The 56,599-nt window shown below is 60.2% G+C and carries 51 protein-coding genes, 6 tRNA genes and 1 pseudogene (1 of these 58 only partly in view); 24 read left to right on the plus strand and 34 right to left on the minus strand.

Annotated elements, in window-relative coordinates; all coding sequences use genetic code 11:
* From AC3Y64_RS20630 to AC3Y64_RS20645, 4 genes are all read right to left on the minus strand, one after another.
* Window positions 1–499, minus strand: the 5' portion of a protein-coding gene (locus AC3Y64_RS20630) for an ABC transporter permease (protein WP_008087860.1). Its footprint begins 281 nt before the window's first position; 499 of the gene's 780 nt are visible here — the first part of the coding sequence; the start codon lies at window positions 497–499; the stop codon falls past the left edge of the window.
* Window positions 496–1,428 carry an ABC transporter ATP-binding protein gene (locus tag AC3Y64_RS20635; RefSeq protein ID WP_158953743.1) on the minus strand — a complete coding sequence of 311 codons (933 nt, stop codon included), beginning with the start codon at window positions 1,426–1,428 and terminating at the stop codon, window positions 496–498. The genes AC3Y64_RS20630 and AC3Y64_RS20635 overlap by 4 nt, the downstream gene beginning before the upstream one ends.
* Before the next feature lie 123 nt (window positions 1,429–1,551).
* Window positions 1,552–2,175 (minus strand): glutathione S-transferase family protein, encoded by a 624-nt coding sequence (locus AC3Y64_RS20640; protein ID WP_489985083.1) that lies wholly within the window; start codon window positions 2,173–2,175, stop codon window positions 1,552–1,554.
* 43 nt (window positions 2,176–2,218) lie between these two features.
* The gene (locus AC3Y64_RS20645; RefSeq protein WP_489985084.1) at window positions 2,219–2,878 is read right to left on the minus strand and encodes a transglutaminase-like domain-containing protein; all 660 of its coding nucleotides are present in this window, start codon (window positions 2,876–2,878) and stop codon (window positions 2,219–2,221) included.
* Window positions 2,879–3,126: 248 nt separating this feature from the next.
* On the opposite strand from AC3Y64_RS20645, the gene AC3Y64_RS20650 reads away from it, so the two are divergent.
* Window positions 3,127–5,574, plus strand: coding sequence for an acyl-CoA dehydrogenase (locus AC3Y64_RS20650; RefSeq protein ID WP_489985085.1), 2,448 nt, complete (start codon window positions 3,127–3,129; stop codon window positions 5,572–5,574).
* Window positions 5,575–5,648: 74 nt separating this feature from the next.
* Window positions 5,649–6,056, plus strand: a complete 408-nt coding sequence (locus AC3Y64_RS20655) for a PA2817 family protein (RefSeq protein WP_158953751.1) — start codon at window positions 5,649–5,651, stop codon at window positions 6,054–6,056.
* A 102-nt stretch (window positions 6,057–6,158) separates the two neighbouring features.
* Here the strand turns inward: AC3Y64_RS20655 and AC3Y64_RS20660 are convergent, their stop codons facing one another.
* Window positions 6,159–7,157, minus strand: coding sequence for a LysR family transcriptional regulator (locus AC3Y64_RS20660; RefSeq protein ID WP_489985086.1), 999 nt, complete (start codon window positions 7,155–7,157; stop codon window positions 6,159–6,161).
* A gap of 90 nt (window positions 7,158–7,247) precedes the next feature.
* On the opposite strand from AC3Y64_RS20660, the gene AC3Y64_RS20665 reads away from it, so the two are divergent.
* The 4 genes from AC3Y64_RS20665 (at window position 7,248) to AC3Y64_RS20680 (ending at window position 11,300) form a co-directional block, all read left to right on the plus strand.
* Entirely contained in the window at window positions 7,248–7,874 is a 627-nt protein-coding gene (locus AC3Y64_RS20665; protein ID WP_489985087.1) for an alanyl-tRNA editing protein, read from the plus strand.
* A 90-nt stretch (window positions 7,875–7,964) separates the two neighbouring features.
* Complete coding sequence (locus AC3Y64_RS20670; RefSeq protein ID WP_489985088.1) at window positions 7,965–8,735, plus strand: 2OG-Fe(II) oxygenase; 771 nt, start codon at window positions 7,965–7,967, stop codon at window positions 8,733–8,735.
* Between the two features lies 1 nt (window position 8,736).
* Window positions 8,737–9,375: a LysE family translocator gene (locus AC3Y64_RS20675; protein WP_489985089.1), complete on the plus strand. Its 639-nt coding sequence runs from the start codon at window positions 8,737–8,739 to the stop codon at window positions 9,373–9,375.
* Window positions 9,376–9,560: 185 nt separating this feature from the next.
* On the plus strand, window positions 9,561–11,300 hold the full coding sequence (locus AC3Y64_RS20680; RefSeq protein WP_489985090.1) for a dipeptidase: 1,740 nt from the start codon (window positions 9,561–9,563) through the stop codon (window positions 11,298–11,300).
* Window positions 11,301–11,439: 139 nt separating this feature from the next.
* On the opposite strand, the gene AC3Y64_RS20685 is transcribed toward AC3Y64_RS20680, so the two are convergent.
* From AC3Y64_RS20685 to AC3Y64_RS20710, 6 genes are all read right to left on the minus strand, one after another.
* Window positions 11,440–11,515 (minus strand) — tRNA-Gly (locus AC3Y64_RS20685).
* A 2-nt stretch (window positions 11,516–11,517) separates the two neighbouring features.
* Window positions 11,518–11,593: transfer RNA gene (locus AC3Y64_RS20690), tRNA-Glu, on the minus strand.
* A gap of 57 nt (window positions 11,594–11,650) precedes the next feature.
* Window positions 11,651–11,726, minus strand: a tRNA-Gly gene (locus AC3Y64_RS20695).
* Between the two features lie 3 nt (window positions 11,727–11,729).
* Window positions 11,730–11,805: transfer RNA gene (locus AC3Y64_RS20700), tRNA-Glu, on the minus strand.
* 104 nt (window positions 11,806–11,909) lie between these two features.
* A tRNA-Gly gene (locus tag AC3Y64_RS20705) sits at window positions 11,910–11,985 on the minus strand.
* A gap of 2 nt (window positions 11,986–11,987) precedes the next feature.
* Window positions 11,988–12,063, minus strand: a tRNA-Glu gene (locus tag AC3Y64_RS20710).
* 384 nt (window positions 12,064–12,447) lie between these two features.
* Here AC3Y64_RS20710 and AC3Y64_RS20715 point away from each other — a divergent pair.
* A complete protein-coding gene (locus tag AC3Y64_RS20715; protein ID WP_489985091.1) occupies window positions 12,448–13,206 on the plus strand; it encodes a hypothetical protein in 759 nt (252 codons plus the stop codon).
* Between the two features lie 648 nt (window positions 13,207–13,854).
* Here the strand turns inward: AC3Y64_RS20715 and AC3Y64_RS20720 are convergent.
* From AC3Y64_RS20720 to AC3Y64_RS20735, 4 genes and pseudogenes are all read right to left on the minus strand, one after another.
* Window positions 13,855–14,736: a methyl-accepting chemotaxis protein gene (locus AC3Y64_RS20720; protein ID WP_489988010.1), complete on the minus strand. Its 882-nt coding sequence runs from the start codon at window positions 14,734–14,736 to the stop codon at window positions 13,855–13,857.
* A pseudogene (locus tag AC3Y64_RS20725) lies at window positions 14,716–15,822 on the minus strand (HAMP domain-containing protein); the annotation flags it as partial. The gene AC3Y64_RS20720 and the pseudogene AC3Y64_RS20725, both read right to left, overlap by 21 nt.
* 108 nt (window positions 15,823–15,930) lie before the next feature.
* Window positions 15,931–17,313, minus strand: coding sequence for an aminotransferase-like domain-containing protein (locus AC3Y64_RS20730; protein ID WP_489985092.1), 1,383 nt, complete (start codon window positions 17,311–17,313; stop codon window positions 15,931–15,933).
* 186 nt (window positions 17,314–17,499) lie between these two features.
* On the minus strand, window positions 17,500–18,261 hold the full coding sequence (locus AC3Y64_RS20735; protein WP_016983635.1) for an SDR family oxidoreductase: 762 nt from the start codon (window positions 18,259–18,261) through the stop codon (window positions 17,500–17,502).
* A gap of 237 nt (window positions 18,262–18,498) precedes the next feature.
* On the opposite strand from AC3Y64_RS20735, the gene AC3Y64_RS20740 reads away from it, so the two are divergent.
* Window positions 18,499–19,503, plus strand: a complete 1,005-nt coding sequence (locus AC3Y64_RS20740; RefSeq protein ID WP_489985093.1) for an NADP-dependent oxidoreductase — start codon at window positions 18,499–18,501, stop codon at window positions 19,501–19,503.
* A gap of 84 nt (window positions 19,504–19,587) precedes the next feature.
* Here the strand turns inward: AC3Y64_RS20740 and pyrF are convergent, their stop codons facing one another.
* The gene (gene pyrF, locus AC3Y64_RS20745; protein WP_185036818.1) at window positions 19,588–20,286 is read right to left on the minus strand and encodes an orotidine-5'-phosphate decarboxylase; all 699 of its coding nucleotides are present in this window, start codon (window positions 20,284–20,286) and stop codon (window positions 19,588–19,590) included.
* A gap of 295 nt (window positions 20,287–20,581) precedes the next feature.
* On the opposite strand from pyrF, the gene AC3Y64_RS20750 reads away from it, so the two are divergent.
* From AC3Y64_RS20750 to xopAW, 3 genes are all read left to right on the plus strand, one after another.
* Window positions 20,582–21,331: a response regulator gene (locus tag AC3Y64_RS20750; protein ID WP_158956364.1), complete on the plus strand. Its 750-nt coding sequence runs from the start codon at window positions 20,582–20,584 to the stop codon at window positions 21,329–21,331.
* Window positions 21,331–22,380: a sensor histidine kinase gene (locus tag AC3Y64_RS20755; protein WP_489985094.1), complete on the plus strand. Its 1,050-nt coding sequence runs from the start codon at window positions 21,331–21,333 to the stop codon at window positions 22,378–22,380. Before AC3Y64_RS20750 ends, AC3Y64_RS20755 begins: the two co-directional genes overlap by 1 nt.
* Before the next feature lie 232 nt (window positions 22,381–22,612).
* Entirely contained in the window at window positions 22,613–23,476 is an 864-nt protein-coding gene (gene xopAW / locus AC3Y64_RS20760; RefSeq protein WP_489985095.1) for a XopAW family type III secretion system calcium-binding effector, read from the plus strand.
* Window positions 23,477–24,101: 625 nt separating this feature from the next.
* Here xopAW and AC3Y64_RS20765 read toward each other — a convergent pair.
* The 9 genes from AC3Y64_RS20765 to AC3Y64_RS20805 all read right to left on the minus strand — a co-directional run bounded on the left by AC3Y64_RS20765 (window position 24,102) and on the right by AC3Y64_RS20805 (window position 32,091).
* On the minus strand, window positions 24,102–25,142 hold the full coding sequence (locus tag AC3Y64_RS20765) for an AI-2E family transporter (protein WP_489985096.1): 1,041 nt from the start codon (window positions 25,140–25,142) through the stop codon (window positions 24,102–24,104).
* 69 nt (window positions 25,143–25,211) lie between these two features.
* Complete coding sequence (locus AC3Y64_RS20770; protein WP_489985097.1) at window positions 25,212–26,018, minus strand: DUF4892 domain-containing protein; 807 nt, start codon at window positions 26,016–26,018, stop codon at window positions 25,212–25,214.
* Window positions 26,019–26,133: 115 nt separating this feature from the next.
* Window positions 26,134–26,988, minus strand: coding sequence for an alpha/beta hydrolase (locus tag AC3Y64_RS20775; RefSeq protein ID WP_489985098.1), 855 nt, complete (start codon window positions 26,986–26,988; stop codon window positions 26,134–26,136).
* Window positions 26,985–27,791, minus strand: coding sequence for an alpha/beta fold hydrolase (locus AC3Y64_RS20780; protein WP_489985099.1), 807 nt, complete (start codon window positions 27,789–27,791; stop codon window positions 26,985–26,987). Before AC3Y64_RS20780 ends, AC3Y64_RS20775 begins: the two co-directional genes overlap by 4 nt.
* Window positions 27,792–27,911: 120 nt before the next feature.
* Complete coding sequence (locus AC3Y64_RS20785) at window positions 27,912–28,355, minus strand: hotdog fold thioesterase (protein ID WP_158956378.1); 444 nt, start codon at window positions 28,353–28,355, stop codon at window positions 27,912–27,914.
* A 31-nt stretch (window positions 28,356–28,386) separates the two neighbouring features.
* The gene (locus AC3Y64_RS20790) at window positions 28,387–30,042 is read right to left on the minus strand and encodes an AMP-binding protein (protein ID WP_489985100.1); all 1,656 of its coding nucleotides are present in this window, start codon (window positions 30,040–30,042) and stop codon (window positions 28,387–28,389) included.
* A 205-nt stretch (window positions 30,043–30,247) separates the two neighbouring features.
* Entirely contained in the window at window positions 30,248–30,700 is a 453-nt protein-coding gene (sixA, locus tag AC3Y64_RS20795; protein ID WP_489985101.1) for a phosphohistidine phosphatase SixA, read from the minus strand.
* Window positions 30,697–31,044, minus strand: a complete 348-nt coding sequence (locus tag AC3Y64_RS20800) for a DUF4389 domain-containing protein (protein WP_158954405.1) — start codon at window positions 31,042–31,044, stop codon at window positions 30,697–30,699. The genes sixA and AC3Y64_RS20800 overlap by 4 nt, the downstream gene beginning before the upstream one ends.
* Before the next feature lie 21 nt (window positions 31,045–31,065).
* The gene (locus AC3Y64_RS20805; RefSeq protein ID WP_489985102.1) at window positions 31,066–32,091 is read right to left on the minus strand and encodes an NAD(P)H-dependent glycerol-3-phosphate dehydrogenase; all 1,026 of its coding nucleotides are present in this window, start codon (window positions 32,089–32,091) and stop codon (window positions 31,066–31,068) included.
* Window positions 32,092–32,287: 196 nt separating this feature from the next.
* On the opposite strand from AC3Y64_RS20805, the gene AC3Y64_RS20810 reads away from it, so the two are divergent.
* From AC3Y64_RS20810 to AC3Y64_RS20835, 6 genes are all read left to right on the plus strand, one after another.
* Window positions 32,288–34,411, plus strand: a complete 2,124-nt coding sequence (locus AC3Y64_RS20810) for a TonB-dependent receptor plug domain-containing protein (RefSeq protein ID WP_489985103.1) — start codon at window positions 32,288–32,290, stop codon at window positions 34,409–34,411.
* Window position 34,412: 1 nt separating this feature from the next.
* Window positions 34,413–35,345 (plus strand): ABC transporter substrate-binding protein, encoded by a 933-nt coding sequence (locus tag AC3Y64_RS20815; protein WP_489985104.1) that lies wholly within the window; start codon window positions 34,413–34,415, stop codon window positions 35,343–35,345.
* On the plus strand, window positions 35,342–37,246 hold the full coding sequence (locus AC3Y64_RS20820; protein ID WP_489985105.1) for an ATP-binding protein: 1,905 nt from the start codon (window positions 35,342–35,344) through the stop codon (window positions 37,244–37,246). Before AC3Y64_RS20815 ends, AC3Y64_RS20820 begins: the two co-directional genes overlap by 4 nt.
* A 247-nt stretch (window positions 37,247–37,493) precedes the next feature.
* A complete protein-coding gene (gene fabA / locus AC3Y64_RS20825; RefSeq protein WP_003227150.1) occupies window positions 37,494–38,009 on the plus strand; it encodes a 3-hydroxyacyl-[acyl-carrier-protein] dehydratase FabA in 516 nt (171 codons plus the stop codon).
* Between the two features lie 11 nt (window positions 38,010–38,020).
* Window positions 38,021–39,241, plus strand: a complete 1,221-nt coding sequence (gene fabB / locus AC3Y64_RS20830) for a beta-ketoacyl-ACP synthase I (RefSeq protein WP_158954413.1) — start codon at window positions 38,021–38,023, stop codon at window positions 39,239–39,241.
* A gap of 390 nt (window positions 39,242–39,631) precedes the next feature.
* Entirely contained in the window at window positions 39,632–39,820 is a 189-nt protein-coding gene (locus AC3Y64_RS20835; RefSeq protein ID WP_007917473.1) for a hypothetical protein, read from the plus strand.
* Window positions 39,821–39,890: 70 nt separating this feature from the next.
* Here AC3Y64_RS20835 and AC3Y64_RS20840 read toward each other — a convergent pair whose 3' ends face one another.
* The 7 genes from AC3Y64_RS20840 to AC3Y64_RS20870 form a co-directional block, all read right to left on the minus strand.
* Window positions 39,891–40,433 (minus strand): DUF2058 domain-containing protein, encoded by a 543-nt coding sequence (locus tag AC3Y64_RS20840; RefSeq protein ID WP_489985106.1) that lies wholly within the window; start codon window positions 40,431–40,433, stop codon window positions 39,891–39,893.
* Between the two features lie 25 nt (window positions 40,434–40,458).
* Window positions 40,459–41,292: a nucleoside triphosphate pyrophosphohydrolase gene (gene mazG / locus AC3Y64_RS20845; RefSeq protein ID WP_489988011.1), complete on the minus strand. Its 834-nt coding sequence runs from the start codon at window positions 41,290–41,292 to the stop codon at window positions 40,459–40,461.
* A gap of 130 nt (window positions 41,293–41,422) precedes the next feature.
* Window positions 41,423–43,666: a GTP diphosphokinase gene (gene relA / locus AC3Y64_RS20850; protein WP_064391594.1), complete on the minus strand. Its 2,244-nt coding sequence runs from the start codon at window positions 43,664–43,666 to the stop codon at window positions 41,423–41,425.
* A 101-nt stretch (window positions 43,667–43,767) separates the two neighbouring features.
* On the minus strand, window positions 43,768–45,144 hold the full coding sequence (gene rlmD, locus AC3Y64_RS20855) for a 23S rRNA (uracil(1939)-C(5))-methyltransferase RlmD (RefSeq protein ID WP_489985107.1): 1,377 nt from the start codon (window positions 45,142–45,144) through the stop codon (window positions 43,768–43,770).
* Window positions 45,144–46,046 carry a cysteine synthase CysM gene (cysM, locus tag AC3Y64_RS20860; protein ID WP_163005011.1) on the minus strand — a complete coding sequence of 301 codons (903 nt, stop codon included), beginning with the start codon at window positions 46,044–46,046 and terminating at the stop codon, window positions 45,144–45,146. Before cysM ends, rlmD begins: the two co-directional genes overlap by 1 nt.
* A 252-nt stretch (window positions 46,047–46,298) precedes the next feature.
* On the minus strand, window positions 46,299–47,723 hold the full coding sequence (locus tag AC3Y64_RS20865; RefSeq protein WP_489985108.1) for a histidine kinase sensor domain-containing protein: 1,425 nt from the start codon (window positions 47,721–47,723) through the stop codon (window positions 46,299–46,301).
* Window positions 47,710–48,432 carry a response regulator transcription factor gene (locus AC3Y64_RS20870; RefSeq protein WP_489985109.1) on the minus strand — a complete coding sequence of 241 codons (723 nt, stop codon included), beginning with the start codon at window positions 48,430–48,432 and terminating at the stop codon, window positions 47,710–47,712. Before AC3Y64_RS20870 ends, AC3Y64_RS20865 begins: the two co-directional genes overlap by 14 nt.
* 219 nt (window positions 48,433–48,651) lie before the next feature.
* Between AC3Y64_RS20870 and AC3Y64_RS20875 the strand changes: the two genes are divergently transcribed.
* The gene (locus AC3Y64_RS20875) at window positions 48,652–51,405 is read left to right on the plus strand and encodes a response regulator (RefSeq protein ID WP_489988012.1); all 2,754 of its coding nucleotides are present in this window, start codon (window positions 48,652–48,654) and stop codon (window positions 51,403–51,405) included.
* A gap of 83 nt (window positions 51,406–51,488) precedes the next feature.
* Window positions 51,489–52,478: a 2-hydroxyacid dehydrogenase gene (locus tag AC3Y64_RS20880; protein ID WP_489985110.1), complete on the plus strand. Its 990-nt coding sequence runs from the start codon at window positions 51,489–51,491 to the stop codon at window positions 52,476–52,478.
* Between the two features lie 3 nt (window positions 52,479–52,481).
* On the opposite strand, the gene AC3Y64_RS20885 is transcribed toward AC3Y64_RS20880, so the two are convergent.
* Entirely contained in the window at window positions 52,482–52,952 is a 471-nt protein-coding gene (locus tag AC3Y64_RS20885; protein ID WP_489985111.1) for a hypothetical protein, read from the minus strand.
* 133 nt (window positions 52,953–53,085) lie between these two features.
* Between AC3Y64_RS20885 and AC3Y64_RS20890 the strand changes: the two genes are divergently transcribed.
* Window positions 53,086–53,520: a hypothetical protein gene (locus tag AC3Y64_RS20890; protein ID WP_489985112.1), complete on the plus strand. Its 435-nt coding sequence runs from the start codon at window positions 53,086–53,088 to the stop codon at window positions 53,518–53,520.
* Complete coding sequence (locus tag AC3Y64_RS20895; protein ID WP_158954435.1) at window positions 53,520–53,924, plus strand: META domain-containing protein; 405 nt, start codon at window positions 53,520–53,522, stop codon at window positions 53,922–53,924. The genes AC3Y64_RS20890 and AC3Y64_RS20895 overlap by 1 nt, the downstream gene beginning before the upstream one ends.
* A 104-nt stretch (window positions 53,925–54,028) precedes the next feature.
* Here AC3Y64_RS20895 and AC3Y64_RS20900 read toward each other — a convergent pair whose 3' ends face one another.
* Window positions 54,029–54,496 carry a TlpA disulfide reductase family protein gene (locus AC3Y64_RS20900; protein WP_489985113.1) on the minus strand — a complete coding sequence of 156 codons (468 nt, stop codon included), beginning with the start codon at window positions 54,494–54,496 and terminating at the stop codon, window positions 54,029–54,031.
* A 113-nt stretch (window positions 54,497–54,609) separates the two neighbouring features.
* On the opposite strand from AC3Y64_RS20900, the gene arsC reads away from it, so the two are divergent.
* From arsC to AC3Y64_RS20915, 3 genes are read left to right on the plus strand one after another with little or no spacing between them, the layout of a single operon-like run.
* Window positions 54,610–54,963, plus strand: coding sequence for an arsenate reductase (glutaredoxin) (arsC, locus tag AC3Y64_RS20905; protein WP_489985114.1), 354 nt, complete (start codon window positions 54,610–54,612; stop codon window positions 54,961–54,963).
* Complete coding sequence (gene wrbA / locus AC3Y64_RS20910) at window positions 54,960–55,556, plus strand: NAD(P)H:quinone oxidoreductase (RefSeq protein ID WP_489985115.1); 597 nt, start codon at window positions 54,960–54,962, stop codon at window positions 55,554–55,556. Before arsC ends, wrbA begins: the two co-directional genes overlap by 4 nt.
* 2 nt (window positions 55,557–55,558) lie before the next feature.
* Window positions 55,559–55,984, plus strand: coding sequence for a DUF2069 domain-containing protein (locus tag AC3Y64_RS20915; RefSeq protein WP_489985116.1), 426 nt, complete (start codon window positions 55,559–55,561; stop codon window positions 55,982–55,984).
* The last annotated feature ends 615 nt before the right edge of the window (window positions 55,985–56,599 follow it).

Here is a 56,599-nt window from a genome sequence, read left to right on the forward strand (position 1 = left end):
CAAATACGGCGTTGATGAAGCCCAGCAGCGAGAAGATCGTTGCTGTCAGCACCACCACAAGGATGGTCACGCCGAGGTGATGCACCTGCAAATGGGTGAAGAACAGCGACAGAATCGTCACGATCACGCCCACCATCAGGCCACGCAACACGCCGCCAATGGTGAAGCCAATCAGAATCGTGTGCGGCGACACCGGCGACACCATCAATTCCTCGATGGAACGCTGGAACTTGCTGCCGAAGAAACTCGAGACCACGTTGCCGTAGGAGTTGGTGATCACCGACATCATGATCAGCCCTGGCACGATGTACTCCATGTAGGTGAAGCCACCCATGTCGCCGATCTGCCGGCCGATCAGATTGCCGAAGATCACGAAGTACAGAACCATGGTGATCGCCGGCGGCAGCAGGGTCTGCGGCCAGATCCGCGTGAAGCGTTTGACCTCGCGGTAAACGATGGTCTGCAGGGCGACGAGGTTGGGACGGAATTCAGAACTCATACCGCCACCTTCGACAGATTTTTCTCCACCAGGGACACGAACAGCTCCTCGAGGCGATTGGTTTTGTTGCGCAGGCTCAGCACTTCAATGTTCTGCAGCGCCAATTGGCTGAACAGCGCCGTGATGCCCATGGATTTGTCGACCTGAACTTCCAGCGTATGGGCGTCGATCAACCGAGCTGGATAGCCGAGCAATTGCGGCGCGGCGCTCAAGTCGTTTTTCAGGTCCAGCAAGAAGGTTTCCACGTGCAGCTGGCCCAGCAATTGTTTCATGCTGGTGTTTTCGACAATGGTGCCGTGGTCGATGATGCCGATGTTGCGGCACAGCTGCTCAGCCTCTTCCAGGTAATGGGTGGTGAGGATGATGGTGATGCCTTTCTGGTTCAGCTCGGTAAGGAACGTCCACATCGAGCGGCGCAGCTCGATATCGACGCCTGCGGTCGGTTCATCGAGGATCAATAGACGTGGTTCGTGCACCAATGCGCGAGCAATCATCAAGCGTCGCTTCATGCCGCCGGACAACGACCGCGACGGCACGTCACGCTTGTCCCACAGGCCCAGTTGCGTCAGGTACTGCTCGGCGCGTTCCTTGGCGATCTTCGCCGGAATGCCGTAGTAACCGGCCTGGGTCACGACGATGTCGAAGGTCTTTTCGAACTGGTTGAAGTTGAATTCCTGGGGCACTACGCCGATCGAGCGTTTGAGCTGCGCAGGATTTTTGTCGAGGTCATTGCCAAAGATATTCACCGTGCCGCTGGTCTTGTTCACCAGAGTCGAGAGAATGCCGATGGTCGTTGATTTGCCGGCACCGTTGGGGCCGAGCAAGGCGAAAAAATCACCTTCGGCGACGTCCAGATCGATACCACTCAAGGCCTGGAACCCGTTGCCGTAGGTTTTGGTTAGCTGCCGGATGGACAGAGCGGAACTCATATCTGATTTACGCACCATTGAAGGAAAAAAGGAGACGGCGGCGAGGGATCGAACCGCAGCGCAAGTGCGCAATGGTGCTTGCCGCCGCCGTACAAGTACAGTCAAGTGTGTCGATAGTAGGTATTAAGTCAACGCGGTCATAACCGCTTTTTGGTAGGCCGGACGTTGCTTCAGGCGTTCGTACCAGGCTTGCAGATGCGGTTGCGCGGCGCGTTCGATGGGCATTTCGAACCAGGCATAAATGAAACTGCCGAGGGGAATATCGCCCATGCCGATGTCTTTTCCCGACAGATACGGTTGGCTGGCCAATGCCTCGTCGGCCATGCTCAGCAACTCGTTGCACTCTTTGATCGCGGCGTGAATGGCCGTCCAGTCCTGCTGGTCAGCCGGTGTGCGCAAGACACCCCAGAACACCGTGCGGAAGGGACCGGCGAAACTCGACGTGGTCCAGTCCATCCACTTGTCGGCGATGGCACGGGCTTGCGGATCAGCTGAATACCAGGCGCTATCGGACGCATGTTTGGCCAGTAGATAGCGCACGATGGCGTTGGATTCCCACAGCACAAAACCGTCGTCTTCGATCACCGGCACTCGGCCATTCGGGTTCATCGCCCGGTACTCGGGCGTGTCGACTACGCCAAATGCGCCACCGGCATCGATCGCCTCGTAAGCCAGGCCGAGTTCTTCAGCGGCCCACAACGGCTTCCGGACATTCGATGAGTTTTTCCGTCCCCAGATCTTCAGCATGACCGCCTCTTTTCAAATGCGTGGGCAGGCAGCATACGCCGGATCAGACGCGGCTCACATCACTGTGCATATCGCCCAGCAATGGCGGTTGCTGATCGGTGAACAGATGCGGATAGCACTTTTGCAGATGTTCGAAGAAGAAGGTTTCCGGCACATCAGCGAATTGGCCGTGATCGACCAGATACTCCATCAACTGCGCGCCATCACGGTTGAACGGATGGAAAACGCTGTCGTCGATGCCGTTGAATTCCAGCGGCGCGACGTTGAACAATTCGCAGAGTTTCTGGTTGAACGCCGGTGTGGCTTTTACCCAACGGTCGTTGAGGAAAAACTCGGTGTAGCCGTGCATGGCGAACATGTCGCTTTTCAGCAATTCAAGCAGACGTGGCGTCGATAAATGATTTTTCACGTCAGCCAGACCGATCCGCGCCGGGATCCCGCAATGCCGCGCGCAACCGGCGAGCAGCGTGGCTTTCGGCACGCAGTAACTCTCCCCCGTCGCCAACGCATAGCTGCCGCGCAAGGTCTGCGGATCACGACTGAAAGTGTAAGGGTTGTAGCGCACGGCCTCGCGCACCGCGTAATAAAGACTGATCGCCTGCGCCAGCGGATCACGGCTGGCACCACGGTGCTGTTCGGCGAACTCCACCACCGCCGGGTGGTCACTATCGATGAAGCGGCCGGGACTCAGATACTCGTGCATGACGACAATCTCCTGGATGAGCCTGGAGTCTAGCGACAGCTCAAGCACAGAGATAACGACGTTTCGGCCAAACTTGGACGCAAAGACGCGGTTTGATCGAACGATTTCCCACACGCGTTGCCCACCGAACCTACGAAAACCATCCGGGGTTTCCCACGATTTCAATCACCTTGGTCTGACCACCCGGTTTTGCAGATGCCGTCTAAGCTCTGGAGGGTCGATTTGCCTTGGTTCACGGAGGACTGAATATGCTGTTGTTGTGGATACTGGTTTTGCTGGTCGGCGTGGCGTATCTCGCCCACCGGCGTGTTTCCCCTCTGCCCGCGTTGGGCATCGTTGCCGTCTATCTCTTGGCCATGGGTATTTTCAGTCACGCACCGGGCTGGCTGCTGCTGGTGTTCTGGGTCGTGCTGGCCGTAGTCGCCGCGCCGTTGCTGCTGCCTGACCTGCGCCGCAAACATTTCACCGCGCCGCTGTTCAACTGGTTTCAGAAAACCCTGCCGCCGATGTCGCAGACCGAGCGCGACGCGATCGATGCCGGCACCGTCTGGTGGGATGGCGAGCTGTTCAGCGGCCGTCCGGACTGGGACAAACTCCTGGCCTATCCGAAGGTGCAACTGAGCGAAGAAGAACAGGCGTTCATTGACGGCCCGACCGAAGAACTCTGCGCCATGGTCACCGACTGGCAGATCGGCCAGTCGATGGACTTGCCGCCCGAAGCCTGGACGCACATCAAGGAACACGGCTTTTTTGCCCTGATCATTCCGAAAGAATTTGGCGGTAAAGGCTTCTCGGCCTATGCCCACTCGCAAGTGGCGATGAAACTCGCGACCCGCAGCGGTGACCTCGCCTCCACCGTAATGGTGCCCAACTCCCTCGGCCCGGCCGAACTGTTGCTGCATTACGGCACCGATGAACAACGCAATCACTACCTGCCACGCCTGGCTCGCGGCGACGACATCCCGTGCTTCGCCCTCACCGGCCCGCTTGCCGGCTCCGATGCCGGGGCGATGCCCGACACCGGGATCATCTGCAAAGGTCAGTGGAAAGGTCAGGAAGTCATTGGCCTGCGCCTGAACTGGGAAAAGCGCTACATCACCCTCGGCCCCGTGGCCACTTTGCTCGGCTTGGCGTTCAAGGCCTATGACCCGGAACATTTGCTGGGTGACAAGGAAGACCTTGGCATCAGCCTGGCGCTGATTCCGACTGATACCGATGGTGTCGAGATCGGTCGTCGTCACTTGCCATTGGGTGCGGCGTTCATGAACGGCCCGAACTCGGGCAAAGACGTGTTCATTCCGCTGGACTACCTGATCGGCGGCCAAGAGATGCTCGGCAAAGGCTGGATGATGCTGATGAACTGCCTGTCGGTCGGCCGTTCTATTTCGCTGCCGGCAGTCGGCACCGGTGCGGCCAAGTTCACCAGTCTGGTCACTGGCCAATACGCGCAGATTCGTGAGCAATTCAATGTGCCGCTGTCGGCGTTCGAAGGCATTCAGGAAGCCATGGCACGCATCGGCGGCAACGCGTGGATGATGGACGCCGCACGAATGCTCACCGCCAACGCGGTGGATCTCGGCGAGAAACCCTCGGTGCTGTCGGCGATCCTCAAATACCACCTGACCGAACGCGGTCGCGAATGCATCAGCCACGCCATGGACGTGCATGGCGGCAAGGCGATCATCATGGGCCCGAACAACTACCTCGGGCGCAGCTGGAACGGTGCACCGATTTTCATCACCGTGGAAGGCGCGAACATTCTCTCGCGCAACCTGATGATCTTCGGTCAGGGCGCGATTCGTTGCCATCCATTCGTGCTCAAGGAAATGGCCCTCGCCGGTCGCGAGGACAAGGATCAGGCCCTTAAAGAGTTCGATGGCCTGCTGCTCAAGCACATCGGTTTTGCCGTGAGCAACGCCGCCAGCACGCTGGTGTTGAACCTGGGTTTCGGCCACTTCGAACGTGCGCCGGGCGACAAGATCAGCCAAGGCTACTTCCGTGCACTCAATCGTCAGGCTGCGGCGTTCGCCATGCTGGCTGACTTCAGCATGATGCTGCTCGGTGGCGAGTTGAAACGCCGCGAGCGTCTGTCGGCACGCCTGGGTGATGTTTTGAGCAATCTGTATCTGGCGTCCGCCGCGCTCAAGCGTTATCACGACCTGGACTCACCGGCGTACATGGAGCCGTTGTTCCGCTGGGCGATGGAAGAAAGCCTCGGTCAGTCGGAACGGGCGCTGGATGAATTGCTGAGCAACTTCCCGAACAAAGTGTTTGGCTGCCTGCTGCGGGTGATCGTGTTCCCGTTTGGCCGTCGTCACAAAGGCCCGTCGGACAAACTCGGCGCCGAAGTGGCTGGCGTAATCGGTCGCGCCAAGGGCGATCCGGCGCTGGAAGAACTGCTTGCCGGCTGCTATCGCCCGCAATCGGCAGACGATGCGGTGGGTGCGCTGCAGCACGCCAGCGATCTGCTGAACGCCGCGCAACCGTTGCACAAGAAGCTGCACACCTCGCTGAAAAGCGGTCAGGTCAAACCAACCGCAGGCGAACACGCCATCGACGCGGCGCTGGAGGCTGGTGTGCTGCAACCGGTGGAAGCGCAAAGTCTGCGTGATGCCGAAGCGGCGCGACGCAAGGTGATCGATGTCGATGATTTCGACAAAGAAGAGCTGGCACAGGCAGAGGGCAAAGTCCGCTGATCCTGACAGGCATGTCAATGCGCGCGCGGGAGCTTTATACTCCCGCGCCCGTTTTGCTCTTGAGGACTTATCTCGTGTCCAACCTCGTTGCCGACCATCTTGTTTTGCTCGACCACCTGCGCAGTATTCTGGTCGCCGTAGGTGAGGCCGATCAGGTTCCCGAAGAAAGCCATGCCTTGTTTCTGGAGCGCTTCGACGAATTGCTGGCATCCTTGCCGATCGATCCGATCGAAAGCCAATACCTGGGCCAGGACATCCTGACTCAAGTGATTTCTCGCTACCCGCAAATCGCCCACCTGATCCCACGGGATCTGCTGTGGTTCTTCGCTGGCGACTGCCTGCACTACCTGTCCGATGAAGAAATCGACCTGTATCAGGCGCTGGAAGAACGTCGCTACGAAGCCGAACAGAACGACGAACCGTTCGACTGGAATCAGGAAAAACAGCTGATGGCGATGTCCGCGCAGGACAGCAAGCACTGATTCAGTTTGTTGGTTGAAGATCAAAAGATCGCAGCCTTCGGCAGCTCCTGCATTGACCGCGTATGTAGGAACTGCCGAAGGCTGCGATCTTTTGCTTTTGCGCTAAAACAACCCCTCGCTTTCAGGTAGCTCGTACGCCATCGCGGTGTTACTTGCATTGCCCGGCTTACCGGGTTTACTCAGGGTCGGTTCCTTCTCCAGGCACTCCACCAGAAAATCGATAAACACCCGCAACTTCGGCGGCAAGTACCGGGTGGGCGAGTGCAACAGCCAGAGCCCGCCGTGGTAAGACGCGAGGAATGTCCAGTCTGGCAGCACCTGCACGATCAACTTTTGCTCCAAGGCATAACGCGCTGTGAAATACGGCAGGCTGCCGATACCGATGTGCTGCAATACCGCGCCCAAACGCACACCCGTGTGATTGGCGGCATAGCGACCGCGCACGCCAACCGTCACTGCTTTACTGCCCTTCTTGAATTTCCAGCGCGCATCGCTCGGGGTCTCGCCCAGATAGATGCAGCTGTGATTGAGGAGGTCATGCGGGTGAGTCGGCGTACCGTGTTCGGCCAGGTATTGCGGCGTCGCGCAGAGCAAGTGGTCGATGGTCAGCAATTGCCGCCCGACCAATCCCGCCGGTGGCCGGTCGGTAATGCGAATCGCCAGGTCGACATGATCGTCAATCAAATCGACCTGCCGGTCTTCCAGCAATAACTCGACATCGACCTTGGGATATCGCCGCAGAAACTCCGGCATGTGCGGGTGAATCACAAAACGCCCTACCGCTTTCGGCACGCTGACCCGCACCAGCCCTTCCGCTTCGTGGGTGAATTGGCCACTGATTTCCATCACTGATTTCGCGGCGCTGACCATTTCCTGACAGCGCTTGAATACCTCTTCCCCGCCGTCGCTCAAGCGCAGTTTGCGCGTGGTGCGTTGCAGCAACCGCGTGGCCAGGGCTTTTTCCAGCCGCGAGATGCTGCGGCTGACCGCCGATGGCGATGAGCCGAGTTGCCGAGCCGCTTCAGAGAAGCTGCCCGTCTCGACGACCTTGACGAAAATCGCCATTTCACCCAGCAATGGCAACGGCAGATTGATGCTCACGGCGCACAAGTCCTTTGATGTTTGAACGGATTATCACGTTATTGCACGATTCATATAATAAAAATAGAAACTTTCCTAAGGGCATCGAATATGACGCTTCGCCTGTTTTTCCACAGCGATGACCTCAAGGCGAACGTGGAAGTCCTCGACTGCACGCCCCACGAGAATGAATTTGCCGTTGTACTGCGCGCGACTTTGTTTCATCCGCAGGGTGGCGGTCAGCCATGCGATACCGGCTGGATTGGCGAAAGCCAGGTGCTGCGCGTGGTGCAGGAGCCAGATCGGATCGTGCATTTCGTCGATCAACCGGTAGCGCTCGGCATGACTTGTATCCGCGTCGATGAAGATCGCCGTCGCTTCAATACCCGCATGCATTCGGCCGGGCATCTGATTGGCCATTTCGTTCAGGCACTGGGCTGGACGCCGATCAAGGCGCACCACTGGCCGGACGAAGGCCGGGTGCAATTCAAACCCGGTGATGCCGCGAAGGAAGTCGAAGCAGAAACCATTCAATACGCTATTGGCCAGTGGATCGAGCACGATCTGCCCCGCCTGACCTCGCTGCGCGAAGGCGCGCGGGAAATCGGTTTTGGTGAACTCCCGGCCTATGGCTGTGGTGGCACCCATGTACGCAGCCTGAAGGATCTGGGCACAGTCACGATCGCGTCCCTTTCACAGAAGAAGGGCACGCTGTCCGTCCACTACAGCGTGGATTGAGCATTTCGGACGCTGCCTTGCGCGGCGTCCGGCGCCGGGGGAACCGCACTCGCCGGTTCCGTTGACTATCGATAGATGGACCTAGACAACATGATGCTAGACGTCGAGCGTCTCGATGAGACGTGCATAAAAAAACTGGCCAACGAAGAAGTCCTCGCCATTCGCGTCAAAGGCTTTTTGCCCCAGCCGCTGGCGATCGAAATTGGCGACAAGATTCTCGCGCCTGGCTTTGAGGGCTACATCAACGCACCCAGCATCGGGCGCATCGGCATGGCGTTTTATGAAGCGGAAAACCAGCCGCTGCTGATCGAAGATTACTTCGAGCGCGCCACTCGCAACATCGCCGAATTGCGTCATCGTTGCGCGCCCTACTCTTCGCCGGTCGACACCTTGCGTTGCATGCTCGACGAGTCCTGGCCTGCCGGTGCGCATCTGGAAAACCTCTACGGGCGCAAGATGTACGTCGGGCTTTCGCGGGTGGTGAAGCCCGGCGTGTGCTTCCTCGCCCACCACGACATCTTCGCCAAGGACGCCCCCGACAGCTTTCAGGCCCGCAGTCTGGAGGCGCAGTTCGCCTGCAACGTCTACCTGAACATGCCGACCGAAGGCGGCGCCTTGCAGATGTGGGACGACGACATCACGCCGGACCAGTTCGACGAGATGCGCGGCGACAGTTACGGAATCGACCCGGCACTGCTCGGCGCACCGGCCCTTGAGGTGCGGCCGGATCCGGGCGATTTCATCATGTTCAATTCGCGCTGCATGCACTCGGTGACCCCGGGCGTGGCGGATCCGCGTTTGAGCCTTTCCTTCTTTGTCGGCTATCGCGGCAATGCTTCACCCCTGACTTTCTGGAGCTGAGATGTATTCGAATTACCTGGGCGAGTTTCTGGCGCTGGCCACCATCCATTTTCTCGCCGTGGTCGCTCCTGGACCGGACTTCGCCGTGACCATTCGACAAAGCGTCCGCTTCGGACGGTTAGTCGGAATTTGCACGGCGTTGGGCATCGGCGCGGGGATTTCCGTACATGTTCTGTACACGTTATTAGGGGTTGGTGCGTTGATGCACACCACACCGTGGCTACTGACCGTGGCCAAAGTGGTCGGCGGTGCTTACATTCTGTACCTCGGTGTCAGCTTGATTCGCAGCAAGCCGAAAACCACCGTCGAAGGCGAAAAACCTGCGGGCGAACCACTGGTTGAGCAGTCGCTGTTCAAAGCGTTCAGTACCGGCTTCCTGACCAACGCCACCAACCCCAAGGCCACGCTGTTCTTTCTGGCGATCTTCACCACGATCATCAGCGCCACCACGCCCCTGCAAATCCAGGCGCTCTATGGTGTGTGGATGTGTTTTGTAAACGCGTTGTGGTTCGTCATCGTCGCGCTGTTTTTCTCCAGCAACAAAGTGCGCCTGCTGTTTATGCGCATGGGCCACTGGTTCGAGCGCAGCATGGGCGTGATTCTGATTCTGTTCGCCGGACGCTTGGTGCTGTCAATGTGAGTGCACAGAAAAGTCCCGGCACACCCTGCCGGGACTTTTTCATTTCTGCGCCTCTTTTGCATTTCTGTGCGACAGATCAAGTTTCAAGGCTCCCGTGGCACACGTTCGCGGTGTTAGTTTGCAAAAAGTTTCTGACGCATCCGACAGAAACGTCCTACCCACTGTCTGCAAGGAATGCCTGCGTAATGGATTTCTCCCTCAAGCAACTGGCCGCCGCTACCCTGATGCTCGCCAGCCTCGCGTCATTCACCAGCGCCGCTCAAGCCAACATCACCCCACAGCAGAGCGCGGCCATCCTGAAATCCTTCGACGAAAAAAACGTCACGGACTTCCGCGAGTTTTTGAGCAGCCTGGCCAAGAGCGACATCGCCAAAAGCGACAATCTTGGTCCAGCCATCAGCACTTTTCTCGACAACAAGACGCTGAATGTCGAACAGCAGAACGAAATTCATCGCCTGCTGGGCATCTACACCCGCGTGAAGTACGGCAAAGCCGCGCTGGAAACCTTGCGCGAACTGGTCGAGATTCCTACTTTCCAGAAGGAAGGTGTGGCACAGCACGACAACCCTGAATTCATCAAGATCGCTGCCAAGATCAAAAGCCTGGCCGAGTCGTTCAATCTTAACTTCCGCAACGTCGATAACCGCGTCTACGAAATCTCCCTCGAAGGCCAGGGCGACGAAGTCGTCGGTATCCATGCCCACGCTGACGTAGTGCCCGTGACCCCGGAAAACTGGGTGCTCAAGGACGGCACCAAGCTTGATCCGTTCAAGGTCACCCTGATCGGCGATCGCATGTACGGCCGCGGTACCGAGGATGACAAGAACGGTATCGTCGTCGCGCTGTACGCCATGAAGGTGATCAAGGAGGAGAAGCTGCCGCTGGCGCGCAACTTCAAACTGCTGGTCGACACCACCGAAGAAACCACGGGTGACGCAATCCCTTATTACTTCGAGAAAAACCCGACGCCGGCCTACAACATGGCATTGGACGGTGGTTACCCGGTCGTGATTGCCGAGAAAGGCTACGGCACGGTGATGGCCAAATTTGCCAAACGCACCGCTGAAGGCAAAGGCGCGGAAATCACTTCGATGACCGGCGGCCTGGCGACCAACCAGATTCCATCGGCGTCCGTCGTCACCCTGGTGACCGACAAACCTGCCGAACTGGCAGCCAGCCTGCAAAAGGCCGGGACTGAATTCGCCAAACACAATGGCGGCAACTTTGAAGTCGCTGCCAAGGTTGATGGCAAAGACGTCAAACTGACGGTGACCGGCGTTTCCGCGCATTCCTCCGAACCGGAATCCGGTGTTAACCCGGTAGCGCGCATGCTGGTGTTCATCAACAGCCTCGAAGGCAAAGTCGCTCTCAAGCACAACTCGTTCACCGACGCCGCTCGCTACGCCGCCGACAATTGGGGCCTGGACTATCTGGGCAAAAAACTTGGTGTGGGTTTCTCCGACGATTTCATGGGGCCGCTGACCACTTCGCTGACTTACGTCGGCGAGGATGACAACGCGTTCAAGCTGGCGGTGAATCTGCGGGTGCCGAAGGGCAAATCCCCGGAAAAACTCAAGGCTGAAATCGCCGACAAACTAAGTGCCTGGACCAAGAAAACCAAGGTTGCCGTGGCGTTCGATTATTCGGTCGCCGAACCGATGTACCGCAACCCGGAAGGTGAATGGGTCAAGGCGTTGCTGGCGGTGTCCACGGAAAACCTTGGCATGAAACACGAGTTCGGCACTTCTGCCGGCGCGACGTCGGTGCATGAGTTGCCGAATGGCGTCCAATTTGGTCTGGCGCGTCCTGAAGTGAAATACACCGGCCACACCGATGGCGAGTTCAAGACCGTTGACCAGTTCTTGCTGGATCTGCAGATCGTCACCGAAATGATGGGCCGCATCGGGCAATTGCCGAAGCTGTGATCGATCGCTCGAACCCGGTCAGCGCATGGCCGGGTTCTGGCAGACGCAAAAAAGGACCTTCACGGTCCTTTTTTTTGGCGACAACAAATCGCGCACAAACAAAAACGCCGATCATCACTGATCGGCGTTTTTGTGAATTTGGAGCGGGAAACGAGACTCGAACTCGCGACCCCGACCTTGGCAAGGTCGTGCTCTACCAACTGAGCTATTCCCGCAATGGCGTCCCCTAGGGGACTCGAACCCCTGTTACCGCCGTGAAAGGGCGGTGTCCTAGGCCACTAGACGAAGGGGACACAGGCTACAACTTTCACTAATAAAAACGCCGCTCACTGAGCGGCGTTTCTAGAATTTGGAGCGGGAAACGAGACTCGAACTCGCGACCCCGACCTTGGCAAGGTCGTGCTCTACCAACTGAGCTATTCCCGCAAATGGCGTCCCCTAGGGGACTCGAACCCCTGTTACCGCCGTGAAAGGGCGGTGTCCTAGGCCACTAGACGAAGGGGACACGCTACCCGGAACACATGGTGTGTGTTTCGGTGTCCAGATCCGCCTCCGAAGATTTGGTTCTGGTTTCACTCAGCACCGCCCGAAAGCACTGCTGTTTAAAATTGGAGCGGGAAACGAGACTCGAACTCGCGACCCCGACCTTGGCAAGGTCGTGCTCTACCAACTGAGCTATTCCCGCATTGGCGTCCCCTAGGGGACTCGAACCCCTGTTACCGCCGTGAAAGGGCGGTGTCCTAGGCCACTAGACGAAGGGGACACACTACAACATTCACTTCCTGCCGCGCTTCGCTGTGTGCTTTACGCTGCAAGTGGCGCGCATTCTATGGATGGATTGAGAGGTCGTCAACCCCCAGATATAAATTTATTTAAATCAATGACTTCGCCCTGCTTTACGGGAGCAATCGGGGTTTTCCTTCGCCCAGGCTTTGACGCCTATATTCCGACACTCGCCAAGACGTTATAGTCCACCGCTCAGTGATGGCAATCTGCACATCAAGCGCCAGCATTCATATAAGCAGCACGCGGCCGATACAGATTGAACCAGCCGATCCAACTCGTCGAGCGGCGCTAGGCGCCTAAATGCCCAGCCACTACACTCGCATGCGAACCCTATAAAGAGGTCTTACCGGTGACACCACTCATGATCACCCTGCTCGTCGTAGCCGGGATCGCAATCCTGATCGCCATTGGCTACATGAACCATGTAGTGGAAGCCAACAAACTGGAGAAGGCCCGCACTAAAGTCGAACTCAACGATCGCCTGCGTCGCTGCGGCGAACTGACCGAAACCTTCCCCGGCCAGTTCATGACGCCTGCGCTCAAGCTGTTGCTGACTCGGCTGGAACTGAACGTCTGCCAACGCCTGCTGAACCTCGAAAAAACCAGCGCCACCACCAAAGCCCGCATCACCGAACTGAGCGCCATGGTCGCCCAAGGCGAATCGATCCCGGTCAACAACCCGCCGGCACCGATCATGACCGAGGCCAAGGCCAAAGACGTACGCTTCCTCCTCGAAGCCCTGCACGGCCAGATCACCCGCGCCGCCCACGACGGTTTCCTGCCACCGAACGAAGCCAAACACTGGGTTCGCGAAGTCCGCCACATTCTGGTGCTGCTGCACATCGAGTTTTTCAACAACCTCGGCCAACAGTCCCTGCAGCAAAACCAACCCGGCCAAGCCCGCCTCGCCTTCGAACGCGGCGTGCAATACCTGCGCAAACAGCCAGACCCGCAGATCTATTCCGAACAACTGCAATACCTGGAAAAACTGCTGGCCCGCGCCAACGCCCAGGTCATGGACAAAATCGCCCCGGCTGAAGGCGACGAAAACCAACTCACCGCCGGCCTCAAAGATGTAGAGGCGGATGCAGACTGGAAGAAAAAAGTGATTTACGACTGATAGTCGATGCTGGAAAAGGAGCCACCGCAGAGGTGGCTTTTTTGTGGGTGGCAGATGGGGACCGGGTGGAGAGACGACCGCTATCGCGAGCAGGCTCACTCCTACAATTGAATTCGATACATCTGATAGAGATCGGTCGACTGGGAGGCCGCTATCGCTAGCAGGGCTAGCTCCCACAGTTTGATCGCATACATGCTGCAAAAAATTGGTCAGCTCGTAGGCCGCCATCGCTGGTAAGTCACGCAGTTTTGATTTGCGAACACCCCATGCGGCAAAGCCGCCCCACTCAACACAATGAGCGCAAGCTCGAGTACCGCTCTTGATCTTGATCTCGGAGCCCGTCGGCAGGCTGAGTGGAGGGATTGATCCGGGGGTGGGAGCGCAGCGACCGTTTGGCGAAGCCAAATGCATCGAGAGGAGGTGCAGCGAAGCAAACCGTAGGCGATGCGCCCGGATCGATCCCGGAGCGAAGGAACCCCGAGCCCCAGCGAGCGGGCCGAACGTCAGGGCAAAGACTTTTGGTTCCTTTTTGGCGTTTGAAAAAGGGACTCGCCGTAAGGGCGAAACTGCCAGAAGCAACACCCGCAGAACCGGATATTCACCCCCCCAAAGCGCATGGTCGGCCCAAAGGCCGCCAAGTCCAAAGCGTCACAGCCGAAAATGCCCAACCATCCCACGCAACCCAACCCCCAACTGCGCCAGCTCAACACTCGAAGCCGCGTTCCCGCGCATCGCCAGCGAAGACTGATCCGCACTCGCACGAATACTCGTCACACTGCGATTGATCTCCTCCGCCACCGAACTCTGCTCCTCAGCGGCCGCCGCAATCTGCTGATTCATCTGCTGGATCAACGACACCGCCGCCGCAATACTCCCCAACGCACTTTCGGTCTGCAGCGCATCACTCACCGCCAGCTTCACCAACTCACCACTGCCCTGAATCTGCTGCACCGATGAATGCGCCGCCGCACGCAACGCGCTGACCAGCCGCTCGATCTCCTCGGTCGATTGCTGCGTACGCCGCGCCAAAGCCCGCACCTCATCGGCCACCACCGCAAAGCCCCTGCCCTGCTCGCCTGCCCGGGCCGCCTCGATCGCGGCATTGAGGGCCAACAGATTGGTCTGCTCCGCCACGCTCTTGATCACGTCAAGCACCGTACCGATATTCTGGATTTGCGCACTCAGGCTCTCGATGCTCGAACTGGCCGACGTCGCCGAATCCGCCAATTGCTCGATCCGCGCCATGCTCTGACGCACCACCCGCTGACCACTTTCGACCTTGTCGTCGGCTGTCTGCGCCGCCAGCGCCGCTTCTTCGGCATTGCGCGCAACGTCATGCACGGTAGCCGTCATCTGGTTCATGGCGGTGGCGACCTGCTCGGTTTCCTCCTTCTGACTGCTGACCTCAAGATTGGTCTGCTCGGTCACCGCCGACAACGACTGCGCCGAGCTGGCCAATTGTTCGATACCCGCCTGCAACCCGCTGACAATCGTGCTCAACCCCGCGCCCATCTGTTGCATCGCCAGCATCAGTTGACCGATTTCGTCACGCCGGGTCACCTCGACGGTTGCGCTCAAATCACCGGCGGCGATCTGCTGCGCCACCTGAATCACGCTGCGTAACGGCGCGACGATCAGGCGCGTGATGACCCACGCGGCAATCAGCCCGACCAACAGCGCCAGTGCTGAAGAGCCAATGATCAGCACCGAGTTTTTCTTCAGTTCAGCCTGCATCGCCGCGTCTTCAGCGACATAAGCCTGATCGACGCGCTCGACGACCTGACTCGCACGCTGGTGCAATTGCTCGTAAACGGTTTTTTCCTGAGCGAGCAAACCGGTGTACTCGGCCAGTTTGTCGTTGAACCCGGCGATGTGTCCGGACACTTCATTGAGCACCGTCAGGTAGCCCTCATCCTTGACCGTGGACTTCAGTTCTTCAGCCTGCGCCTGCGCCTGTGCGGCCTGCTCGATATTGCCCTTGCCGGCGCTGTCGGCATCACCTTTGCGGCTTTGATCCAGACGCACCCGGGCCTCATTCATCGCTTGCAGCATCAACCGCGACACCTGGCTGACCTGATTGGCCTGCTCGATGAACTGTGCACCGTCCTTGCCTTCACTGTCTTTCAAGGTGTACGCGCCGTCGTCGGCCAGTCCGGCCTGCAGCACGTCGAGGTTATTGGCCACACTGGAGACCGACCAACTGGCCATTTCCAGCGCAAGATCCTTAGCCTGGGTCAGCGAGACGAATTCATCGAAGGCCTTGCGGTAAGCCCCCAGCGAAAGCTGGACATCATTCATCACCGCAACGTTGGCCGGCGACTGCGCCTTGAGCTGATCGGCCAGGGTGATCAGGCCGTCGACGCCTTCGCGCAGGGTATCGGCGTTTTTCGGGTTGGCGTGCAGGGCATAGTCCTGCTCAAGCAAGCGCACTTTGAGCAACCCGCTATTGAGTGAAGACATCTGTTTGAGGCCATCGAAGCGTTGACTGATGGTTTGCAGGGACCAGACACCGATGGCTGCAACCAGCGCCGTCAGCAGCAGCACGAGCACAAACCCGACACCCAGTTTTTTTGCCATACCGAGGTTGGCAAAACGTCCTTGCACGGCCGAAATCATTGCGCGTAGTCCCCTGCCATAGTCTGTAGACGAAGATTCGCAACGGCCATCCAACTGCACAAGTCTCTGGCGTCGGAATAATGGCAAAAAGCTACGCCCTCGTCGCTTTCAGAACGCTTGAGGTCGATCCGCACGGGTGTTGCGAAAAAACTGCCGGGCCCGTGGATCGCAAGCATGCGCGACATTGATGCGCTGCCACTCGGTGATCTCGCCGCTGGGGCTAAACGCACTCGCCGACGGCAGCTCCACGCCACTGCGCTGGGCGGTCTTGTACAAGCGGGCAGCGTCGGTCAACGGCGGGCGGGCCCATATGAACAACCCGCCGACCGGTTTGCCAAACACCTCCCAGTCGGCGTCCTCCAGTGCTTGCAGGGCAGCAGCACGATCAATATTCAGGCGCTGGCGTTGACGTTGCACGAGTTTGCGATAGGCACCGCTGGCCAGGAGACTGGCCAGCACCGCCTCCGCGAATTGGCAAACACCCATGCTGGTGACCTTTTTGACCTGGGCCAGACGCGCAATCAGTTGATCATCAGCCAGCACAAACCCGACCCGCAGTGAACTGCTGAGCGTCTTGGAGAAACTGCCGACGTAGATCACCTGCGCATCCAGTGCCGCCAGCCGCACGCCGGTGCCGTGGTGCATGTCGGCGTAGACATCGTCTTCAACCAGCCGCAAGTCATGGCTTGCACATAACTGCAAGATCCGTTGTGCAACGGACTGCGTCAGACAGCTGCCCGTCGGGTTGTGATGGTGACTGTTGATGAACATCGCAACCGGGCGGAATTTTTTCAGCAACGCCTCGAGCATGTCGATGTCCGGCCCGTTGGGGGTGCGACGTACTTCCAGCAGGTGAACGCCGTGCATTCGCAGCAGATCAAACAGCGGCGCATAGCCCGGACTTTCCACCACCACGTAGTCACCGGCCTTGAGCAGCGTCCTGACCAGCAGATCCAGGGCGTGGCTGGCACCGCTGGTGGTCAGCATCTGTTGTTCGCACGCATCGATACCGATGAGGCCGAGGCGTTTGGCTATTTGCTCGCGCAACGCCGGCAATCCCAACGGCGAGCTGTAGTTGAACAGGCTGGCCATGTCGGTTCGAGCGACTTGGCGAATTGCGTAATTGAGGTCGTCGGACTCCCGCCAGTTTTCGGGCAAACCGCCATCGCCTAGTTTCAGCCATGCGCCAAAACCACGGACACCCTGGGTGCCTTCGCTACCCGCACGACGCTGGTTACCGGGCGTCGGCGCAGGCGCCTCCGCCACCATGAATCCAGCACCGTGACGCGGTGCCAGAACACCTTGGGCGACGAGACGTTCGCACGCCTCTGCCACGCACGACTGGCTGAGCAGATTGGAGCGCGCGATCTGCCGCACCGAGGGCAGGCGCGTAGCCGGAGCCACCGCGTCCCGGGTGATCCAGTCGATGACCCCGTCAACAATCTGCTGCACGACAGGCACCATTGCCTGTCGGTCAATTCTCAATTCCATGAGCAAGCAAACTCCTGTCCGTTTTGCTGGCGGCAGTAAATCACAGCCGCGCCGGACAGGCTGTGCGACAACGCCGTCAAAAGGGCTGGTTCTAACTATTTGATACACATTGTTTAGCGGATTCACCGAACTAAACGCCAGGCATAAAAAAACCCGCAGGAAAGCCGGTTCTGTTGTTGCCGATTTTCAGAATGCGGTCACGCCACCGTCCACGGCCAGCGAATGGCCCGTGGTGAACGCAGCGCCATCGCTGCACAGATACAGCACGGCACTGGCGATTTCCTCGACCTTGCCGATACGCCCGACCGGGTGCATCGCGTTGGCGAACTCGCCCTTCTTCGGATCGGCTTCATAGGCACGGCGGAACATGTCAGTGTCGATCACCGCCGGGCACACGGCATTGACGCGAATTTTCTTCTTCGCGTATTCGATGGCGGCCGATTTGGTCAGGCCGATCACCGCATGTTTCGAGGCCGCATAAATGCTCATCTTCGGCGCTGCGCCCAACCCGGCCACCGACGCCGTGTTGACGATTGCCCCGCCGCCCTGGGCCAGCAACAGCGGCAACTGATACTTCATGCACAGCCAGACGCCTTTGACGTTGACGCCCATGATGGCGTCGAACTCGTCCATCGAGCCGTCCGCCAGTTTGCCTTTTTCGATTTCGATGCCGGCATTGTTGAAGGCATAGTCGAGACGGCCGTAGGTATTGATCACCTCGTCCATCAGATTTTTCACTTCGCTTTCGACGGTCACGTTGCAGCGCACGAAGGTCGCTTCGCCACCGGCTGTACGAATCAGTGCCACCGTGCCCTCGCCCCCTGCCGCATCCAGATCGGCCACCACCACTTTCAGACCTTCGGCGGCGAATGCCTGCGCGGTCGCTCGGCCGATGCCGTTGGCCGCACCCGTGACTACGGCAACCTGACCGGAAAACGTCATGCTCATTGTTATGTCCTCGAACGCAAAGATGCTGGGGGTTTGTCGCATTGCAGCATAGCCATTGGGGTTGGCCCGGTGTCAGCACTATCAGAAGGCCATTTACCGAACCATGCGTGGCAGTGATAAAACCCTGCCGCGTACTATCACCGCTCTGGATCGACCTGCATTCGCCGCGCCCGCTCAACTTGCTACACGGCGGCCGAAGGTCTATCAACAACACTTCATTTCGTTCGAGTGCCTGCCATGACCAGCCAGACCAATCGCCAGTTCCTGCTCGCCAAACGCCCGGTGGGCGCCGCCACCCGTGAGACCTTCACCTATCAGGAAGTGCCGGTCGGCGAGCCTGCGGCGGGGCAGATTCTGGTCAAGAACGAATACCTGTCCCTTGATCCGGCCATGCGCGGCTGGATGAACGAGGGCAAGTCCTACATCCCGCCGGTCGGTATCGGTGAGGTCATGCGCGCACTGGGCGTAGGTAAAGTCATCGCCTCGAACAATCCTGGATTTGCGGTCGGGGACTACGTCAACGGTGCCATTGGTGTGCAGGATTATTTCCTCGGCGAGCCAAGAGGTTTCTACAAAGTCGATCCGAAACTGGCACCGCTGCCGGTGTATCTGTCGGCACTGGGCATGACCGGCATGACCGCTTATTTCGCCCTGCTCGATGTGGGCGCACCGAAGGCTGGCGACACCGTGGTGTTGTCAGGCGCAGCGGGTGCAGTGGGCAGCATTGCCGGGCAGATCGCCAAGATCAAAGGCTGCCGCGTGATCGGCATTGCTGGCGGTGCCGACAAGTGCAAATTTCTCATCGATGAACTGGGTTTCGACGGCGCCATCGACTACAAGTCCGAAGATGTCGTAACCGGTCTTAAACGCGAATGCCCGAAAGGCGTTGATGTTTATTTCGATAACGTCGGTGGTGACATTCTTGACGCCGTGTTGAGCCGTATAAACATGAAGGCCCGGGTCGTCATCTGTGGCGCCATCAGCCAGTACAACAATAAGGAAGCGGTCAAAGGCCCGGCCAACTACCTGTCGCTGCTGGTCAACCGCGCGCGGATGGAAGGCTTCGTGGTGATGGATTACGCGGCGCAATACGCCAGCGCCGCGCAGGAAATGGCCGGCTGGATGGCCAAGGGGCAGCTCAAGAGCAAGGAAGACATCGTCGAAGGCCTGGAGACCTTTCCGGAGACGCTGATGAAATTGTTCAGCGGCGAGAACTTTGGCAAGTTGGTGTTGAAGGTTTAAAACCGAAGATCAAAAGATCGCAGCGTGACGCAGCTCCTACAGGTGTTCACATAACCCTGTAAGAGCTGCCGAAGGCTGCGATCTTTAGGCGATTTCGGCTACAACCGAAGCCAGCGCCTTGGCCGGATCAGCCGCCTGGCTGATCGGACGGCCAATCACCAGATAATCGGAACCGGCATCCAGCGCCTGACGCGGGGTCAGGATGCGGCGCTGGTCGTCTTGCGCGCTGCCCGCCGGACGAATCCCCGGTGTCACCAATTGCAGCGACGGGTGTGCGGTTTTCAGCGCAGTGGCTTCCAGCGCCGAACACACCAGACCGTCCATGCCAGCCTTCTCGGCCAGTGCGGCCAGACGCAGCACTTGCTCTTGTGGCTCGATGTCCAGACCGATGCCCGCCAGATCTTCGCGTTCCATCGAGGTCAGCACCGTCACGCCGATCAGCAATGGCTGCGGGCCGCTGCGCTTGTCCAGTTCTTCACGGCAAGCGGCCATCATGCGCAGGCCGCCGGAGCAGTGCACGTTGACCATCCACACGCCCATCTCGGCAGCGGCTTTCACGGCCATCGCGGTGGTGTTGGGAATGTCGTGAAATTTCAGGTCGAGGAATACTTCGAAACCCTTGTCACGCAGGGTGCCGACGATTTCCGCGGCGCAACTGGTGAACAGTTCCTTGCCCACTTTGACCCGGCACAGCTTCGGGTCCAACTGGTCGGCCAGCTTCAGTGCGGCGTCACGGGTGGGGAAATCCAGGGCGACGATGATAGGAGTCTGGCAGGCGGACATGAATGGGCTCTCAGGCAGGTCGAAATCGGCGCGCATTGTAGCGGAACCGGCGGCAGCGCGGCACCCGATGATCGGTAAATCGTCGCGCTGACCGTGATCAGCATAGCGTCCGCTGCTATTGTGTCGACTCCGATACACAACCGACATGCCGCCAACACGCGCCCGCGCTAGCCTCGCCAGCCGCAACACGCCCTTACATCAGCACTTCCCGCCTCACGGCAGGACGCCTATGCTGAAACCACAACCTCGCAGCCCATCTTTGTGGTTGGCGGCCTACTGGCAGACGAACAGCCTCATGCACAACAACCAAACGACCGCGACGGATGAGCCAAAAGACGACAAGCGCTGGAGCATTCGCGCGCTGATCGTCGACGATGACGTGCCGATCCGCGAGCTGATGATCGATTACCTCGCCCGCTTCAATATCCACGCCAGCGGCGTTACCGACGGCGCGGCCATGCGCGTGGCGATGCAGGCCGAACACTTCGATGTGGTGGTACTCGATCTGATGCTGCCCGGCGAAGACGGCCTGTCGCTGTGCCGCTGGCTGCGCGCCGAATCGGACATCCCGATCCTGATGCTCACCGCGCGCTGCGAGCCCACCGACCGCATCATCGGCCTCGAACTGGGTGCCGATGACTACATGGCCAAGCCGTTCGAGCCGCGTGAACTGGTCGCGCGCATCCAGACCATCCTGCGCCGCGTGCGCGATGATCGGACCGAGCAACGTGCCAACATTCGTTTCGACAACTGGCGACTGAACAGCGTCCTGCGCCAATTGATTGCCGACGATGGCCTGGTGGTGCCGCTGTCCAACGCCGAATTCCGTTTGCTCTGGGTGTTCATCGAGCGACCGCGCCGGGTGCTCAGCCGCGAACAACTGCTCGACGCCGCCCGTGGTCGTTCGATCGAAGCGTTCGACCGCAGCATCGATTTGCTGGTGTCGCGCCTGCGACAGAAACTCGGCGACGATCCGAAAGCCCCGCAGTTGATCAAAACCGTACGCGGTGAGGGTTACCTGTTCGACGCGCGGGACATCGGCTGATGCGAGCGCGCTTCGACACGCTGTTCGGTCGCCTGTTTGGCGTGCTGTTCGTGGCGATTGTCCTGGCGCACTTGCTGGCGTTCACCTGGTTTCATCTTTACGGCCCTCCGCCACCTCCACCGCCACCGGAGTTCACCCAGGGCGCGGACGGCCAACCGATGGCGCAAGATCCGCGCTACCCGCCACGGCCCCCGCGTCCGTGGTTCGGTGGTCCGGTGGTGCCGCTGACCTTTCAATTCATCACGTTGATGATCGCTGCGTGGTACGGCGCCAAGCTGCTCAGTCGCCCGATCCAGCGTCTGAGCGACGCCGCCGAACGTCTCAGCGAAGACCTCGACAGCCCGCCTCTGGACGAGTCCGGCCCGCGCGAAGCACGGCAAGCGGCGCACACCTTCAACCTGATGCAGCAACGCATTCGCGAGCAGGTACAGCAACGCGCGCGCATGCTCGGCGCGGTTTCCCACGACCTGCGCACACCGCTGTCACGCCTGAAACTGCGCCTGGAAAACATCAGCGATGAAAGGCTGCAGGGGCAGATGCGTCAGGACCTCGACGACATGATCGGCATGCTCGACGCCACGCTGACCTACCTGCACGAACAGCGCACCAGCGAAGCCGTGCAAATGATGGACGTGCAGGCGCTGGTCGAATCGCTGGCTGAGAATGCTCAGGATCAGGGCGCCGACGTGCAGGTCAGCGGCCATTGCACGCCATTGCCGGTGCAGCCAATGGCGCTGCGTTCGTGCATCAACAATCTGATGGATAACGCCTTGCGCTATGCCGGGCAGGCGCAGATCGAATTGCAGGATCAGCGCGAGCAATTGCTGATTCGTGTGATCGACCACGGACCGGGGATCGCCGCCGACAAACGCGAAGCGGTGTTTGAACCGTTCTATCGCCTGGAAGGTTCGCGCAATCGCAATTCCGGCGGCGTCGGCCTGGGCATGACCATTGCCCGCGAGGCAGCGCAGCGTCTGGGCGGACAATTGAATCTGGAAGAAACCCCGGGCGGCGGTCTCACTGCCGTCATTCGCCTGCCGCGCACCTGAGAAACACACAATCGACTGTGGGAGCGAGCTTGCTCGCGATAGCGGTCTATCCATGACATTTGCTGTGACTGACACACCGCTATCGCGAGCAGGCTCACTCCTACAGGGGGTTGCGGTGTGTTTTCAATCTGTGTACCACCCGGTACAAACCTCACATACCCCCGACACCTTGCGCCCTGACGCTGCATAAGCCGGTACACCCACCGGTTTTCCAGTCCAAGGAGTGAGCCCGATGATCGGTAGCGTCAGCAACTACACGAGCTATACCAGCACCAGCACCACCGCCACCCAGAACGCACGCAGCACGCAACTGCAAAAGGAACTGTTCGCCAAACTCGACAGCAATGCCGACGGCGCGGTGGATCAGGACGAACTGCAAAGCGCCCTGTCGCAGAAATCCGACGATGGCTTGCTGGTCAGTCTGAGCAAGCAGTTCGGTGATCTCGACAGCGACGCCAGCGGCAGCCTCAGCGCCGACGAAATGACCGCCATGGCGCCCCCTCCGCCACCCCCACAAGATCAAGCGCCGAACACCGAACTCGCCGACGCCCTGATCAGCGCCCTCGACACCGACGGCGACGGCGCCATCAGCAGCGACGAACTGAGCAGCGGCTTGACCAGCGCCGGCAGCACCGCCGACAGCACTGAAATCTTCTCCGCCCTCGACAAGAACAAGGACGGCACCGTCAGCCAGGACGAACTCACTGCCAGCCTGACCCCACCGCCACCGCCTCCGCCGCCGGTGAACAGCGACGAACTGTTCAGCCAACTCGATGCAGACGGCGACGGCAGCGTGACCGCGACCGAGCTCAGCAGCGCATTGCAAGCCAGTGCCAGCACAACCTCAACCTCAACCACCAGCACTGACACCAGCGCAGCACTGCTCAAGGTTCTGGACAGCGACAGCAGCGGCGGCGTCAGCAGCGATGAACTGAAAGCGGCTTTGCAGGCGGGGCGTGAACAACCGGATGACGAGCAAACCGCCTCGACCCAGAGCACGACTGAAGCGCTGAACCGCATGATTGCCAACTTGAGCAAACAGTACTCGCTGGAAAACACTGCGTCGGTGGGCAAGTATTTGAATGTGGCAACGTGAATTGATCGGGTGAGGAGTGATCGTTTCCAAGTGTTGGCCTTGGAGACGGTCACTTGAGTACATCCGAGAAAAACTGGCTGGCCGGAACGACCTCTTCGCGAGCAAGCTCGCTCCCACAGTTTGAACTGCATCCACCCGGCAGAGATTGGTCGACTGGCAGGGCGCCATCGCCAGCAGGGCTGGCTCCCACAGGGCGATTGCATGCAGTCAGCGAGAGATTGGTCGGCTTGCAATTTCGACCTGTGAACACCCCATGCGGCGCAGCCGCCCCACTCAACACAATGAACGCAAGCTCGAGTACCGCTTTTGATCTTAGAGCCCGTCGGCAGGCTTCGTTCCGGGATTGATCCGGGGGTGGGAGCGCAGCGACCGTTTGGCGCAGCCAAACACAGCGAGAGGAGGTGCAGCGAAGCAAACCGTAGGCGCTGCGCCCGGATCGATCCCGGAGCGAAGGAACCCCGAGCATTAGCGAGTGGGCCGAACGTCAGGGCAAAGCGTTTTGGTTACTTTTGGGCGTTTGCAAAAGTGACCCGCCGTAAGGGCGGAACCCTAATCAGCACCACCCACGGAAACGGATATTCACCCCAAACAACCTGCGCATGGTCGGCCCAAAGGCCGCCATGTCCTAAACCCGGGCCTGACTCTTACTCCAATCCGTCAACAAACTATAAGCCACCGCCAACAGCGTAGGCCCGATAAACAACCCGATAAACCCAAACGCAATCAACCCGCCAAACACCCCGAGCAACACGATCACCAACGGCAAATTGCCGCCACGACTGATCAGATACGGTTTGAGCACGTTGTCCACGCCACTGATGATGAACGTCCCCCAGATCCCGAGAAACACCGCCATCCCGTACTCACCCTTCCACGCTAGCCAAGCCGTCGCAGGCACCCACACCAACGGCGGCCCCATCGGAATCAGGCTGAGCAAAAACGTCACAATCCCGAGCACCAGAGCCCCCGGAACCCCGGCAATCAAAAACCCGATCAACGCCAGAATCGCCTGCGCCGCCGCCGTCCCGATCACGCCGTTGACCACCCGCTGCACCGTACCGGCGACCAGTTCGATGTAATAGCCGGCGCGATCACCGATCAGGCGCTCCAATAGACTGTGCACAAACGCCGCCAGCCGGGGCCCGTCGCGGTAGAAAAAGAACACAAAGACAATGCTCAGCGTCAGCTCGAGAATCCCGCCGCCAATCTGCGCACTGCGCGCCAGCAACCAGTTGCCGACCTGCCCCAGATAAGGTTTGACCGAGACCATCAGCGCCGCGCCCTGCTGATCGATACTGTTCCAGATCCCCACCAGCCGGTCGCCCACCAACGGCACACCGCCCAGCCAGACCGGCGCCTCCGGTAAACCGTCGACCTGCACGTCCTTGATGAACGCCGTGGCATCACGCACATGATCCGCCAGGTTGAACCCCAGCCAGACCAGTGGCGCCGCCACCAGCAACATCCAGCCCAAGGTCAGAATGGCCGCCGCCAGCGATTCGCGGCCATTGAGCCAGCGGGTCAACAGACGCATCAGCGGCCAACTGGCGAACGCCAGCACCGCGCCCCAGAACAGCGCCGACCAGAACGGCGCCATCACCCAAAGACTGGCACCGAACAGCACCAGCAAGAGGATCTGCACCAGCAGGCGATCGTTATTGAGCATGGAGGGTCTCGAAAAAGTCAGTCAGGCCAAGAGTAGGCGAACACGCCGTGCGTGCTCGCTCGCCACAGCTTATCGCAACAGGTCGATACGCAGGCCTTTACCCTCGACAGTGCCGGTTTCCATCCGCGCAGCGCGCACGCCCTGATTGATCAAGGCCTGACGCCAGGCCTCGGCCTTGGGCCCGGACACCGTGACGCGCAATGTCGTGTCGAGGTTGAGGCCACGGGAAATCAGACGCAGCCAGGTGTCATCCGGCTCATCGACTCGATCGGGGAAATCCAGCTCGCCGGTGCTTTTGAGCTGACGCAACAGGGTCGCCGAGGTCGGCAGCAACTCACCCAGCGGCGCAATTGCTTCGAATTGTTCAACATGCAGATAGGCTTTGCGATTGCCGCGAGTGATGCTGTACAGCGCCACCAGCGTGTTGTCTCGCGGCGCTGCCAGCCTCAACAGCAGATAGGCCTGTTGCTCGTCAGCACCGTACAGCTTGGAGTTGCCGAATACCTCGTTGGCCCACAAGCTGCTTTCACCACAATCACGGGCCTGGCACCAGAACAGCAACTCGGCGTCCTGCTTCTGCAAGGCCTCGCGGGCGGCGGTGAACGCTTCGGTGGCGGAGTGTTCCGGGGGTAACTCGTAGGTCACCGAGGTGGTTTCACCCCGCGCGGTCACCTGACCGTCGAAACGCAACTGGCCGCTGATCTTGCGGATCGAGCCCAGCGGATAGATCCGCTCCAGCTCGGCCGGCGGGCGATAGTCGACGATTTGCGCATCGGCCAGCCGTGGCACGATCTGCAGATCGTGACTGCCCGGCACATCGGCGGCGAAAGAAACGGAACTGAAACAGCACAGTGCCAACAGACTGAGTGACCGCATAGTCAGGCTCATCGGATCGGCATGACTGTGTGATTCGGGGTCGCAGCGGTATAAAGATCCATCGTGGTTGTCTCCCATTTCAACCCGCCCAGCCTCGACAGTTGCCCACGGCAAGTCAAGGAATGGCGAAGAACCGATTGAAACAGTCTGCGACAAGACCCGCGCCCGACTCATCGTTCAGGTGCAGATGGTGCCCGCCCGGCAGCTGTTCCCGGCTAAAGGGTAGACGCTCCAGCAGCTCCGGGTGCTTGGCCAGCATGCCATCTGCCGCAACCACCAGATGCGCCGGGCAACTCATGCGGAGGGCAAAAGCCATTGCCTGCTCCTGGGTCAGGCGCAGCGGCGACGGCAAAGTCAGGCGATTATCCGTGCGCCAGGTGTAGCCGCCCGGCACTGGCATCAAACCGCGTTGCGCGAGCAATTCGGCGGCTTCGCGACTGACCGCCACCAGACCTTTCATCCGCGCTTCGATGGCGCGGTCGAGGGTGTTGTAGACCGGTTTGCGCTTCTCGCGCAGATCCAGTTGCGCTTGCAGGGCCATGCCCATGCGCTCGGCTGCGTTTTCGCCTTTGTCTGTAGGAGGAATCACGCCGTCGATCAGCGCCAAATGGCTGATGCGCTCCGGCATCGAGCCGGCCAACACCATGGAAACAATCGCGCCCATCGAATGCCCGAGCAGGCCGAAACGTTTCCAGCCCAGTTGTTCGGCAACTTGCAATACATCATGGGCGTAGTCCCACAGCGCATAACCGGCGCCATTCGGTCGATGCCCGGAATGCCCGTGCCCGGCCATGTCCAGGGCAATGATGCGCAGGCCTTTGAGCTTGGGCGCCAGCCGGGCAAAGCTGTTGGCGTTGTCGAGCCAGCCATGCAAGGCAATCACCGGCACGCCGTCCTCGGGACCGAACAAATGCGCGGCCAACTCGATATGCGGCAGGCTCAGGCGCACTTCTTCGAAGGTCGGGCTCATGCGCAATCCTTGTCCTGGCGGTTTTCCCAACGAGTAAACAGCGTCTTCAGCAGGCGTGCGGTGTCTTGCGGACGCTCAAGCGGGAACATGTGTCCACCAGGCATGCTCAGCGCCTCGCCTTGGGCCAGACGCGAAACGAAACGAGTGTGATGGCGCATGACCACGCGGCTCTTGTGCCCGCGTACCACGGCCAGTGGCACTTGCAATTGTCCGGTGCGCCCGGGGCTGGTGTGGGGCACGCCGCGATAAATGCTGATTTCAGTCGCCGGATCGAAGCGCAGCCGCAGCTTGTCGCCGACCTGGTGCAGACCGTGTTGCAGATAGGCGTCGAAACATTCCGGATCGAAACCGCGAAACAGGGTTTTACCGGCGAAATAGCTGCGCGCACTGGCGAGATCGGCGAACTCTTCGCGGCGACCCAATGTGCGCCCGGCCGGGGTGAGTTTGTCGATGAAGCCAAAACGCTTGGCGGCGCGAATCACCCATTGATCGGTGCGGGTCAGCACCGGCGAATCGAGCATCACCACGCCGCGATACAGCTCAGGGCAACGCAGCGCCGCGTGCAGATGCAGCACGCCACCGAAGGAATGGCCGACACCCCACACCGGTTGATCCTGCTGCTGCAAATGGTGGATCAGCTCATCAACCAGGTTGTACCAGTTGTCATCCGCCGGGAAACGCGGGTCGTGGGCATGCTGCTCCAGATGCGCGACCCGGTATTCCGGCGCCAGCGCCGCGAACAACTTGCCATAGGTGCCCGAGGGAAACCCGTTGGCGTGGGCGAAAAAGATCGGTTGCGACATACCGGTAAATCCATGAGCGGGAAACGTGGCGTTGATTGTCCGTAAGACCGCGTCCTACAGCAATGACCGTAACTGCCAGGAATGATGACAGTCAGGTCAAAGCTATGGGCAGATCGGCGATCAACGCGCCGGCGGTTGCTCACCCAACGGCACCACGGCCATGGTCAATCGCGACACGCAACTGGCCTTGCCTTCGTCACTGGTCAAGCGGATATCCCATACGTGAGTCGTGCGGCCGATATGGATCGGTCTGGCCACCGCCGTCACCCGCCCACTGCGCAAGCCACGCAAATGGTTGGCGTTGATCTCCAGCCCCACGCAATAAAACTTGCTGGCGTCGATGCACAGGTAGCTGGCCATCGAGCCGACGGACTCCGCCAGCACCACCGACGCACCGCCATGCAGCAAACCATAAGGCTGGTGGGTGCGATGGTCGATGACCATGCTCGCGGTCAGCGATTCTTCGTCGAAGGATTCGAAGCGGATGTCGAGCACTTCGCCGATGGTGTTTTTCTGGATCGCGTTCAACTGCTCGATGTCGGGAGTGGTACGCCACAAGCTCATCGCAGACTTCCTTTGTTGTTGTAGTGGTCGCTCAATCCTGCCACAGCACCGCCTCGCTGCGCTCGCTCCATTCTTCGAAGCGCGCCCCGTAAGTGTCTTCGATGACGTTGCGCTTGATCTTCAGGGTCGGCGTGAGGAAGCCGTTCTCCACGGCCCAGCTGTCTTTGACCACCACCAGTCGGCGCAGGCGTTCGTGCTTGTCGAGCACGGCGTTGACGTCTTCGAGGAGTTTTTCCAGGCTCGAATGCAGACTCGCCCGGCCCTCCTCCTGATTGACCGTCGACAGCACACACAAGCCCAGCGGTGCACTCAAGCCGTCGCCGACCACACAGACCTGCTCGATCCGTGAATGCACGGCCAAGCGGTTTTCGATCGGCGCCGGGGCGACGTATTTGCCCTTGCTGGTCTTGAAGATTTCCTTGAGTCGGCCGGTCAGCCGCAGACGTCCGTCGGCGTCCTGCTCGCCCTTGTCCCCGGTGCGCAGAAAACCGTCCTCGGTGATGGTTTCGGCGGTTTTCTGTGGTTCCTTGAAATAGCCGAGCATGTTCGCCTGACTGCGCACCTGCACTTCACCCAACTCATCGATGCGCACCTCGACATCCGGGCACGGTTTGCCAATCCAGCCTTGTTTGTATTGGCCCGGCAGGCAAATGTGCGAGTAGCCGCAGCTCTCGGTCATGCCGTAGACCTCGAGCACATCGAGGCCGAGTTTCTGATACCAGGTCAGCAGGGTCTGTGGCACCGGCGCGGCGCCGGACAACGCCACGCGCAAGGCGTCCAGCCCCAGCCCGGCGAGGACTTTGTGCCCTACCCGCTTGCCAATGAACGGCAGGCCGAGCAGGAAATCCAGGCGTTTCGCCGGGATCTTGCTGTATACGCCCATCTGGAATTTGGTCCAGATCCGCGGCACGCCGAACATCGCGGTCGGCCGTGCGCGCTGCAAATCGGTGATGAAGGTCTCGAGGCTCTCGGCGAAGAAAACCGTCTGCCCGGTATAGATCGACGCCAGTTCCACGAACATGCGCTCGGCGACATGACACAGCGGCAGGTACGACAGCAACCGATCATTCTCATTGAGGCCGAACAGCTGCGTGCCGCGCGTCGTGGCGAAACCGAGGTTGGCAAAACTGTGCATCACGCCTTTTGGCAGCCCGGTGGTGCCGGAGGTGTAGATGATTGTTGCCAGTTGCTCAGCGGCAGGACGCGGATCGTCCTGGATGGGCGAACTGCGTTGCAGGTCTGCCCAGGTGAAATCGAATTCGCCGGGCGAATGCAGCGGCAGGCTGATGGTCGGCAGATTCGCTGGCACACCGCTGGACATGCCTGGCCAGTCATCGAGCTTGCCGATAAACGCCAGAACGCTTTCCGAGTGTGTCAGCACCTGTGCAACGGAGTCAGCGGTGAGGTTCGGATAGAGCGGCACCGAAACGTGCCCGGCCATCCAGATGGCCAAGTCGGCGATGATCCAGTGCGCGCAGTTTTTCGAGATCAGGGCGATGTGGCTGCCTTGCGGCAATTCGCGGGCGCGCAGCCAGTGCGCGGCGCAGCGGGCCTGATGGCCGACGTCGGCCCAGGTCAGCGTTTCGACCTGCCCGCCGCCAGTGGGCTGCACCAGAAAGCGCTGGCGCGGATGCCGGGCTTCACGTTCGTAAAACACGTCCAGCGGCAATCGGAATGCGGCAGACATGCGACTCGCTCCTGTTTTTTTGGTCTGGAGCAAGCGTAGTCAACCAAGCAAGTGCTTGGTTGGAAAATTCACACAAATAATTTCATGAGCCTTGAGGGCCTCATCGCTGGCAAGCCAGCTCCCACAGTTTCAGAGCCATTTTGCAATTCGAGTTCACAAAGTAACCTGTGGGAGCTGGCTTGCCAGCGATGAAGGCGCCTCGGTATCAGGGGTGCTTGAGGCTGTTAAGCGTCATCGAGCCAATCAGCAACTCAGGGCTTTCCAGTTCAGCCAGGCCGGCGGTGCTGACCCGCTCCGGCTGATGCCCGGCACCGTGCTGCAGATAGCTCAGCAGATTGCCCACCAACGGGTTGTGGCTGACCAGCAGCACGTTGCTCACCGACACCAGTTGATCGGTGACCTTGTCCGGGTCGACCTCCGGTGTCAGCCATTCGACCGTGCGAATCTCCGGTTCGAAGCCCAACGCTTCGCGCACAATCTGCGCGGTCTGCTGCGCCCGCAGATAAGGGCTGGCGTAGATCGCGGTGAGCGGCTGGCCGATCAAGTGGGCGGCGCTGCTCAGGGCTTCTTTGCGACCGTGATCGGTCAGCTCCCGCTCGGAGTCGGGGCACGAGCCGTAAGGCACCGCCTCACCGTGACGCAATACCCAGAGTTTCATAGCTTGGGTTCCTCATCTCGAACCGGATGCGGTGCAGGCGGCACAGCGTGTGGCGCTTCACCTTCCGGGGTACGCGGCGCAGGCCAGTCGGCGAACGGCCAAGGTTTCTGGTCGCTGTGAAAACTGCCGAAACGGCCGATCTGCGCCAGGAACTGGCTCAGGCTGTCGCCGAAATTCATCAGGCTGGCGCTCGGGGCGCCATAGATCAAACGATAGATCAGTTGCACCAGCACCACCGCGCCGAGGATGAACTGGGCCACTTGCCAGACCAGCACGTAGACGATCATCCACAGCACCCGCAGGAGGATGGATTCGTACTTGGCTTCGGTTTTCGGTTCGTTCATGGCTTGCTGCTCCCGGCTCAATCAGTTGAAACCACTGGTGGAAATAAAGTCGACGTCGGTTTTTGGCTCGGCACGCATCAGTAGACCGATCACCTGCTCCAGCGTGCGTCCTTCGAACAGGATCGCGTGCAGCCCGGCGACCAGTGGCATGTACACGCCAACTTCCTGGGATTTGGCCTTGAGCACTTTCAGAGTGTTGACCCCTTCGGCAACTTCGCCAAGACGCGACACCGCTTCGTCGAGGCTCAAGCCCTGACCAAGAGCAAAACCGACCTGATAGTTGCGGCTCTTCGGCGAAGAGCAGGTGACGATCAAATCACCGACGCCGGCCAGACCGAGGAAAGTCATTGGGTTGGCGCCCTGATTCACCGCAAACCGGGTCATCTCCGCGAGTGCGCGGGTGATCAGCATGCTCTTGGTGTTCTCGCCCATCTCCAGCGCCACGGCCATGCCGGCGATGATTGCGTAGACGTTTTTCAACGCCCCGCCCAGCTCGACGCCGAAGCGGTCGGCACTGGCGTAGACGCGGAAGGTGCGCCCGTGCAGCGCGGCTTGCACCTGCTTGCACAGTTCTTCGTCTTCGCTGGCGACCACGGTCGCGGTCAGCGCATGTTCGGCGATCTCACGCGCCAGATTCGGCCCGGACAACACGCCAATACGCGCTCGCGGGGCGATCTCTTCGAGGATCTGGCTCATCAGCTTGAAGGTGTGCGCTTCGATGCCTTTGGTCAGGCTGACCAGCATCTTGCCGCTCAAGCGCTCGGCGTGGGCAGCGAGCACCGTGCGCAGCGCGCTGGACGGCAGCGCGACAAAGCACAAATCACAGGCGTCGAGGGTGGCCTGCAGGTCAGTGACCGCAGTCACGCCCGGCAGAATCTTGATGCCTTTGAGGTAACGCGGGTTTTCGCGATTGACCCGGATGGCCTCGGCCTGTTCGGGGTCACGCATCCACTGCAGGACTTGATGGCCGTTCTCGGCCAAAAGGTTGGCCACGGCGGTACCAAAACTTCCGCCTCCCAGGACCGCAATCGGGCGCTGTTCAGTCATATGCAATCCGTTAATCCATACCAGTGGCGATGCCGGCATTATACGGGGCGACCCGGTCGCGGCCAGCCCCAGCAACAATTACCGACACTTGTAGGAAGAAGACCAATAAAACCTAGGAAAATGCCTGCAACGTGACTGGAAAAGTCGCTGCCCTCGGTTAACATGCGCGCCAATTCTTTTCTCTTTAGGCTGCGTTGTGCTTTTTGGCCCTCCCTCACCGCGCTCGTCATTGCTGCTGGCGCTGCTGTTCAGCCCGGCGTTGCTGGCGGACGACCTGTTTGTCGACAGCGAAGCGCTGCCGCAGGTGCTGACGGCCACGCGCCTGAAACAGACGCCGGCGGAAGTACCGGGGAGCATGACCGTTCTCGACAGCGCGCTGATCCACGCCAGCGGCGCCCGCGACATCAGCGAATTGCTGCGACTGGTGCCGGGCATGATGGTCGGCAACATCAACGGCAATCAGGCGGCGGTCAATTATCACGGCACCAATGCCACCGAAGCACGGCGCATGCAGGTTTTGATCGATGGCCGCTCGGTGTACCGCGCGGGTCTGGCCACGGTGGACTGGAGCGATATCCCCGTGGCGATGGAAGACATCGAGCGCATCGAAGTCTTTCGCGGGCCGAACACCGTCAGCTACGGCGCCAATGCACTGATGGCGGTGATCAACATCATCACCCGCCACCCGGCGGACAGCCACGGTACGCGGCTGAAATACACCCGTGGTCAGCGCAGCATCAATGACTTTTATGCCAGCCAGGGCACTGGCTGGGATGGCGGCGATCTGCGTTTGTCGCTGTCCGGCCAGGAAGACGATGGCTTCGACAGCGATCGCAGCGGCGCCGATTACCGCGACAGCCGTCGCCTGACCCGTTTCAATCTCGCCGTCAGCCACAGCCTCAGCGACGACCAGAGCCTCGACTGGCAGCTCAATGCGAAGGACGGCAGCAATCAGCGGCCCTACACCTACCGTCCGGTGTTCTCCGGGATTACCGATGCCGGTAACAATTCCGACGTGGTCGCCAAGGATTACGCCGGCTCGGTGCGCTGGAACCTCGACATCAATCCCGATCACAGCCTTTATATACAAGGTTCAGCGCAGCACTGGGATCGACAGCAGGTCTGGCGCGCCTGCGATGCCGAGGTGTCGTTCAGCCCCGAACTGACGCAGCTGTGGCAGCTCAACCCGAATTACACCGAACGCCTGGCGCGCAACATCACCCAGTTCACCGGTCCCGGCGCAGCACCGGGCACGCCGCAGGAAATGGCCCTGGCCAATCAGGTGCTCGATCAATGGCGCAATGGCGCCAGCCAGACCTTGTGCGGCGACATCGACCAGAGCGCCCGGGAATCGCGGTACGACCTCGAATTGCAGGACACCCTCAGCCTGTCCGACAGCCTGCGACTGGTCAGCGGCATGAACTATCGTTACGACCGCGCCAACTCCGAAACCTATTTCAACGGCACGCTGGACGACACCACGTGGCGCGCCTTCGGCCAACTGGAGTGGCGTGCCACCGAACACTGGCTGTTACAGGGCGGAGCGATGTTCGAAGACACGCAACTGATCGGCAGTTCGCTGACCCCGCGCTTCGCCGTCAACTATTTGATCAACCCTCGTCACGGCCTGCGCGCGGTGTATTCGGAGGCGATCCGTTCGCCGGACATGTTCGAGAACAACGTCAACTGGAGCTATCAGGTCAGCAACCTGCGGCCTTCGGCGTACGGCCAGTCGTCGGCGCGCTATTTCGTCAAGACCCGTGGCCCCGGCGATCTCGATCAGGAACACATGCGCTCGCGCGAGCTGGGCTACAACGGCTATTTCGCCGAGCTGGGTCTGGCCCTTGACGTAAAGCTGTTCTACGACGAAATCACCGGCATGATCAGCGAGCCGCTGCGCAACAATCAGTACATCGCCAGCAACGCCAACAGTTCACGCTTTCGCGGTACCGAAACCCAACTCGACTGGCGCGTGAGCCTGGCCGACCGCTTGCGTTTCACCTACGCCTTCGTCGACGCCGAGGCGAGCAACCCGCTGGATCAGCAGTTCACCTCGCGCAACAGCGGTTCGGCCGGGTGGCTGCGCGATTGGGGCCACGGCTGGAACAGCGCCCTCTTCTATTACGGCGACAACGCCCTCAACGGTTACCGCTTCGAACGGGTCGACACACGCATCGCCAAACGCATCCCGCTGGGCAAGGCTCAGTTGCAATTGGCCGGCGTCCTGCAACAGCGCCTCGACCATGAGCCGACCACCTTCGTCGACAACAATTACGACGAACGCCGGGTGATGTATTTCAGCGCCGAGCTGGAGTTCTAGGATGCGCTACGGGCAGTCACGGAAGATGCCAACCCTTGGCCACTGGCTGGCCGGAGTCTGTCTGTTTCTGACTGCATGGCTGCACGGAGTGGCCGTACAGGCCGCCGACATTCTGCTCACCGGCGCCGAGGAAAGCCCCGGCGTACAAGCATTCGTGCAAGCCCTCAGCGAATTGCGCCCGACCGATAACGTGCGCTTTCAGCCGCTGGCCAGCCTGCCGGCGCCGGGCAAACTGCCGGCCAGCCTGCGTTTGATTCTGCTGGATTTGCCGGCCCTCGACTGGCGCCTGCAGGATTCCCAAGGCCCGGCAACGCTCGTGCTGCGCATCAGCCGTTTGCAGGCCCGGCAGCGTTTCGGTGATGCCCAACCGGCGCGCCTGAGCCTGCTGTGGAGTGATCCGCCGCTGAGCCGGCAGTTGCAGCTGATCCGGCGGATATTGCCGCAGGCTCGGCGAATCGGCGTGCTGTTCGACGAGCACAGTGAGTTTCTGCTCAAAGAGCTGCATCAGGCCGCGCAGCCGCTGAATCTGGAAATCGTCAGCCAGCGCTGGGACAACACCCACGACAGCCGTCCTCTGCAAGCGGTGCTGAAAAACAGCGATGTGTTGCTCGGCCTCGATGATCCCGATCTGTACAACCCGAAGACCGCGAAAAACCTGCTGCTTAGCAGTTATTCACGGCAGGTGGCGCTGGTCGGACCGAACATTGCCTTCGTCCGTGCCGGCAGTCTGGCCAGCACCTACAGCGACCAGACCGACTGGTTGACGATCCTCGATCAATTGCTCGATCAGCCCACGGCAAGCTGGCCGCGAACGCTCTATCCCGCACACTTTAAAGTCTCAAGTAATGCGCAGGTCGCTCGTTCATTAGGCATCGAACCGCTGAATGAAGCCTCTGTCGCCGGCACGCTGGCCGAAGGAGAACGCCGCCCATGAGTTTTCGCCGCCGTTGGGACATCAACACCCGCACCCAGCTCATCAGCCTGGGCCCGGCGCTGTTGCTGACGTTATTGTTGATCAGCTTCTTCACCTTTGTGCGCATCCAGGATTTGCGTCAGGAGCTGAATCACACCGGCCAATTGATCGCCAACCAACTGGCGCCGGCCACCGAGTACGGGGTGATTTCCGGCAACAACGAAGTGCTGGAAAGTTTGCTCAAAGCCACACTCGCCACGCCCAACGTGCGTTTTCTGGAAGTGCAGGACAGCGCCAACCGGATTCTGGTCTACGTCGAACAACCGGCCGCCAGCCACAACCGTCCGCATCAGGTAGAAGTGTTTCAGGCACCGGTGCGGCTGCAGAAAATCGCCCTGCACAATGATTTTTTCCAGGATGGCAAAGGCAGTAATAACGGCGCCAGTGAGGATTACCTCGGACGGGTGATCGTCGGTCTGTCCAACGATGCCTTCAGTCAGCGCCAACAGGAAATCCTGCTCAAGGCCGGGATTCTGGCGTTGTTCGCCCTGCTCTTCACCTTTGTTCTGGCGCGGCGTCTGGCCGGCAGCCTGTCGCAGCCGATCCGCGATATCGGCGATGCAGTCAAGGCGATTCAGGATGGCGACTACAAAACCCCACTGCCGATTGTCGATGACACCGAACTCGGCGCGCTGTCGCAGCACATCAACAACCTTGCCCAGGCACTCGAACAAGCCAGCCGCGAGCAGCATCAGGCGATGGCGCAACTGATCCAGACCCGCGAGGAAGCGGAAAAGGCCAACAACGCCAAATCCGATTTCCTGGCGATGATGAGCCACGAGTTACGCACGCCCATGAACGGCGTGCTCGGCATGCTGCAATTGCTCGAAACCACCGAGATGACCGAGGAGCAGATCGAGTACGCCGCCCTCGCCTCGGAATCCACCGAGCACCTGTTGAAAGTCATCAACGACATCCTCGACTTCTCGCGGATCGAGCGTTCGGAGCTTGAGCTGGAGCACATTCCGTTCAACCTCGCCGAGTTGATCGGCGCCTGCGCGCAGTCGTTCCAGCACAGCGCGGTGCAACGAGGGCTGGCGCTGAACTTGCGCATCCCGGATGACATGCGCGGTTTGCAGGTACAGGGCGATCCAACGCGGATCCGGCAGATTCTGGTTAACCTGGTCGGCAACGCGCTGAAGTTCACCGAGCAGGGTCGGGTCAGCATCGAGGCGCAGTGGCAGTCGCTGGATCACGAATTGCTGTGGTTTACCTGCTCGGTGCGCGACAGCGGTATTGGTATTTCCTCCGAGAGTCTGGAGCTGATGTTCAATGCCTTCCAGCAGGCCGACAGTTCGATTTCGCGGCGCTATGGGGGCACCGGCCTCGGTTTGCCGATCGCCCGCACTCTCGCCGAACGCATGGGCGGCACATTGCGTGCGCAGAGCGAAGAAGGTCGCGGCTCGGTGTTCACCCTGGAGATTCCGCTGGCACTCTATAAGCAGGCCATGCCAGCACTGGCCGCGCCACGTGCATTCAATGGCAATGGCCATGGAGAAGGACGCAATGTCTTGCTGGTCGAAGACAACCCGGTCAACCAGACCGTTATCGAGGCGATGCTGCGCAGTCTGGGCTTTACTGTCAGTGTGGCCACCGATGGCGCGCAAGCGGTGCGCAGTGCCGAGGGCGCTGAATTTGAAGCGATTTTGATGGACTGCCGTTTGCCGATCATCGACGGTTACGAAGCGACCCGGCAGATCCGCCGTTTACCTGGACGCGTGGACGTGCCGATCATCGCACTGACGGCCAACGCCTTGCAGGGCGACCGCGAAACCTGCCTGGCGGCCGGCATGAACGATTATTTGGCGAAGCCGTTCAAACGCAATGACCTACAGCAGATTCTGCAGCGCTGGGTGCAGTAGTGACGGCTTTTCGACCATCTGTGACTGGCGTGAACAGCGAAAGTGCGGCAGTCTTAGGCACCCGAACGGGCCTCAAAAGGGGCTTGATTAAAAATTTCAGTGCACAAGTGTACATTCATGTCCTTGGTGCTGTGACTTTCACCACAACGCAATAGTCTATGAGTAGGCTGCCGGTTCGAGGCATGAACGCTTCGAACGGTCGGGAAGATTTGCCCCACCTGCCGCATGGGATTATTGAGGAGCTCGCATGACCAAACAAAACGCCTTTACTCGGGAAGATCTGCTGCGCTGCAGTCGCGGTGAGCTGTTCGGCCCAGGTAACGCGCAACTGCCCGCCCCGAACATGCTGATGGTCGATCGCATCACCCTGATCAGCGAAGAAGGTGGCAAGTACGGCAAAGGTGAATTGGTCGCCGAGCTGGATATCAACCCTGACCTGTGGTTCTTCGCATGCCACTTCGAAGGCGATCCGGTGATGCCGGGCTGCCTGGGTCTGGACGCCATGTGGCAATTGGTCGGCTTCTTCCTGGGCTGGCAAGGCCTGCCGGGCCGTGGCCGTGCGCTGGGTTCGGGCGAAGTGAAGTTCTTCGGTCAGGTACTGCCGACCGCCAAGAAAGTCACCTACAACATTCATATCAAACGCGTCCTCAAGGGCAAGCTGAACCTGGCCATTGCCGATGGTTCGGTGACTGTCGACGGTCGCGAAATCTACACCGCCGAAGGCCTTCGCGTCGGCGTGTTCACCTCCACTGACAACTTCTAAGGGTTATTCGCATGCGCCGCGTCGTTATCACTGGTCTGGGCATCGTTTCGTGCCTGGGCAATGACAAAGAGACCGTCTCCGCTAACCTGCGTGCAAGCCGCCCTGGCATCCGGTTCAACCCGGAATACAAGGAAATGGGTCTGCGCAGCCAGGTTTCCGGCTCCATCGACCTCAACCTTGAAGAACTGATCGACCGCAAGATCTTTCGCTTCGTCGGTCACGCGGCAGCTTATGCCTACCTGGCCATGGCTGACGCCATCAAGGACTCCGGCCTGACCGAAGAGCAAGTGTCCAACCCGCGTACCGGCCTGATCGCCGGCTCCGGCGGTGCTTCGACCCTGAACCAGATGGAAGCGCTGGACATCCTGCGCGAGAAAGGCGTGAAGCGCGTTGGCCCATACCGTGTAACGCGGACCATGAGCAGCACCGTTTCCGCTTGCCTGGCCACGCCGTTCAAGATCAAGGGCCTGAACTACTCCATCGCTTCTGCCTGCGCCACCAGTGCTCACTGCATCGGTACCGCCATGGAACAGATCCAGATGGGCAAGCAGGACATCGTTTTCGCCGGTGGCGGTGAAGAAGAGCACTGGAGCCAGTCGTTCCTGTTCGACGCCATGGGCGCTCTGTCCAGCAAGCGTAACGAAACTCCGGAACAAGCTTCCCGCGCCTACGACGCTGATCGTGACGGTTTCGTCATTGCTGGCGGTGGCGGTATGGTCGTGGTTGAAGAGCTGGAACACGCTCTGGCCCGTGGCGCCAAGATCTACGCCGAAATCGTTGGCTACGGCGCAACGTCCGACGGCTACGACATGGTTGCCCCAAGTGGCGAAGGCGCGATCCGCTGCATGCAGATGGCGATGTCCACCGTTGATACCCCGATCGACTACCTGAACACCCACGGCACTTCGACTCCGGTCGGCGACGTTGCGGAAATGAAAGGTGTGCGTGAAGTGTTCGGCGACAAGGCACCCGCGATCAGCTCGACCAAGAGCCTGTCCGGTCACTCCCTGGGCGCCGCCGGCGTTCACGAAGCGATCTACTGCATGCTGATGATGGAGGGCAACTTCATTGCCGGCTCCGCCAACATCGACGAGCTGGATCCTGCAGTGGCCGATCTGCCGGTGCTGACCAAGACCCGCGAGAACGCCACGATCAACACCGTGATGAGCAACAGCTTCGGCTTCGGCGGCACCAATGCCACGCTGGTACTGAAGCGCTGGGAAGGCAAGTAATTCCCCGCTGCTGAGCCACACATGAAAACGCCCCGACTGGTTCGGGGCGTTTTTTTTGCCTGCGGAAAATAGCAGGTACACCTCAAAACCCTGTGGGAGCTGGCTTGCCAGCGATAGCGGAGTATCAGGTAACAGAGATGTTTGCTGTGCCGACGTCATCGCTGGCAAGCCAGCTCCCACAGGGTTCCAAGGTGTTCTGGAGATGAAACTTCTGTCATGAAACTTTGCCCCCTGCGACTGAATGTCGCGGTTTCAGCGGGCCGCAGCACTGTTGCAAAAAACGCAACAACACATTGCACAAATCAGCCGTTTACTTAGCAAGCTAACAAAACATATAAAAGAGTCCTGCACACGCCTTGCTGCAGATAACTTGAGATTTGGAGCTAGCAGATGACTGTAAAAGTAACTGAACGCGACGATTCACACATGTCCCACGAAGGCGTAGCCGCCGGCATCCGTATCTGGGACGTGCACCAACAAGACTTGCTGGTCGGCATGTTTCATAACGAGATCGACGCCCACAACTACAAGGCCGAACTTGAAGTGCAAGAACAGCAGCGGGATCTGAAATCCGCCTGATGAAACCACAGCATTGAATACGACAAACCCCGCCATGAGCGGGGTTTGTCGTTGTTACCGCTTTATCGGTTTACCACATCAGATCATCAGGGATCTGATACGCCGCATACGGATCGTCCTCGGTGCTGACCTCTTCGGTCTGCACATTGAGCTGGACGATACGCTGCGGGTCGCGCTCCTGGATCTTCAGCGCCGCTTCACGGGGGATCACTTCATAGCCGCCGGCATGGTGCACGATCGCCAGCGAGCCGCTGCTGAGCTTGTTGCGCATCAGCGTGTTGACCGAGATGCGCTTGACCTTCTTGTCGTCGACGAAGTTGTAGTAGTCCTCGGTCGTCAGCTTCGGCAGTCGCGAGACTTCGATCAGTTGCTTGACCTGAGCAGCACGCGCCTTGGCTTCCACTTTTTCCTGCTGCTGACGGTTCAGCTCCTGATCGCGCTTGACCTTCTCGGCCATGGCTTCCTGAGCGGCGCGCTGCTGCGAATCATCCAGCTCGGCCTGACCTTTGTGGGCCAGACGCTGCTGCTTCTGCTTGTCTTTGCTGACCTGTTTGGCCTGCTTTTGGTTGACCAGGCCTGCTTTGAGCAACTGGTCGCGAAGGGAAATACTCATCGGGCTTACTCACTAGGGCAGTTGCTCAGCCGCAGCTGGGCGCATTCTTTTCCTGACGTTTGGCTTCACCCCACAGGGCGTCCAACTCTTCGAGGGTGCAATCTTCTATGGGACGGTGGGTGTCGCGCAATGCCTGTTCGATAAAACGGAAACGTCTTTCAAACTTGCTGTTGGCGCCACGCAGCGCGGTTTCCGGATCGACCTTCAGATGCCGGGCCAGATTGACCACGGAAAACAGCAGGTCGCCGATCTCGTCAGCCACCGCGACAGGATCGTTTTCGGACATGGCTTCGAGCACTTCATCGAGCTCTTCACGGACTTTGTCGAGCACCGGCAAGGCGTGCGGCCAGTCGAAACCGACCTGCCCTGCCCGCTTCTGCAATTTGGCCGAACGGGACAAGGCCGGCAGCGTAGCCGGCACGTCATCGAGCAGCGACAGTTGCTCGGGCGCGGCGGATTTCTCGGCGCGTTCTTCGGCCTTGATCTCTTCCCAACGCTGCTTGACCTGTTCTTCGCTCAAGCGCGGCACGTCGAGCGGCGCATACAGATCGCCCGTCGGGAACACATGAGGATGACGACGAATGAGTTTGCGGGTGATGCTGTCGATCACCCCGGCAAATTCAAAACGCCCGTCTTCCTTGGCCAACTGGCTGTAATAAACGACCTGAAACAGCAGATCGCCGAGCTCGCCCTGCAGGTGATCGAAGTCGCCACGCTCGATGGCGTCGGCCACTTCGTAGGCTTCTTCGAGGGTGTGCGGAACGATGGTCGCGTAGGTTTGCTTGATGTCCCACGGGCAACCGAACTGTGGATCGCGCAGACGATTCATCAAGTGGAGCAGGTCTTCAAGGCTGTACATCATTTCTCAGTCTCACCACAAAACCCTGTGGGAGCTGGCTTGCCAGCGATGCGGGCACCTCGGTGTTTCAAGACAGTCGAGGTGATGCAATCGCTGGCAAGCCAGCTCCCACAGTTGATCGGGTTGGTCATCACGGCGTACGGTTACGCCGCGTTTCGATGATGTTCGGCAACTGCGATATGCGTCCCAGCAACCGCCCCAGTGCGTCCAGACCCGGAATCTCGATGGTCAGGGACATCAACGCGGTGTTGTCCTCCTTGTTCGAGCGGGTGTTGACCGCCAGCACGTTGATCCGCTCGTTGAGCAGCACCTGCGAGACGTCGCGCAGCAGACCGGAACGGTCGTAGGCACGAATGATGATGTCCACCGGATAGGTGAGCACCGGCACCGGGCCCCAGCTGACCTGAATGATCCGCTCTGGCTCGCGCCCGCCCAGTTGCAGCACCGAGGCGCAATCCTGGCGGTGAATGCTCACGCCACGGCCTTGGGTTATGTAACCGACGATCGCATCGCCCGGCAGCGGCTGGCAGCAGCCGGCCATCTGCGTCATCAGGTTGCCAACGCCCTGAATCTGAATGTCGCCGCGCTTGCCCGGTTTGTAGCCGGTGGCTTTGCGCGGGATCAGTTCCAGCTGCTCGTTGCCGCGTTCCGGCTCGACCAGTTGCTGCGCGAGGTTGACCAGTTGTGCCAGACGCAAGTCGCCGGCACCGAGGGCAGCGAACATGTCTTCGGCGGTTTTCATGTTGGCCTTGTCGGCCAGCTTGTCGAAATCCACCGCAGGCAGGCCGAGGCGCGTCAGTTCGCGTTCGATCAGGGTTTTACCGGCGGCAACGTTCTGGTCGCGCGCCTGCAATTTGAACCAGTGAACGATTTTCGCCCGCGCCCGTGAGGTGGTGACGTAACCGAGGTTCGAATTCAGCCAGTCGCGACTCGGCGTACCGTGCTTGCTGGTGATGATCTCGACCTGCTCACCGGTCTGCAGGCTGTAGTTGAGCGGCACGATGCGCCCGTTGATCTTCGCGCCACGGCAGTTGTGACCGATTTCGGTGTGCACGCGGTAGGCGAAGTCCAGCGGCGTCGCGCCTTTCGGCAAGTCGATGGCGTGACCGTCGGGGGTGAAGATGTACACCCGATCCGGTTCGATATCGACGCGCAGCTGTTCAGCCAGTCCACCGATGTCGCCCAGCTCTTCGTGCCACTCGAGGACCTGACGCAGCCAGGAGATTTTCTCCTCGTAATGGTTTGAGCCGGATTTGACGTCGGTGCCTTTGTAGCGCCAGTGCGCGCAGACGCCGAGTTCGGCTTCTTCGTGCATCGAGTGCGTACGGATCTGCACCTCGAGAACTTTACCCTCAGGGCCGATCACCGCGGTGTGCAGCGAGCGGTAGCCGTTCTCTTTCGGGTTGGCAATGTAGTCGTCGAATTCTTTCGGGATGTGCCGCCACAAGGTGTGGACGATACCCAGCGCGGTGTAGCAGTCGCGCATCTCCGGCACCAGCACGCGCACGGCACGCACGTCGTAGATCTGGCTGAATTCCAGACCCTTGCGCTGCATTTTGCGCCAGATCGAATAGATGTGTTTGGCCCGGCCGCTGATGTCGGCGTCGACGCCGGTGGCCTGCAATTCGTCCTTGAGCTGGGTCATCACGTCGGCGATGAAACGCTCGCGATCCAGCCGTCGCTCGTGGAGCAACTTGGCGATCTGCTTGTATTGATCAGGCTCGAGATAACGGAAGGACAAGTCCTCCAGTTCCCATTTGATATGACCGATGCCGAGGCGGTGCGCGAGCGGCGCATAGATGTCGAAGACTTCGCGGGCGACGCGGTTACGCTTTTCATCGTCGGCGGTTTTCACCGCTCGGATGGCGCAGGTGCGTTCGGCGAGTTTGATCAGCGCGACACGCACGTCGTCGACCATCGCCACAAGCATCTTGCGCAGGTTTTCCACCTGCCCTTGCGTGCCCATGACCATCGACTGGCGCGGGCTGAGGCTGGCGCTGATCGCGGCCATGCGCTGCACGCCGTCGATCAGTTTGGCCACCACCGGGCCGAAGCGCTGGCCGATGGCCGCGAGTTCGATCTGACCTTCGCGTACGCCGCGATACAGGACCGCCGCGACCAGCGAATCCTGATCGAGCTTGAGGTCGGCGAGAATCTCGGCGATTTCCAGGCCGGTACTGAAACTGCCGGAGCCTTCGGCCCACAGATTCTTCTTGGCATTGGACTGTTGTTCGGCCTCGCGAGCGAACTCGCAGGCTTCTTTCAAGGCTTCGCGATCCAGTGCCAGATCGACACTGACCGCGTGATCGAGCCAAGCCTCGAGATTGATACTGCCGTCAGTGTTGATCGGCTGGTGTGCTCTCACCTGTACCATCTTGCTTTACCTTCCCTACGACGCAGATTCAATGCGTCAAATCGCTGACCTCTGCTGTCCGTTTGCGCTCGCGGGGCTAATGCGAGCGCTGCGCGGACAGGTCAGGCGGATTCAGACGAGCCATCCTGGCTCGCTTCAAATAACGCCATGGCCTCGACATGTGCCGTCTGAGGAAACATATCGAGAATCCCGGCACGTTTTAACCGGTAGCCCTGCTTGATCAATTCCACCGTGTCGCGCGCCAGCGTTGCCGGGTTGCACGACACATACACCAACCGTTTCGCGCCCAGGGTCGCCAGCTTGCGTACCACCTCGAAAGCACCGTCACGGGGTGGGTCCAAGAGTACCGCAGAAAAGCCGTTGCCGATCCACTGAGCATGGCTCAAAGGCTGGGATAAATCGGCTTGAAAAAACTTTGTGTTATGCAAATTGTTACTGGCGGCGTTGGCTTCCGCGCGATCGACCATAGTCTGCACACCTTCCACCGCCACCACTTCGCGCACGGCTTTGGCCAGCGGCAAGGCAAAGTTGCCCAGGCCGCAGAACAGATCCAGCACGCGCTCCTCGCGGCCCGGTTTCAGCCAGTCCAGCGCCTGCGCCACCATTGCCTCGTTGACGCCGGCATTGACCTGGATAAAGTCGCCGGGCCGGTACGCCAAATTCAGATCCCACTGTTCCAGACGATAGCCCAGCGACTGGGTCGCATCGACCGGTTGCGGCTCGCCTTCGCCATGCAGCCACAATTGCGCCTCATGGAACTGGCAGAAGTCCTTGAGGATGGTCAGATCCGCTTCGGACAACGGCGCCATGTGCCGCAGCAACACCGCCAGTGACGAGCCACTGAACAATTCGACGTGACCCAACGCCTGCGGTTTGCTCAAACGACGGAGCATCTCCGGCAAACGGGTCATGATCGGTTGCAAGGGCTGTACCAGCACCGGGCATTCGCTGATCGCAACGATGTCCTGACTCCCGGCAGCGCGGAAACCGACTTCGAGTTTCTTCGCCTTCATGTCCCAGCGCACTGCAATCCGGGCGCGACGGCGATAGCCGAATTCGGGGCCGGTCAGCGGTGCTGCCCACTCTTCAGGTTCGACACCGGCAACGCGCGACAATTGCTCGGCGAGCATGCGCTGTTTCAGGGCGAGCTGTTCGTCATGGGACAAATGCTGCACGCTGCAACCGCCACAGCGGCCGGCGTGCTGGCACGGTGCCGGGCGGCGCAGTTCGCTGGCCTTGAACACGCGTTCGGTGCGCGCTTCGACAACTTTGCCGTGGGCACCGAGCACCCTGGCTTCGACCTCTTCACCGGCAAGGGCGCCGAGGACGAACCAGGTTTTGCCTTCGAAAAACGCGATGCCGCGACCGTCATTGGCCAGGCGCTCGATGCTCAAGCGCTGCTTTTTGCCGGTCGGGATTTGCGCGGCCTTGCTGCCACCCGTGGGTTGGAAGCGCAGGCCTCTCTCGTGCTTGGCCATCAGTTGGGCGCGTCGAAAATGCCGGTCGACAGGTAACGGTCGCCACGGTCGCAGATGATCGCGACGATCACCGCGTTTTCAACTTCTTTGGACAGGCGCAGCATCGCTGCCACCGCACCGCCCGAGGACACGCCGCAGAAGATGCCTTCTTCGCGGGCCAGACGACGAGTGACGTCCTCGGCCTCGCTTTGCGCCATATCGACGATGCGGTCGACGCGGTCAGCCTGATAAATCTTCGGCAGGTATTCTTGCGGCCAGCGACGGATGCCCGGAATGGCCGAGCCTTCCATCGGTTGCAGGCCGACGATCTGCACGCTGTCGCTCTGCTCTTTCAAGTAGCGCGACACGCCCATGATGGTGCCGGTGGTGCCCATCGAACTGACGAAATGGGTGATGCTGCCTTGGGTCTGACGCCAGATTTCCGGGCCAGTAGTGGTGTAATGCGCTTCAGGATTGTCGCCGTTGGCGAACTGATCAAGCACCTTGCCACGGCCTTCGGCTTCCATGCGCTGCGCCAGATCGCGCGCGCCTTCCATGCCTTCTTCCTGACTGACCAGAATCAGCTCGGCACCGTAAGCGGTCATTGCCGCTTTGCGCTCGGCGCTGGAGTTGTCCGGCATGATCAGGATCATCTTGTAACCCTTGATCGCAGCCGCCATGGCCAGCGCGATCCCGGTGTTACCCGAGGTCGCCTCGATCAGCGTGTCGCCAGCGTGGATCTGTCCGCGCAATTCGGCACGGGTGATCATCGACAGCGCCGGACGGTCCTTGACCGAACCCGCCGGGTTATTCCCTTCGAGCTTGAGCAACAGGGTGTTGCTGGTTTCACCGGGCAGGCGCTGCAAACGCACCAGCGGTGTGTTGCCGACGCAATCGGCGATGGTTGGGTACTGCAGGGTCATGGCGTATTCGCAATCCAGACGTGCGGGGGCGCCTATCATACCGGCAAACCCGCGCAGGCCATATCACGCAAAGTGCGGTGCTTATGGTTTATGGGAATAAGGGATTAAAAGTTGCACCAGTGGTGCGACTAATTGCGGTGGATCATCTTGAATGGCGGTGACGCGAATGGCCTCTTCGCTGGCAAGCCAGCTCCCACAGTGTCCAGTGCTGATCCATCATCGTGTCAGCAGTGCTGACACTATTTGGATTGCTCACACAATCTGCGGGTGAAACACCTCCACTGTGGGAGCTGGCTTGCCAGCGATAGCGTCGAGACTGACAGCGCAATTATCAGCGATAAGTCGCAGATTCAAACGCAACCCCGCCCCGCCATTCTCCGCCCACAAACTCCCGCCCTGACGCTGCACGGCATTGCGCGCGATGCTCAGCCCCAAGCCAAAACCACCATCACCTGGCCGCGAGCCGTCGAGGCGAGTGAACGGCAAGAAAATCCGCTGCAGATCCGCCTCAGCCACACCACCGCCCTGATCTTCCAGCCACAGATGCCAGTAATCGCCATCGCGCCGGCCGTCGAGACGCACAACCCCGCCCGGCGGCGAATGCCGGATGGCATTGCGCAAGATGTTCTCCAGCGCCTGCGCCAAGGTATTCAGATTGCCGCGCACCCAGCACGACGAATCCACCGCACACTGCAACTGCAAACTCGGCCAGCCGCTTTCGTAGCAGGCGTTGTCGGTGAGCATTTCCCACAGTGCCTGGATCTGGATCGCCTCATCCGGCAGGGGTGTGCGATCGGTGTCGAGCCAGGCCAGTTGCAAGGTGTCTTCAACCAGCCGTTGCATGCCATCGACTTCACGGCCAATGCGTTCGCGCAATTGCACCAGACCCTGCTCACTTTCGCTGGCCACGCGCAGTCGGCTCAGCGGTGTGCGCAACTCATGCGACAAGTCGCGCAGCAATTGTTGTTGCAGGCTGACTGTCGATTGCAGGCGCTCGGACATCGAGTCGAACGCGCGGGCCAGTTCGCCGAGTTCGTCCGGGCGCTGGGTGATGCCGCTGGACAGTCGCACATTCAATTGATCGGCGCGCCAGGCGTTGGCCTGTTCGCGCAGGTTGTTCAGCGGCACCACCAACAAGCGATACAGGCCGACGCACAGCAACAACGTAAACAGACCGGGAATCACACCGTTGGTGATGACCCGCCACAACACTCGATACTCGCCGGGCAAAAAGCGCTCGGGCAACTCAATGACCAGACTGCCCGCAGCCGGTTCTTTGGGAAACGGTATGCGCAACCACGGCCGGCCCTGTTTGTGAATCGGCCAGTCGAGCCCACGCAAGAAAGTCAGGCGCTGCAGCTCTTGTTCGTTCAGTGGCTCATTGCTCAGCGACTGCAAATTGCCGCCGATCACGCCGACCCAACTGGCCTCGCGCAACTCCATGCTCTGCAACCAGTCATCGACGCCGCTGCGGCCGCCGCGCTGCCACGCCTGTTCAGCCTGTGAGGCGTAGCGGCTGAGGGTGCCCCGCGCTTCGTCAGAGAGGAACTGATTGCGCTCCTCCATGTAGCGGCCCCATGACCAGCTCAGCCAGATCATCAGCAGGCAGAACGCGACCAGCAGAAACGCCAGTTTCCAGAACAGCGAATGCCGCCCCGGCAGCTCAGAGCGTTTCATCGGCGGCACTCAATACGTAACCCTTGCCCCACACGGTGCGCACTTCGCGCTCGGTATAACCGATGGCCTTGAGTTTGCGGCGGATCTGGCTGATGTGCATGTCGAGGCTGCGATCATGGGCCGCGTAGCCGCGCTGCAACACATGCTGATAAAGGAAGGCTTTGCTCAGCACTTCTTCATCATTGCGATTGAGCGTTTCCAGCAGACGGAATTCGCTGCGCGTCAGCCCGGCAGGCTGATCGCGAAAGAACACCTCGCACTGTTCATCGTCGAAGCGCAACGCGCCCGTCGCCACCGGCACGGCGAACGCCGCCGGACGACGATCCAGCGCGACCCGGCGCAGGATCGCTTCGATGCGCACATGCAGCTCGGCCATGCTGAACGGCTTGGGCAGATAATCATCAGCGCCCAAGCGGAAGCCACTGATGCGGTCGGCCTCGGCACCGAGGGCCGACATCAGCAATACCGGCGTCGAATGGCTCTGGCGCAACTGCGTCAGCACGTTCAAGCCGTCCAGGCCCGGCAGCAGAATATCCATCAGCACCACGTCGAACGGCTGGCGCCTGGCGATGCTCAGGCCTTCCTGGCCGTTCTGGCACCAGGTCACCTGAAAGCCGCTGCGGCCCAGATGCTCATGAACATAGGCACCGAGGACCGGATCGTCCTCGATGGAAAGAATGCGTGGCTGGCCAACGGAAACAGGAGTCATGAGTATCTGCAAGTAATTCTCAGTTGAGCGCGATTATTCAAGATTGTCCGACAGCGGGCAACACAAGGTTGGCCTATCGGACAAACGCGCAGCGGCGCTCAGACCCATCAAGAGAGCATTTTTCCGGAGATTGCCCGCGAGCAAATCGCTACACTGCGCCCATGTCGCGTGCCGGATGCACGCATGAGTCAACAGATCAGCGGGATGCAGGAGAAAGGCGTGCTCAAGAAACTGGGAATCAAAGGTCGAGTGTTATTGCTGACCTTGTTGCCGACCAGCCTGATGGCGCTGGTGCTGGGTGGCTATTTCACCTGGACGCAGCAGTCCGACCTGCAGAGCCAATTGATGCAGCGCGGCGAAATGATCGCCGAGCAACTCGCGCCGCTGGTGGCGCCCGCCATGGGTCATGGCGACAGTGATCTGCTGGAACGCATCGCCACCCAATCCCTCGAACAACCCGACGTACGCGCGGTGACCTTCCTCGCGCCCGATCGCTCGCCCCTGGCCCACGCCGGCCCGACCATGCTCAATCAGGCGCCGAGCGGCGACAGCGGGCATCTGCAACGGCGCAGCGGTAACGACGCGACGCGCTACCTGATGCCGGTGTTCGGCAAGCACCGAAATCTTGCCGGCGAACTGATCCCTGAAGAGTCCGATCGCCTGCTTGGCTGGGTCGAGCTGGAGCTGTCGCACAACGGCATGTTGCTGCGCGGTTATCGCAGTCTGTTCGCCAGCCTGCTGTTGATTGCCGCCGGTCTTGCCGGGGCCGCGCTGCTGGCGTTGCGCATGGGTCGTACGATCAACCGGCCGCTGAGCCAGATCAAACAGGCCGTCGCGCAGCTCAAGGACGGCCACCTGGAAACCCGTCTGCCGCCGCTCGGCAGTCAGGAACTGGATGAGCTGGCGTCGGGCATCAACCGCATGGCCGGCACCCTGCAGAACGCCCGCGAAGAACTGCAGCACAGCGTCGATCAGGCCACCGAAGACGTTCGGCAAAACCTGGAAACCATCGAAATCCAGAACATCGAACTGGATCTGGCGCGCAAAGAAGCGCTGGAAGCGAGCCGGATTAAATCCGAATTTCTCGCCAATATGAGCCACGAAATCCGCACGCCGCTCAACGGCATTCTCGGCTTCACGCACCTGTTGCAGAAAAGCGAACTGACCCCGCGCCAGCTCGACTATCTGGGCACCATCGAAAAGTCCGCCGACAGTCTGTTGGGCATCATCAACGAGATTCTCGACTTCTCGAAGATCGAGGCCGGCAAACTGGTGCTTGACCACATTCCGTTCAACCTGCGCGACTTGCTCCAGGACACCCTGACCATTCTGGCCCCCGCCGCGCACGCCAAACAGCTTGAGCTGGTCAGTCTGGTTTATCGCGATACACCGCTGTCGCTGGTCGGTGATCCGCTGCGCCTCAAGCAGATTCTGACCAACCTGGTGAGCAACGCGATCAAGTTCACCCGCGAAGGCACCATCGTTGCCCGGGCGATGCTCGAAGAAGAACACGACGACAGCGTGCAACTGCGCATCAGTATTCAGGACACCGGTATCGGCCTGTCGAGTCAGGATGTGCGCGCGCTGTTCCAGGCCTTCAGTCAGGCCGACAACTCGCTGTCCCGTCAGCCGGGCGGCACGGGTCTGGGACTGGTGATTTCCAAGCGGCTGATCGAACAGATGGGCGGCGAAATCGGCGTCGACAGCACGCCGGGCGAAGGCTCGGAATTCTGGATCAGCCTGAGTCTGCCGAAAACCCGCGACGACGCCGAAGACCTGCCGGCCGCGCCGTTGCTCGGACGCCGCGTGGCGGTGCTGGAAAGTCACGAACTGGCCCGTCAGGCCTTGCAGCATCAGTTGGAAGACTGTGGCCTCGATGTCACCACCTTCAATACATTGGAAAGCCTGACCAATGGCGTCACCGGCGCTCACCAGACCGATCAGGCGATCGATCTGGCGGTGCTCGGCATCACCAGCAATGACATGCTCCCCGAGCGTTTGAACCAGCACATCTGGGATCTCGAACACCTCGGCTGCAAAGTACTGGTGCTGTGCCCGACCACCGAGCAGACACTGTTTCATCTGTCGGTGCCGAACCCGCACAGCCAGTTGCAGGCCAAACCCGCCTGCACGCGCAAACTGCGCCGCGCCCTCTCCGACCTGGCCAACCCGCGCCAGCCGCGCAACGAGCCCGGCGAGCAGTTGTCGAGTCGGGCACCGAAAGTACTCTGCGTCGATGACAACCCGGCCAACCTGTTGCTGGTGCAAACCCTGCTCGAAGACATGGGCGCCAAAGTGCTGGCGGTCGAGAGCGGTTACGCTGCGGTCAAAGCGGTGCAGACCGAATCCTTCGACCTGGTGCTGATGGACGTGCAAATGCCGGGCATGGACGGTCGCCAGAGCACCGAAACCATCCGCCAGTGGGAAAGCGAACGGCATTGCACGCCGCTGCCGATCGTCGCCCTCACCGCCCACGCCATGGCCAACGAAAAACGCGCCCTGCTGCAAAGCGGCATGGATGATTACCTGACCAAACCGATCAGCGAGCGGCAATTGGCTCAAGTCGTATTGAAATGGACCGGTCTGGCCTTGCGCAATCAAGGTCCGGAGCGGTCCAGCGACAACGCGGGCGTCAGCCACGAACTGCCGGTGCTCGACCACGAGGAAGGCTTGCGTCTGGCCGCCGGCAAGGCCGATCTGGCCGCCGACATGCTGGCGATGCTGCTGGCCTCACTGGAAGCCGATCGCGAAGCCATTCGCGCCGCCCGTGACGCCCATGACCAGAATGCGCTGCTCGAACGGGTCCATCGCCTGCACGGCGCCACCCGTTATTGTGGCGTACCGCAATTGCGCGCAGCCTGCCAGCGCAGCGAAACCCTGCTCAAACAGGATGACCCGAAAGCCCTGATGGCCCTTGATGAACTGGAGCGGGCGATCAATCGCCTGGCCACCCAGGCGAAAATCAGCGCCTGATCCACGGCAATGCCGGTAACGCTCAAGACCGCTAACCTTGTCGCGGGTCATTCGCGCCCGCGTCATTGCTTCAGGAGGATTTCATGCGCACGCTCATTTTCAGCAGCCAGACTTACGACCGCGACAGCTTCCTCGGCGCCGATTGCCCGGCCGGGATCGAACTGCACTTCCAGCCAGCGCGGTTGAGTCTCGACACCGCCGCACTGGCCGACGGTCACGAAGTGGTTTGCGCTTTTATCAATGATGATCTCGGTGCACCGGTGCTGGAGCGTCTGGCCGCCGGCGGCACGCGCCTGATTGCCCTGCGCTCGGCCGGCTACAACCATGTCGATCTGGCCGTGGCGAAGCGCTTGGGGCTGACCGTCGTGCGCGTCCCGGCCTACTCGCCGCACGCTGTCGCCGAACATGCCGTGGCGCTGATTCTCGCCCTCAATCGACGCTTGCACCGCGCCTACAACCGCACCCGCGAAGGCGACTTCAGCCTCCACGGCCTGACCGGTTTTGATCTGGTCGGCAAGACCGTCGGCATCGTCGGCACCGGACAGATCGGCGCGACGTTTGCGAAAATCATGCGCGGTTTCGGCTGCGAATTGCTCGCCTACGATCCTTATCCAAACCCCAAAGTGCTGGCGTTGGGCGCGCGCTATCTGAGCCTGCCGGAACTGCTCGCGCAGTCGCGCATCATCAGCCTGCACTGTCCGCTCAACGCGCAGAGCAAACATCTGATCAACCGCGACTCACTCGCCCACATGCAGCCGGGCGCGATGCTGATCAACACCGGTCGCGGCGGACTGGTCGACACACCGGCGCTGATCGACGCATTGAAGGACGGGCAGTTGGGTTATCTCGGGCTGGATGTGTACGAAGAAGAAGCGCAGATATTTTTCGAGGACCGCTCCGACCTGCCGTTGCAGGACGATGTGCTGGCGCGATTGCTGACCTTTCCTAACGTGATCATCACCGCGCACCAGGCCTTTCTGACCCGTGAAGCGCTGGGCGCGATTGCCGCGACCACCCTGCACAACATCGCGACCTGGGCGGCTGGGGCACCGCAAAACCAGGTCGAGGGTTGAGGCTTATTTTGGCGAGAGCGAAGACGCCAGAATCAGCAGCGCCAGCCAGCCGAAACCGAACAAGCGCTGTTTCAGCGAATGGCCGTTGCGCAGCAGGAACCAGACAAACACCATCGGCAGCAGAAACACCATGATCTTCAGCCAGCCTTCTACCGGGCGGCTGCCGTCTGCATTGATCTGCGGTTGCGCCGCCGGTTGAGTCGGCGATTCTGCCTGCTGGCGACGACGGCGCCCCGCCGCTGCCGGGATGACTTTGGGCAACGGTTCAGGCGTCGGCGGCAGGGCTACGGCTTCGGGAACGGCCTTGTTGCGCGGCAGGCTGCCGAATGAAATCGTCGACGCTTGAGCCGGTGCCGCAACGGGCTGCGCTTGGGTGTGAGCAGGCTGCTCCGCCATCGGAGCCCCGCAATGAATGCACGCCGTGGCTTCCGAGCTGATGCTCCGCTTGCATTCATAACATTCAATCAGCGCCATGTTCCGTTCCTTCAGAGTCGAGGCCGGCAGTTTGCCATGAGCGCCCGTCGATTTGAACCGGATCGAAGGTTGCACGCGCGCATCATTCTGCAATCGAGCCCGTGCTAGCATGTCGCGCATATTTGGAGGACCCATGGTCGAACACGATTTCCGCTACACCCTGATGAACCCGCAACACACCCTCACCGAATGCCGCGCCCTGGTTCCGGGCCGTTATCAGGTCACCGGCAACGGTGGTTCGATCCGCATCGGTGATGTCCTGTTGGTCACCCTCAAAGGCAGCAAGGATTTGTCCATGCGCCTGACCGTCGACACCGTCCGCCACCTGATCAACCCGCCGGGCCAATGGACCGCGATGACCACAGGCCCGGTGTTCGGCGAATTGGCCATCCACACCTGGCAGGTCAATTGCGACAGTTGCGCCAAAGAGCTGAGCTTCGAATTCGCGGTCGACTCTAAACTGGGCAAAACTGCGGAAAAACCGGCCGCCACGGCCCGCATCGCCGAGCTGGGCTGGAAAGCCGTTGGCGACAAGCACCTGTGCCCGCAATGCCAGGAGCCGGCATGATGAAACGCCTTGCCCTGACCGCTCTGGTCGGCGCTGGTCTGGTGGGCTGTGCCGCAGAACCTGTGCAACTGCAACAGAACCGCAGCTACATTCTGGAGTGGATCGGCGAACGCCCATTGATGGATTACAGCCACCTGACCATCACCCTTGGCGATGATGGCCGCGCCTACGGCAACGGTGGCTGCAACCATTGGTTCGCGCCGTACACCCTCGAGGGCGACAAGATCACCTTCGGCAAGATCGGCAAGACCCGCAAGCTCTGCGCTCCGGCGCTGATGGAGCAGGAACAACGCTTCCTGCAGGCGCTGGAACATGTCCAGCGCTGGGACATCTCGCCGATCGAGCAGATGCGTCTGTGGCCGGCTGAAGGCAAGCCGTTGCGTTGGTGGCTGGAAGAGGGTTGATTGTTCAGCCGCAAAAAAGATCGCAGCCTTCGGCAGCTCCTACATGAGTCCGTGTACACCCTGTAGGAGCTGCCGAAGGCTGCGATCTTTTCTTTCACAACAACCTATTTGGTTGCTTGCAACGCCTCAAGCTTGGCCATCACCCCCGCCGCTGTCTGCTCGCCCATCAACTGTTCGCGCACCTTGCCCTTGTTGTCGATGATGTACGTCACCGGCAATGCCTCGCTGCGCGGCAATTCGAACAGTTCCGCCGGATCCTGCGCCAGCACGGTGAACTTGATGCCGAGTTTCTCGCTCGCCTCTTTCAGTTCCGCGCCCTGCACATTGTCGAAATTGACCCCGAACACACCGACGTTCTTGCTCTTCAGTTCATCGGCCAAATGGTTGAGTTCCGGGATCTCCGTGCGGCACGGGCCACACCATTCGGCCCAGTAATTGACCACCACCCATTGCTTGTCCAGACGCTCGGAGGCGACTTTCTGCCCATTCTGGTCGATGCCGTAGTCGTTGCCGCAGCCCCCCAGCATCAACGCCCCGATTACCGTCAATGCCGCTGCCAATCGCCGTGTCATGTCGTGATCCTTGTGAAAATTTAAACGCGCCTGCGACCCAACGCCTCTGACGGTTCTGGATTGCGCGCTGCACAGTTAGAATAGCCGCCACTTTACGCCAGAAGCGACCCGCCATGACCGATCTGACGCTTTATCACAATCCGCGCTGCTCGAAATCCCGCGGCGCGCTGGAACTCATCGAAGCCCGCGGCCTGACGCCAAACGTCGTGCGTTACCTCGAAACCCCGCTGAACGCGGGGCAAATCAAGGCACTGCTCGGCAAGCTCGGCATCAGTGCACGCCAACTGCTGCGCACCGGGGAAGATGAATACAAAATGCTTCAACTGGCTGACGAAAGCCTCAGCGAAGCGCAATTGATCGACGCCATCGCCCAGCATCCAAAACTGATGGAGCGGCCGATTCTCGAAGTCGGTGACAAAGCGGTCATTGGTCGTCCGCCGGAAAATGTATTGGAGTTGCTGCCGTGAGCGCGCCCTACATTCTGGTGCTGTATTACAGCCGCAACGGCTCGACCAACGAAATGGCGCGGCAGATCGCACGCGGTGTCGAGCAGGCTGGCCTCGAAGCGCGCCTGCGCACCGTGCCCGCGATCTCCACCGAATGCGAAGCGGTGGCAGCGGACATTCCCGATGAAGGTGCGCTTTACGCATCGCTGGATGACCTGAAGAACTGCGCTGGCCTGGCGCTGGGCAGCCCAACGCGTTTCGGCAATATGGCCGCGCCGCTGAAGTACTTCCTCGATGGCACCAGCAATCTCTGGCTGACCGGCGCGCTGGTCGGCAAACCGGCCGGCGTGTTCACCTCGACCGCCAGTTTGCATGGCGGCCAGGAAACCACCCTGCTATCGATGATGCTGCCGTTGTTGCACCACGGCATGCTCATCACCGGCCTGCCGTACAGCGAATCGGCGTTGCTGGAAACCCAGGGCGGCGGCACGCCTTACGGCGCCAGTCATCACGCCGGGGCTGACGGCAAAAAAGGTCTCGATCAGCACGAAGTGGCGCTGTGCCGCGCGCTCGGTCTGCGCCTGGCCAAGACTGCGCAGAAACTGGAGGGCTGACAGTGGCGAAGAAGCCGAAAGTCCTGCCCTCGGTCGAGTGGCTTGAGCCGCGCGTGACAGTGATGCGGGTGGTCAGTCTGCTGAGCTTTTTCGCTTTGGGCGGATTGCTCGCGGCTTACTATCTGCTTTTCGCCGATCTGCACGGCGCGCGGCCGTGGGTGATTCTGCTGGTCGAGTTGATCCCATGGCTCGTCCTCGCGCCAGCGATGATCATGGGCAGCGCCCGTGGCCATTCGTGGATGTGTTTTGTGGTGAATCTGTATTTCATCAAAGGCGCACTGGCGGCGTATGACCCGAACCGGCAGTTGTTTGGTGTGCTGGAGATGGTCGCGAGCCTGGCGGTGTTCTGCTCGGCGCTGCTGTATGTGCGGTGGCGGTATCAGCTGAATCGCAAACTGGCGGGTGAAGGCGAGATTTCCGTCGCCTGACAGACTGCCATCGCCAGCAGGGCTGGCTCCCACATTGGTTCTGTGTCGTTCACAAAACCCCTGTGGGATTCTGACAGACCGCCATCGCCAGCAGGGCTGGCTCCCACATTGGTTCTGTGTCGTTCACAAAACCCCTGTGGGATTCTGACAGACCGCCATCGCCAGCAGGGCTGACTCCCACATTGGTTCTGTGTCGTTCACAAAACCCCTGTGGGAGCCTGACAGACTGCCATCGCCAGCAGGGCTGGCTCCCACATTGGTTCTGTGTCGTTCACAAAACCCCTGTGGGAGCCTGACAGACCGCCATCGCCAGCAGGGCTGGCTCCCCCATTGGTTCTGTGTCGTTCACAAAACCCCTGTGGGAGCCTGACAGACTGCCATCGCCAGCAGGGCTGGCTCCCACATTGGTTCTGTGTCGTTCACAAAATCCCTATGGGAGCCTGACAGACTGCCATCGCCAGCAGGGCTGGCTCCCACATTGGTTCTGTGTCGTTCACAAAATCCCTGTGGGATTCTGACCGACCGCCATCGCCAGCAGGGCTGGCTCCCACATTGGTTCTGTGTCGTTCACAAAATCCCTGTGGGATTCTGACCGACCGCCATCGCCAGCAGGGC

This window comes from Pseudomonas sp. 4CAES_32.4 (assembly GCF_058136335.1).

What these genes read in the sequence shown, in the direction of transcription:
- AC3Y64_RS20730 (WP_489985092.1), bottom strand. Translation starts at nt 17,313, where the DNA reads ATGGAATTGAGAATTGACCGACAGGCAATGGTGCCTGTCGTGCAGCAG.
- AC3Y64_RS20790 (WP_489985100.1), bottom strand. Translation starts at nt 30,042, where the DNA reads ATGTCTGCCGCATTCCGATTGCCGCTGGACGTGTTTTACGAACGTGAA.
- AC3Y64_RS20675 (WP_489985089.1), top strand. Translation starts at nt 8,737, where the DNA reads ATGTATTCGAATTACCTGGGCGAGTTTCTGGCGCTGGCCACCATCCAT.
- arsC (WP_489985114.1), top strand. Translation starts at nt 54,610, where the DNA reads ATGACCGATCTGACGCTTTATCACAATCCGCGCTGCTCGAAATCCCGC.
- AC3Y64_RS20635 (WP_158953743.1), bottom strand. Translation starts at nt 1,428, where the DNA reads ATGAGTTCCGCTCTGTCCATCCGGCAGCTAACCAAAACCTACGGCAAC.
- AC3Y64_RS20670 (WP_489985088.1), top strand. Translation starts at nt 7,965, where the DNA reads ATGATGCTAGACGTCGAGCGTCTCGATGAGACGTGCATAAAAAAACTG.
- AC3Y64_RS20770 (WP_489985097.1), bottom strand. Translation starts at nt 26,018, where the DNA reads ATGCGGTCACTCAGTCTGTTGGCACTGTGCTGTTTCAGTTCCGTTTCT.
- AC3Y64_RS20840 (WP_489985106.1), bottom strand. Translation starts at nt 40,433, where the DNA reads ATGAGTATTTCCCTTCGCGACCAGTTGCTCAAAGCAGGCCTGGTCAAC.
- AC3Y64_RS20640 (WP_489985083.1), bottom strand. Translation starts at nt 2,175, where the DNA reads ATGCTGAAGATCTGGGGACGGAAAAACTCATCGAATGTCCGGAAGCCG.
- AC3Y64_RS20900 (WP_489985113.1), bottom strand. Translation starts at nt 54,496, where the DNA reads ATGACACGGCGATTGGCAGCGGCATTGACGGTAATCGGGGCGTTGATG.
- AC3Y64_RS20755 (WP_489985094.1), top strand. Translation starts at nt 21,331, where the DNA reads ATGCGAGCGCGCTTCGACACGCTGTTCGGTCGCCTGTTTGGCGTGCTG.
- AC3Y64_RS20885 (WP_489985111.1), bottom strand. Translation starts at nt 52,952, where the DNA reads ATGGCGCTGATTGAATGTTATGAATGCAAGCGGAGCATCAGCTCGGAA.
- sixA (WP_489985101.1), bottom strand. Translation starts at nt 30,700, where the DNA reads ATGAAACTCTGGGTATTGCGTCACGGTGAGGCGGTGCCTTACGGCTCG.
- AC3Y64_RS20880 (WP_489985110.1), top strand. Translation starts at nt 51,489, where the DNA reads ATGCGCACGCTCATTTTCAGCAGCCAGACTTACGACCGCGACAGCTTC.
- pyrF (WP_185036818.1), bottom strand. Translation starts at nt 20,286, where the DNA reads ATGTCCGCCTGCCAGACTCCTATCATCGTCGCCCTGGATTTCCCCACC.
- AC3Y64_RS20805 (WP_489985102.1), bottom strand. Translation starts at nt 32,091, where the DNA reads ATGACTGAACAGCGCCCGATTGCGGTCCTGGGAGGCGGAAGTTTTGGT.
- AC3Y64_RS20715 (WP_489985091.1), top strand. Translation starts at nt 12,448, where the DNA reads ATGATCACCCTGCTCGTCGTAGCCGGGATCGCAATCCTGATCGCCATT.
- AC3Y64_RS20735 (WP_016983635.1), bottom strand. Translation starts at nt 18,261, where the DNA reads ATGAGCATGACGTTTTCCGGTCAGGTTGCCGTAGTCACGGGTGCGGCC.
- cysM (WP_163005011.1), bottom strand. Translation starts at nt 46,046, where the DNA reads ATGACCCTGCAGTACCCAACCATCGCCGATTGCGTCGGCAACACACCG.
- AC3Y64_RS20800 (WP_158954405.1), bottom strand. Translation starts at nt 31,044, where the DNA reads ATGAACGAACCGAAAACCGAAGCCAAGTACGAATCCATCCTCCTGCGG.
- AC3Y64_RS20650 (WP_489985085.1), top strand. Translation starts at nt 3,127, where the DNA reads ATGCTGTTGTTGTGGATACTGGTTTTGCTGGTCGGCGTGGCGTATCTC.
- AC3Y64_RS20720 (WP_489988010.1), bottom strand. Translation starts at nt 14,736, where the DNA reads ATGCTGGCGATGCAACAGATGGGCGCGGGGTTGAGCACGATTGTCAGC.
- AC3Y64_RS20865 (WP_489985108.1), bottom strand. Translation starts at nt 47,723, where the DNA reads ATGAAACGCTCTGAGCTGCCGGGGCGGCATTCGCTGTTCTGGAAACTG.
- AC3Y64_RS20890 (WP_489985112.1), top strand. Translation starts at nt 53,086, where the DNA reads ATGGTCGAACACGATTTCCGCTACACCCTGATGAACCCGCAACACACC.
- AC3Y64_RS20780 (WP_489985099.1), bottom strand. Translation starts at nt 27,791, where the DNA reads ATGTCGCAACCGATCTTTTTCGCCCACGCCAACGGGTTTCCCTCGGGC.
- fabA (WP_003227150.1), top strand. Translation starts at nt 37,494, where the DNA reads ATGACCAAACAAAACGCCTTTACTCGGGAAGATCTGCTGCGCTGCAGT.
- AC3Y64_RS20740 (WP_489985093.1), top strand. Translation starts at nt 18,499, where the DNA reads ATGACCAGCCAGACCAATCGCCAGTTCCTGCTCGCCAAACGCCCGGTG.
- AC3Y64_RS20775 (WP_489985098.1), bottom strand. Translation starts at nt 26,988, where the DNA reads ATGAGCCCGACCTTCGAAGAAGTGCGCCTGAGCCTGCCGCATATCGAG.
- AC3Y64_RS20820 (WP_489985105.1), top strand. Translation starts at nt 35,342, where the DNA reads ATGAGTTTTCGCCGCCGTTGGGACATCAACACCCGCACCCAGCTCATC.
- AC3Y64_RS20680 (WP_489985090.1), top strand. Translation starts at nt 9,561, where the DNA reads ATGGATTTCTCCCTCAAGCAACTGGCCGCCGCTACCCTGATGCTCGCC.
- AC3Y64_RS20895 (WP_158954435.1), top strand. Translation starts at nt 53,520, where the DNA reads ATGAAACGCCTTGCCCTGACCGCTCTGGTCGGCGCTGGTCTGGTGGGC.
- AC3Y64_RS20750 (WP_158956364.1), top strand. Translation starts at nt 20,582, where the DNA reads ATGCACAACAACCAAACGACCGCGACGGATGAGCCAAAAGACGACAAG.
- fabB (WP_158954413.1), top strand. Translation starts at nt 38,021, where the DNA reads ATGCGCCGCGTCGTTATCACTGGTCTGGGCATCGTTTCGTGCCTGGGC.
- AC3Y64_RS20665 (WP_489985087.1), top strand. Translation starts at nt 7,248, where the DNA reads ATGACGCTTCGCCTGTTTTTCCACAGCGATGACCTCAAGGCGAACGTG.
- relA (WP_064391594.1), bottom strand. Translation starts at nt 43,666, where the DNA reads ATGGTACAGGTGAGAGCACACCAGCCGATCAACACTGACGGCAGTATC.
- mazG (WP_489988011.1), bottom strand. Translation starts at nt 41,292, where the DNA reads ATGTACAGCCTTGAAGACCTGCTCCACTTGATGAATCGTCTGCGCGAT.
- AC3Y64_RS20785 (WP_158956378.1), bottom strand. Translation starts at nt 28,355, where the DNA reads ATGAGCTTGTGGCGTACCACTCCCGACATCGAGCAGTTGAACGCGATC.
- rlmD (WP_489985107.1), bottom strand. Translation starts at nt 45,144, where the DNA reads ATGGCCAAGCACGAGAGAGGCCTGCGCTTCCAACCCACGGGTGGCAGC.
- AC3Y64_RS20815 (WP_489985104.1), top strand. Translation starts at nt 34,413, where the DNA reads ATGCGCTACGGGCAGTCACGGAAGATGCCAACCCTTGGCCACTGGCTG.
- AC3Y64_RS20765 (WP_489985096.1), bottom strand. Translation starts at nt 25,142, where the DNA reads ATGCTCAATAACGATCGCCTGCTGGTGCAGATCCTCTTGCTGGTGCTG.
- AC3Y64_RS20645 (WP_489985084.1), bottom strand. Translation starts at nt 2,878, where the DNA reads ATGCACGAGTATCTGAGTCCCGGCCGCTTCATCGATAGTGACCACCCG.
- xopAW (WP_489985095.1), top strand. Translation starts at nt 22,613, where the DNA reads ATGATCGGTAGCGTCAGCAACTACACGAGCTATACCAGCACCAGCACC.
- AC3Y64_RS20870 (WP_489985109.1), bottom strand. Translation starts at nt 48,432, where the DNA reads ATGACTCCTGTTTCCGTTGGCCAGCCACGCATTCTTTCCATCGAGGAC.
- AC3Y64_RS20835 (WP_007917473.1), top strand. Translation starts at nt 39,632, where the DNA reads ATGACTGTAAAAGTAACTGAACGCGACGATTCACACATGTCCCACGAA.